This is a genomic window from Variovorax sp. Soil_C_33, assembly GCF_057656935.1.
Map to the genome: position 1 here is coordinate 219,770 of NZ_JBDGJK010000001.1, position 52,816 is coordinate 272,585.

The 52,816-nt window shown below is 68.8% G+C and carries 60 protein-coding genes (2 of these 60 cut by a window edge); 21 read left to right on the plus strand and 39 right to left on the minus strand.

The window, feature by feature from the left end; genetic code table 11:
* The 3 genes in view from AC3A6B_RS01130 to AC3A6B_RS01140 are tightly spaced (at most 25 nt apart) and all read right to left on the minus strand, a layout consistent with a single transcriptional unit that may run on beyond the window.
* Positions 1–668 carry the 5' portion of a glycosyltransferase family 4 protein gene (locus tag AC3A6B_RS01130; RefSeq protein ID WP_487834902.1) on the minus strand. 403 nt of this gene lie to the left of the window's left edge, so 668 of the gene's 1,071 nt are visible here — the first part of the coding sequence; its start codon is at positions 666–668; the stop codon falls past the left edge of the window.
* Positions 665–1,063: a 6-pyruvoyl trahydropterin synthase family protein gene (locus AC3A6B_RS01135; protein ID WP_487834903.1), complete on the minus strand. Its 399-nt coding sequence runs from the start codon at positions 1,061–1,063 to the stop codon at positions 665–667. The genes AC3A6B_RS01130 and AC3A6B_RS01135 overlap by 4 nt, the downstream gene beginning before the upstream one ends.
* 25 nt (positions 1,064–1,088) lie before the next feature.
* Positions 1,089–2,087, minus strand: a complete 999-nt coding sequence (locus AC3A6B_RS01140; RefSeq protein ID WP_487834904.1) for a zinc-dependent alcohol dehydrogenase — start codon at positions 2,085–2,087, stop codon at positions 1,089–1,091.
* Positions 2,088–2,105: 18 nt separating this feature from the next.
* On the opposite strand from AC3A6B_RS01140, the gene AC3A6B_RS01145 reads away from it, so the two are divergent.
* The 4 genes from AC3A6B_RS01145 to AC3A6B_RS01160 all read left to right on the plus strand — a co-directional run bounded on the left by AC3A6B_RS01145 (position 2,106) and on the right by AC3A6B_RS01160 (position 5,404).
* Positions 2,106–2,888, plus strand: coding sequence for a CDP-alcohol phosphatidyltransferase family protein (locus AC3A6B_RS01145; protein WP_487834905.1), 783 nt, complete (start codon positions 2,106–2,108; stop codon positions 2,886–2,888).
* A complete protein-coding gene (locus tag AC3A6B_RS01150; protein WP_487834906.1) occupies positions 2,885–3,481 on the plus strand; it encodes a YceI family protein in 597 nt (198 codons plus the stop codon). Before AC3A6B_RS01145 ends, AC3A6B_RS01150 begins: the two co-directional genes overlap by 4 nt.
* Entirely contained in the window at positions 3,478–5,112 is a 1,635-nt protein-coding gene (locus AC3A6B_RS01155; RefSeq protein ID WP_487834907.1) for an alkaline phosphatase family protein, read from the plus strand. Before AC3A6B_RS01150 ends, AC3A6B_RS01155 begins: the two co-directional genes overlap by 4 nt.
* A gap of 73 nt (positions 5,113–5,185) precedes the next feature.
* Positions 5,186–5,404, plus strand: a complete 219-nt coding sequence (locus AC3A6B_RS01160) for a hypothetical protein (RefSeq protein ID WP_487834908.1) — start codon at positions 5,186–5,188, stop codon at positions 5,402–5,404.
* 19 nt (positions 5,405–5,423) lie between these two features.
* On the opposite strand, the gene AC3A6B_RS01165 is transcribed toward AC3A6B_RS01160, so the two are convergent.
* From AC3A6B_RS01165 to AC3A6B_RS01195, 7 genes are read right to left on the minus strand one after another with little or no spacing between them, the layout of a single operon-like run.
* A complete protein-coding gene (locus AC3A6B_RS01165) occupies positions 5,424–6,440 on the minus strand; it encodes an XdhC family protein (RefSeq protein ID WP_487834909.1) in 1,017 nt (338 codons plus the stop codon).
* 5 nt (positions 6,441–6,445) lie between these two features.
* Positions 6,446–7,054, minus strand: a complete 609-nt coding sequence (locus tag AC3A6B_RS01170; RefSeq protein WP_487834910.1) for an SRPBCC family protein — start codon at positions 7,052–7,054, stop codon at positions 6,446–6,448.
* A 12-nt stretch (positions 7,055–7,066) separates the two neighbouring features.
* Positions 7,067–8,215, minus strand: a complete 1,149-nt coding sequence (locus AC3A6B_RS01175; RefSeq protein ID WP_487835233.1) for a vWA domain-containing protein — start codon at positions 8,213–8,215, stop codon at positions 7,067–7,069.
* Positions 8,216–8,262: 47 nt separating this feature from the next.
* On the minus strand, positions 8,263–9,186 hold the full coding sequence (locus AC3A6B_RS01180) for an AAA family ATPase (RefSeq protein ID WP_487834911.1): 924 nt from the start codon (positions 9,184–9,186) through the stop codon (positions 8,263–8,265).
* A 9-nt stretch (positions 9,187–9,195) separates the two neighbouring features.
* Positions 9,196–9,987 (minus strand): FAD binding domain-containing protein, encoded by a 792-nt coding sequence (locus tag AC3A6B_RS01185; protein ID WP_487834912.1) that lies wholly within the window; start codon positions 9,985–9,987, stop codon positions 9,196–9,198.
* A 19-nt stretch (positions 9,988–10,006) separates the two neighbouring features.
* The gene (locus AC3A6B_RS01190) at positions 10,007–12,451 is read right to left on the minus strand and encodes a xanthine dehydrogenase family protein molybdopterin-binding subunit (RefSeq protein ID WP_487834913.1); all 2,445 of its coding nucleotides are present in this window, start codon (positions 12,449–12,451) and stop codon (positions 10,007–10,009) included.
* A gap of 11 nt (positions 12,452–12,462) precedes the next feature.
* The gene (locus AC3A6B_RS01195) at positions 12,463–12,957 is read right to left on the minus strand and encodes a (2Fe-2S)-binding protein (protein ID WP_487834914.1); all 495 of its coding nucleotides are present in this window, start codon (positions 12,955–12,957) and stop codon (positions 12,463–12,465) included.
* A 126-nt stretch (positions 12,958–13,083) separates the two neighbouring features.
* Between AC3A6B_RS01195 and AC3A6B_RS01200 the strand changes: the two genes are divergently transcribed.
* From AC3A6B_RS01200 to AC3A6B_RS01210, 3 genes are all read left to right on the plus strand, one after another.
* The gene (locus AC3A6B_RS01200) at positions 13,084–14,190 is read left to right on the plus strand and encodes a helix-turn-helix domain-containing protein (RefSeq protein WP_487834915.1); all 1,107 of its coding nucleotides are present in this window, start codon (positions 13,084–13,086) and stop codon (positions 14,188–14,190) included.
* A 26-nt stretch (positions 14,191–14,216) separates the two neighbouring features.
* A complete protein-coding gene (locus tag AC3A6B_RS01205) occupies positions 14,217–14,546 on the plus strand; it encodes a thioredoxin family protein (protein ID WP_487834916.1) in 330 nt (109 codons plus the stop codon).
* A 152-nt stretch (positions 14,547–14,698) separates the two neighbouring features.
* Positions 14,699–14,989, plus strand: coding sequence for a GYD domain-containing protein (locus AC3A6B_RS01210; RefSeq protein WP_487834917.1), 291 nt, complete (start codon positions 14,699–14,701; stop codon positions 14,987–14,989).
* A 22-nt stretch (positions 14,990–15,011) separates the two neighbouring features.
* Here AC3A6B_RS01210 and aspA read toward each other — a convergent pair whose 3' ends face one another.
* Entirely contained in the window at positions 15,012–16,436 is a 1,425-nt protein-coding gene (gene aspA / locus AC3A6B_RS01215; protein WP_487834918.1) for an aspartate ammonia-lyase, read from the minus strand.
* A 133-nt stretch (positions 16,437–16,569) separates the two neighbouring features.
* Between aspA and AC3A6B_RS01220 the strand changes: the two genes are divergently transcribed.
* Positions 16,570–17,022 carry a carboxymuconolactone decarboxylase family protein gene (locus tag AC3A6B_RS01220; protein WP_487834919.1) on the plus strand — a complete coding sequence of 151 codons (453 nt, stop codon included), beginning with the start codon at positions 16,570–16,572 and terminating at the stop codon, positions 17,020–17,022.
* Positions 17,023–17,049: 27 nt separating this feature from the next.
* Entirely contained in the window at positions 17,050–18,279 is a 1,230-nt protein-coding gene (locus tag AC3A6B_RS01225; RefSeq protein WP_487834920.1) for a DUF418 domain-containing protein, read from the plus strand.
* Positions 18,280–18,288: 9 nt separating this feature from the next.
* On the opposite strand, the gene AC3A6B_RS01230 is transcribed toward AC3A6B_RS01225, so the two are convergent.
* Positions 18,289–20,127 (minus strand): tannase/feruloyl esterase family alpha/beta hydrolase, encoded by a 1,839-nt coding sequence (locus AC3A6B_RS01230; RefSeq protein ID WP_487834921.1) that lies wholly within the window; start codon positions 20,125–20,127, stop codon positions 18,289–18,291.
* 144 nt (positions 20,128–20,271) lie between these two features.
* On the opposite strand from AC3A6B_RS01230, the gene AC3A6B_RS01235 reads away from it, so the two are divergent.
* Positions 20,272–21,135 (plus strand): alpha/beta hydrolase, encoded by an 864-nt coding sequence (locus AC3A6B_RS01235; protein ID WP_487834922.1) that lies wholly within the window; start codon positions 20,272–20,274, stop codon positions 21,133–21,135.
* On the plus strand, positions 21,132–21,491 hold the full coding sequence (locus tag AC3A6B_RS01240; RefSeq protein WP_487834923.1) for a hypothetical protein: 360 nt from the start codon (positions 21,132–21,134) through the stop codon (positions 21,489–21,491). Before AC3A6B_RS01235 ends, AC3A6B_RS01240 begins: the two co-directional genes overlap by 4 nt.
* Positions 21,492–21,605: 114 nt before the next feature.
* On the opposite strand, the gene AC3A6B_RS01245 is transcribed toward AC3A6B_RS01240, so the two are convergent.
* Positions 21,606–21,902 carry a hypothetical protein gene (locus tag AC3A6B_RS01245; protein WP_487834924.1) on the minus strand — a complete coding sequence of 99 codons (297 nt, stop codon included), beginning with the start codon at positions 21,900–21,902 and terminating at the stop codon, positions 21,606–21,608.
* A 316-nt stretch (positions 21,903–22,218) separates the two neighbouring features.
* Between AC3A6B_RS01245 and AC3A6B_RS01250 the strand changes: the two genes are divergently transcribed.
* Entirely contained in the window at positions 22,219–22,569 is a 351-nt protein-coding gene (locus AC3A6B_RS01250) for a hypothetical protein (protein ID WP_487834925.1), read from the plus strand.
* Between the two features lie 131 nt (positions 22,570–22,700).
* Complete coding sequence (locus tag AC3A6B_RS01255; RefSeq protein WP_487834926.1) at positions 22,701–23,051, plus strand: alpha/beta hydrolase; 351 nt, start codon at positions 22,701–22,703, stop codon at positions 23,049–23,051.
* 1 nt (position 23,052) lies between these two features.
* On the opposite strand, the gene AC3A6B_RS01260 is transcribed toward AC3A6B_RS01255, so the two are convergent.
* A complete protein-coding gene (locus tag AC3A6B_RS01260; RefSeq protein ID WP_487834927.1) occupies positions 23,053–23,640 on the minus strand; it encodes a TetR/AcrR family transcriptional regulator in 588 nt (195 codons plus the stop codon).
* A gap of 88 nt (positions 23,641–23,728) precedes the next feature.
* Here AC3A6B_RS01260 and AC3A6B_RS01265 point away from each other — a divergent pair, with 88 nt between their 5' ends.
* On the plus strand, positions 23,729–24,196 hold the full coding sequence (locus tag AC3A6B_RS01265) for a nuclear transport factor 2 family protein (RefSeq protein ID WP_487834928.1): 468 nt from the start codon (positions 23,729–23,731) through the stop codon (positions 24,194–24,196).
* On the opposite strand, the gene AC3A6B_RS01270 is transcribed toward AC3A6B_RS01265, so the two are convergent.
* On the minus strand, positions 24,193–24,948 hold the full coding sequence (locus AC3A6B_RS01270; protein WP_487834929.1) for a TOBE-like domain-containing protein: 756 nt from the start codon (positions 24,946–24,948) through the stop codon (positions 24,193–24,195). The genes AC3A6B_RS01265 and AC3A6B_RS01270 overlap by 4 nt on opposite strands.
* Before the next feature lie 57 nt (positions 24,949–25,005).
* Here AC3A6B_RS01270 and modA point away from each other — a divergent pair, with 57 nt between their 5' ends.
* The 3 genes from modA to modC are packed head-to-tail and all read left to right on the plus strand — an operon-like array spanning position 25,006 to position 27,524.
* A complete protein-coding gene (gene modA / locus AC3A6B_RS01275) occupies positions 25,006–25,767 on the plus strand; it encodes a molybdate ABC transporter substrate-binding protein (RefSeq protein WP_487834930.1) in 762 nt (253 codons plus the stop codon).
* A gap of 12 nt (positions 25,768–25,779) precedes the next feature.
* Positions 25,780–26,454, plus strand: a complete 675-nt coding sequence (gene modB, locus AC3A6B_RS01280; protein ID WP_487834931.1) for a molybdate ABC transporter permease subunit — start codon at positions 25,780–25,782, stop codon at positions 26,452–26,454.
* Positions 26,451–27,524: a molybdenum ABC transporter ATP-binding protein gene (gene modC, locus AC3A6B_RS01285; protein WP_487834932.1), complete on the plus strand. Its 1,074-nt coding sequence runs from the start codon at positions 26,451–26,453 to the stop codon at positions 27,522–27,524. Before modB ends, modC begins: the two co-directional genes overlap by 4 nt.
* 3 nt (positions 27,525–27,527) lie before the next feature.
* Here modC and AC3A6B_RS01290 read toward each other — a convergent pair whose 3' ends face one another.
* Positions 27,528–27,905, minus strand: coding sequence for a nuclear transport factor 2 family protein (locus AC3A6B_RS01290; protein ID WP_487834933.1), 378 nt, complete (start codon positions 27,903–27,905; stop codon positions 27,528–27,530).
* A gap of 138 nt (positions 27,906–28,043) precedes the next feature.
* On the opposite strand from AC3A6B_RS01290, the gene AC3A6B_RS01295 reads away from it, so the two are divergent.
* Positions 28,044–28,943, plus strand: a complete 900-nt coding sequence (locus tag AC3A6B_RS01295; RefSeq protein ID WP_487834934.1) for a ketopantoate reductase family protein — start codon at positions 28,044–28,046, stop codon at positions 28,941–28,943.
* Positions 28,944–28,949: 6 nt separating this feature from the next.
* Here the strand turns inward: AC3A6B_RS01295 and rbsK are convergent, their stop codons facing one another.
* The 7 genes from rbsK to AC3A6B_RS01330 are packed head-to-tail and all read right to left on the minus strand — an operon-like array spanning position 28,950 to position 34,103.
* Positions 28,950–29,906, minus strand: a complete 957-nt coding sequence (gene rbsK, locus AC3A6B_RS01300; RefSeq protein ID WP_487834935.1) for a ribokinase — start codon at positions 29,904–29,906, stop codon at positions 28,950–28,952.
* Positions 29,903–30,352, minus strand: a complete 450-nt coding sequence (gene rpiB / locus AC3A6B_RS01305) for a ribose 5-phosphate isomerase B (RefSeq protein WP_487834936.1) — start codon at positions 30,350–30,352, stop codon at positions 29,903–29,905. Before rpiB ends, rbsK begins: the two co-directional genes overlap by 4 nt.
* A 26-nt stretch (positions 30,353–30,378) precedes the next feature.
* Positions 30,379–31,170, minus strand: a complete 792-nt coding sequence (locus AC3A6B_RS01310) for a transporter substrate-binding domain-containing protein (protein WP_487834937.1) — start codon at positions 31,168–31,170, stop codon at positions 30,379–30,381.
* Between the two features lie 39 nt (positions 31,171–31,209).
* The gene (locus AC3A6B_RS01315) at positions 31,210–31,971 is read right to left on the minus strand and encodes an amino acid ABC transporter ATP-binding protein (RefSeq protein ID WP_487834938.1); all 762 of its coding nucleotides are present in this window, start codon (positions 31,969–31,971) and stop codon (positions 31,210–31,212) included.
* Entirely contained in the window at positions 31,946–32,647 is a 702-nt protein-coding gene (locus AC3A6B_RS01320) for an amino acid ABC transporter permease (RefSeq protein WP_487834939.1), read from the minus strand. The genes AC3A6B_RS01315 and AC3A6B_RS01320 overlap by 26 nt, the downstream gene beginning before the upstream one ends.
* A complete protein-coding gene (locus tag AC3A6B_RS01325) occupies positions 32,647–33,327 on the minus strand; it encodes an amino acid ABC transporter permease (protein ID WP_487834940.1) in 681 nt (226 codons plus the stop codon). Before AC3A6B_RS01325 ends, AC3A6B_RS01320 begins: the two co-directional genes overlap by 1 nt.
* The gene (locus AC3A6B_RS01330) at positions 33,324–34,103 is read right to left on the minus strand and encodes a FadR/GntR family transcriptional regulator (protein ID WP_487834941.1); all 780 of its coding nucleotides are present in this window, start codon (positions 34,101–34,103) and stop codon (positions 33,324–33,326) included. Before AC3A6B_RS01330 ends, AC3A6B_RS01325 begins: the two co-directional genes overlap by 4 nt.
* Positions 34,104–34,248: 145 nt before the next feature.
* Here AC3A6B_RS01330 and AC3A6B_RS01335 point away from each other — a divergent pair, with 145 nt between their 5' ends.
* Entirely contained in the window at positions 34,249–34,797 is a 549-nt protein-coding gene (locus AC3A6B_RS01335; protein ID WP_487834942.1) for an inorganic diphosphatase, read from the plus strand.
* Positions 34,798–34,800: 3 nt separating this feature from the next.
* Here the strand turns inward: AC3A6B_RS01335 and AC3A6B_RS01340 are convergent, their stop codons facing one another.
* Positions 34,801–36,111, minus strand: a complete 1,311-nt coding sequence (locus AC3A6B_RS01340; protein WP_487834943.1) for a D-amino acid dehydrogenase — start codon at positions 36,109–36,111, stop codon at positions 34,801–34,803.
* A 100-nt stretch (positions 36,112–36,211) separates the two neighbouring features.
* Between AC3A6B_RS01340 and AC3A6B_RS01345 the strand changes: the two genes are divergently transcribed.
* Positions 36,212–36,679, plus strand: coding sequence for an Lrp/AsnC ligand binding domain-containing protein (locus AC3A6B_RS01345; RefSeq protein ID WP_093103004.1), 468 nt, complete (start codon positions 36,212–36,214; stop codon positions 36,677–36,679).
* 13 nt (positions 36,680–36,692) lie between these two features.
* On the opposite strand, the gene AC3A6B_RS01350 is transcribed toward AC3A6B_RS01345, so the two are convergent.
* The 5 genes from AC3A6B_RS01350 to AC3A6B_RS01370 form a co-directional block, all read right to left on the minus strand.
* Positions 36,693–39,011 carry a hypothetical protein gene (locus AC3A6B_RS01350; RefSeq protein ID WP_487834944.1) on the minus strand — a complete coding sequence of 773 codons (2,319 nt, stop codon included), beginning with the start codon at positions 39,009–39,011 and terminating at the stop codon, positions 36,693–36,695.
* A 633-nt stretch (positions 39,012–39,644) separates the two neighbouring features.
* Positions 39,645–39,893: a hypothetical protein gene (locus AC3A6B_RS01355; protein WP_487834945.1), complete on the minus strand. Its 249-nt coding sequence runs from the start codon at positions 39,891–39,893 to the stop codon at positions 39,645–39,647.
* Positions 39,894–40,003: 110 nt separating this feature from the next.
* The gene (locus tag AC3A6B_RS01360; RefSeq protein WP_487834946.1) at positions 40,004–40,927 is read right to left on the minus strand and encodes an ABC transporter substrate-binding protein; all 924 of its coding nucleotides are present in this window, start codon (positions 40,925–40,927) and stop codon (positions 40,004–40,006) included.
* On the minus strand, positions 40,924–41,553 hold the full coding sequence (locus AC3A6B_RS01365; protein ID WP_487835234.1) for an ABC transporter ATP-binding protein: 630 nt from the start codon (positions 41,551–41,553) through the stop codon (positions 40,924–40,926). Before AC3A6B_RS01365 ends, AC3A6B_RS01360 begins: the two co-directional genes overlap by 4 nt.
* A gap of 59 nt (positions 41,554–41,612) precedes the next feature.
* Positions 41,613–42,362 (minus strand): ABC transporter permease, encoded by a 750-nt coding sequence (locus tag AC3A6B_RS01370; protein ID WP_487834947.1) that lies wholly within the window; start codon positions 42,360–42,362, stop codon positions 41,613–41,615.
* A 126-nt stretch (positions 42,363–42,488) separates the two neighbouring features.
* Here AC3A6B_RS01370 and AC3A6B_RS01375 point away from each other — a divergent pair, with 126 nt between their 5' ends.
* Entirely contained in the window at positions 42,489–43,595 is a 1,107-nt protein-coding gene (locus tag AC3A6B_RS01375) for a substrate-binding domain-containing protein (protein WP_487834948.1), read from the plus strand.
* Here AC3A6B_RS01375 and AC3A6B_RS01380 read toward each other — a convergent pair.
* The 10 genes from AC3A6B_RS01380 to paaA all read right to left on the minus strand — a co-directional run.
* Positions 43,576–44,172, minus strand: a complete 597-nt coding sequence (locus tag AC3A6B_RS01380; RefSeq protein ID WP_487834949.1) for a hypothetical protein — start codon at positions 44,170–44,172, stop codon at positions 43,576–43,578. The genes AC3A6B_RS01375 and AC3A6B_RS01380 overlap by 20 nt on opposite strands.
* Before the next feature lie 192 nt (positions 44,173–44,364).
* Positions 44,365–45,102 carry an ABC transporter ATP-binding protein gene (locus AC3A6B_RS01385; protein ID WP_487834950.1) on the minus strand — a complete coding sequence of 246 codons (738 nt, stop codon included), beginning with the start codon at positions 45,100–45,102 and terminating at the stop codon, positions 44,365–44,367.
* Complete coding sequence (locus tag AC3A6B_RS01390; protein WP_487834951.1) at positions 45,099–46,943, minus strand: branched-chain amino acid ABC transporter ATP-binding protein/permease; 1,845 nt, start codon at positions 46,941–46,943, stop codon at positions 45,099–45,101. Before AC3A6B_RS01390 ends, AC3A6B_RS01385 begins: the two co-directional genes overlap by 4 nt.
* On the minus strand, positions 46,940–47,968 hold the full coding sequence (locus tag AC3A6B_RS01395; RefSeq protein WP_487834952.1) for a branched-chain amino acid ABC transporter permease: 1,029 nt from the start codon (positions 47,966–47,968) through the stop codon (positions 46,940–46,942). Before AC3A6B_RS01395 ends, AC3A6B_RS01390 begins: the two co-directional genes overlap by 4 nt.
* Before the next feature lie 72 nt (positions 47,969–48,040).
* Complete coding sequence (locus AC3A6B_RS01400) at positions 48,041–49,192, minus strand: ABC transporter substrate-binding protein (RefSeq protein WP_487834953.1); 1,152 nt, start codon at positions 49,190–49,192, stop codon at positions 48,041–48,043.
* Positions 49,193–49,228: 36 nt separating this feature from the next.
* Positions 49,229–50,311: a 1,2-phenylacetyl-CoA epoxidase subunit PaaE gene (gene paaE, locus AC3A6B_RS01405; RefSeq protein ID WP_487834954.1), complete on the minus strand. Its 1,083-nt coding sequence runs from the start codon at positions 50,309–50,311 to the stop codon at positions 49,229–49,231.
* A complete protein-coding gene (gene paaD, locus AC3A6B_RS01410; RefSeq protein WP_487834955.1) occupies positions 50,308–50,832 on the minus strand; it encodes a 1,2-phenylacetyl-CoA epoxidase subunit PaaD in 525 nt (174 codons plus the stop codon). The genes paaE and paaD overlap by 4 nt, the downstream gene beginning before the upstream one ends.
* The gene (gene paaC / locus AC3A6B_RS01415) at positions 50,826–51,599 is read right to left on the minus strand and encodes a 1,2-phenylacetyl-CoA epoxidase subunit PaaC (RefSeq protein ID WP_487834956.1); all 774 of its coding nucleotides are present in this window, start codon (positions 51,597–51,599) and stop codon (positions 50,826–50,828) included. Before paaC ends, paaD begins: the two co-directional genes overlap by 7 nt.
* An 8-nt stretch (positions 51,600–51,607) precedes the next feature.
* On the minus strand, positions 51,608–51,898 hold the full coding sequence (gene paaB, locus AC3A6B_RS01420) for a 1,2-phenylacetyl-CoA epoxidase subunit PaaB (protein ID WP_487834957.1): 291 nt from the start codon (positions 51,896–51,898) through the stop codon (positions 51,608–51,610).
* A protein-coding gene (gene paaA, locus AC3A6B_RS01425; protein ID WP_487834958.1) for a 1,2-phenylacetyl-CoA epoxidase subunit PaaA crosses the window boundary here: on the minus strand, positions 51,895–52,816 show its 3' portion. 89 nt of this gene lie beyond the right edge of the window; the window shows 922 of its 1,011 coding nt (coding positions 90–1,011); the start codon falls outside the window, past its right edge; the stop codon is at positions 51,895–51,897. Before paaA ends, paaB begins: the two co-directional genes overlap by 4 nt.

The window sequence follows — 52,816 nt, forward strand, 5'->3', positions numbered from 1 at the left end:
ATGGCCTGCCTCAATGCCGATGCGCATGCGGCGTCCATGACCAGGCTGCCGGCGCAATGCAGCGTCCAGCGCGGGTCCTTCAACCCGGCCAGCGCCTCGATCAGCAGGGCATGCCCCTTGCGCGGCGTCACGGTCGCCACGCACAGCAGTGACAAGGCATCGGTGCCCGAGCCTGCGGCCAAGGGGGCCGGCTCGGTGCCGGGCTCGATCACGACGATGCGCGACTGCGGGACGTCGAAGGCGGCCAGCGCTCGAGCCGTGGAAGGGCTGGTGACGATCACGCCGCGCGCGCTGGCCAGCGCGCACCGCTCGCTTTCGAACAAGGCGCGCTGCTGCGCCGCGTCGAGGCCGGTCTCCAGCGACAGCGGGTGATGCACCAGCGCGATCCAGCAAAGCCGCCCTGCATGCGTTTGCGCCAAGTCGGGCAGCACGCCGAAGCCGAGGCCGTCGACCACCGCCAGCGCGCCGTCGGGCAAGGCATCGGCCACGCGGCCGGCCTGCGCCCGCGCTGCCGCATCGGGTGCCGGATAGCCGCAGCCCAAGGCCAGGATCTCGACCTCCCACTGCTGCGCGCGCAGGCCGTCGATGATTCGGCGGTCGTAGGTGTAGCCGCCGGTGCGCGTGTTCAGGTCACCCGGCACCAGGAAGCTGCAGCGCCTCGCCGTCAAAGTGCGCCCTCGTAGGCCGCCCAGGCCACGTGCGATTCGTTCAACTTCACGCGCATGCCCGCCAAGCCGCCGGCATGCGGGCCGAGCTCGCCGGCCGCGATGCGCGCAGCGACGCGATCGAAGATCACGCGCGCCATGAACTCGGTGGTGGTGTTGCGCCCCTCGAAGGCCGGGTCGTCGTCGAGGTTGCGCAGGTTGAGTTCGCCCAGCACGCTGCGCAGCACCTCGGTGGCGAGCGCGATGTCGACCACCACGCCGTCGGCATCGAGCTCGGCGCGGCGCAGTTCGAGATCCACCACATAGGTCGCGCCATGCAGGCGCTGCGCCGGGCCGAAGACCTGGCCGCGGAAGCTGTGGGCAATCATGAAATGGTCGCGGACGTTGACGCTGTACATGCGAAGTCTTTCCAGGGTGAAGAGGTCAGGGGTAGTCGATGCGGTGGCACAGGATGTCCGGCGCGCCCGCGGCGAGCCGGCCGAGCACCGCCGGCAGTTCGGCGAAGGGCGCGCTGTCGGTGACGAGCACATCGAGCGCCGGATCGCGCAGCAGCGACAACGCCAGCGCCATCCGCCGCCGATGGCTCCAGCGCGCGCGCTGCGCCGTGGCCACCTGGCCGACCTGCGAGCTCTTGAGCGTGAGGCGGCGCGAATGGAAGGCTTCGCCCAGCGGCAGCGTCACCGCGCGCTGCCCGTACCAGCTCAGCTCCAGCACCGTGGCCTCGAACGCGGCCAGGCGCAGCGCCATGGCCAGGCCTGCTGCACTGCCGCTGGCATGCAGCACCAGGTCGGCATCGGGACTCGCAGACTGCGGACTGGCGAAAGCCAGGCCCAGCCGTTCTGCCACCGTACGGCGTGCGGGATGGGTGTCGATCACCTCGACCGCGCAACCCGGCATGCGCCCGGCCAGCCAGGCCACCAGCAGGCCGACCACGCCCGCGCCCACCACGGTGATGCGGTCGCCGACCCGCGGCGCCGCATCCCACAGTGCATTGACGGCGGTCTCCATGTTGGCCGCCAGCACCGCGCGCGCGGCCGGCAGCCCCTCCGGCAGCAAGTGCACGGCGTCGGCCGGCACCACATAGCGGGTCTGGTGCGGATAGAGGCAGAACACCTCGCGGCCGACGAGCGCTTCGGGCCCCTGCTCGACCGTGCCAACGCTCGCGTAGCCGTACTTCACCGGCGCCGGGAACTCGCCTTCCTGGAAGGGCGCGCGCATGCGGTCGAATTCGCTGGCGGGCACCTCCCCGCCGAACACCAGCAGCTCGGTGCCGCGACTGATGCCGCTGTGCAGCGCGCGAACCTGCACTTCTTCGGGACCGGGCGCATCGAACGCCGCGCGCCGGATGCCGGCGCGGCCCGGCGCTTCGATCCAGCAGGCCCAGGACTCGGCAGGAGCGGCACGGGAGGGATATGCTGGCATGCAACGGATCTTATGACGATGCTCACCCATCCTCCTGCCGATGGCCCCGCACTCAGCGCGGACGGGCTCGCGGCGCTGCGGCGCGATGCCTGGCGCGAGGCCGTGCCCTGCTTCCTGCTGCTGGCCGTCGCGGCCGGCGGGCTCACGGTGCTGGGCGAACTCAGCCCCTGGTTCAAGCTCAAGGCGGTTGCCGTCTTTGCGACAGCCTTCGCGTGGGTGCTGCACGGCCTGCCGGCCCACGCGCCGAACGCGCGCTTCGGCGCCGCCAACCGCGTGACCCTGGCGCGCCTGGCGCTCGTCGCGCTGATCTCGGCCTGCATCGGCGAGCCGCTGGCCGATGCCGAAGCGACGGCCTGGTGCGTCATCGTGGCGGGAACCACCGCCGCGCTGCTCGATGCCGTCGATGGTCCGATCGCGCGCCGCAGCGGGCTGGCCAGCGAGTTCGGCGCGCGCTTCGACATGGAGACCGATGCGTTGCTGGTCCTGGTGCTGAGCCTGCTGGTGTTCCATTTCGACAAGGCCGGCGCATGGATCCTGGCCGCCGGCCTGATGCGCTATGCCTTCGTGCTGGCGATGAAGCCCTGGCCCTGGCTGGCACGGCCGCTCGCGCCGAGCCAGCGGCGCAAGGCGGTGTGCGTGGCGCAGATCACCAGCCTGCTGGTCTGCCTCGGTCCGATCATCTCGCTGCCCTGGAGCCGGGCGATCGCGGCCGCGAGCCTGGCCGCGCTCACTGCGTCTTTTGCAATCGACATCGCGTGGCTGTTCCGCCATCGCGCATCCTCACCGGAGCCCGCCTCATGAAAGCACTCGCGACCCGTTTGCCGTATGCCCTGATCGTCTCGTGCCTCGTGGCGCATGCCACGCCCGCGCGCGCCGAGGCCGCACGCTACGAGCTCGATCCCGAACATCTCACCATCGCCTTCCTGGCCGATCACATCGGCTACGCCAAGGTGCTGGGCATGTTCCGCGCCGCGCGCGGCAGCTACAGCTTCGACGAGGCCACGGCCACGCTCAGCAATGTGCGCATCGAGGTCGACACCCAGAGCGTCTTCAGCAATTTCGCCAAGCGCGACCAGCACCTGAAGAGCGCCGACTTCCTCAACACCGCCGAGTTCCCGCGCATGGTGTTCACCGCGGCCAATGCCAAGCGCACCGGCGAGCGCACCTTCGAGATCGCCGGCCAGCTCGAGCTGCTGGGCCGCTCCCAGCCGCTGACGCTCGCCGCGACCTGGAACAAGAGCGGGCCCTCGCCGATCGAGAAGAGCTACGTGATGGGTGTCTCGGCGCGCGGCAGCTTCAAGCGCAGCAGCTATGGCATGAATTACGCGGTCGCCAACGGCTGGGTCGGCGACGAGGTACCGCTCATCATCGAGTTCGAGGCCAAGCGCAAATGACGCCCATCGCATGGGGCGGGTGGCTGCTGCGCTTCGCCCTGCCCCTGCTGCTGCTGAACGCGCTGCTGACGATGGAGAACCACGGGCCGGGACTGTGGCCGCGTCCGGCGCTGCGCCTGTCCTTCGAGCTCGCCATGGCGCTGCTCGCGCTCGCGGCCTGGGTGTCCTGGCGCGGACAGCCGGGCGCGCGCCTGCTGCGCCTGCTGGCAGGCGTCACCGCCTTCTGGATCGTCGCGCGCTATTTCGACGTGACGGTGTCGGCCGTGTTCGGCCGGCAGATCAATCTCTACTGGGACAGCAGGCACGCGCTCGACGTGCTGCGCATGGGCGAGCTTGCAGCGTGGCAGATCGGCCTGGCCGCGCTCGCCGCGCTGGCCATCCCCGTGCTGCTGTACGGCCTGGCATGGCGATGCTGGCGTGCGATCGCGCGCGAGCTGGCCTGGCCGCAGCCGCGGCCCGCGATCGGCCTCATCGGCCTGCTGCTCTTCACGAGCTTTGCCGCGCATGGCCTCGGCGGGCGCGACACGCGCTGGTTCTTCTCGATGCCGGTCGCGCCCATTCTTGCGCAGCAGGCGGAGATCCTGGCCGGCCAGCTGCTGCCCGGCCAGGCGGCTTCGCAGCTCTCGCCCAGCCCGGCCTTCGAGCACAGCTCGCTCGCAGGCCTGCGCGGCGCCGACGTGCTGCTGATCTTTGCCGAGTCCTACGGCGTCACGGCGCTCGACGCTCCGCTGCAGGCCGCCGCACTCGCGCCGGCGCGCGCGCAGTTGATGCAGGCGCTCGCGGCCGGCGGCCGGCAGGCGGTCTCGGCGCGCGTGCGCTCCCCCACTTTCGGCGGCGCCTCCTGGCTGGCCCATGCGGCGCTGCTCTCCGGCGTGGACACGCAGGATCCCGGTGCCTACGAACTGCTGCTGACCACCGACCGGCCGACGCTGGTGCGCCATTTCAAGGCCCACGGCTGGCGCACGGTGAACTGGATGCCGGGCCTGCAGAAGCCCTGGCCCGAAGGCAGCTTCTACGGCTTCGACCGCTATGCCGACGCCGACCGCATCGGCTATCGCGGCCCGCCCTTCGGCTACTGGCGCGTTCCCGACCAGGCCTCGATGGCGCTGCTGCACGCGCAGGAACTGGCGGAGCCGCCCGGGCAACGCACGCCGCGCTTCATCGTCTTCCCGACGCTGACGAGCCATGCGCCTTTCCGCCCGATCGCGCCCTACGTGCCGGACTGGCAGCGGCTGCTGCGCGCCGATGCCTACACGCCGGCGGAAGTTGCGCAGGCCGTCGCGCAACCGGGGTCGTGGCTGCAGCCCGCGCCCGCCTACGTCGAATCGCTGGCCTACACCTTCCGCTGGCTGGGCGACTACCTGTCGGCCCGCGCGCCGCGGCAGCTGCTCACCATCGTGATCGGCGACCACCAGCCGATGGCGAGCGTGAGCGGCGCGGGCGCTTCGTGGGACGTGCCGATCCACATCATCAGCGCGGACACGCAACTGCTGAAACGCTTCGAGGCCCTCGGCTTCACGCCGGGCCTGCTGCCGGTGCGGCCTTCGACCGCGGGCATGCATGAGCTGACGCCGGCGCTGCTCGCCGCATTCGACGGGACTGCGAGCGCGCCGCTGGGCACCGCGGAATGAAAGCTGCCGCGGCCGCAGCTTCCGAGCAATAGTTCATATCTGGTTCGGCCAGACTCTGCTAGCCTTCTCTCCCATGCGCGCCACCCTTCTTTTCGCCAGCATCGCAACCCTCGGCATCGCCTGGTGGCTGGGATCCTTCGTCGGATTCCTGGTCGCGATCGGCGCCTGCTTCGCACTGGCGGCCGCGAGCTTCGTCTTCTCCAGGGCCCGCAAGGAAGCGCGCGAATCCAAGGACATGCAGCGCGCCTTCGGCCGCAGCACCACCTTCCTCGCCGGCCTGCGCAGGCACTGACCGCCGCCTCCCTCCTCTTCTACTTGCCGGCGCCCGCCGCCTCCTTGGCATGCGCGACCTCGGTCTCGCGCGGCAGCCTGACGCCGTTCTTCACCGCCAGGATCTCGGCCATCACGCTCACCGCGATCTCGGGCGGCGTCTTGCTGCCGATGTAGATGCCGATCGGGCCGCGCAGGCGCGAAAGCGATGCCTCGGTCTGCTCGAAGTGCTCGATCATGCGTTCGCGCCGCGCCTGCGCGTTGCGGCGCGAGCCGATCGCGCCGACATAGAAGGCCTCGCTCTGCAGGGCCTCGAGCAGGGCCAGGTCGTCGAGCTTCGGGTCGTGCGTGAGCGCGACCACGCAGCTGCGGCGGTCGGGCTTGAAGGCGCTCACCGCGTCGTCGGGCATCTCGGTGCTGAGCGTCACGCCCGGCACCGACCAGGCCGTGCGGTACTCGGTGCGCGGATCGCACAGCGTCACCGCGAAGCCGCTGAACTTCGCCATTGTCGACAGGTATTCGGCCAGCTGGCCGGCGCCGATCAGCAGCATGCGGTATTCGGGGCCGAAGGTGTTCACCAGCTCGGTGTCGCTGATCGTGAGCTCGGCCGGCGCGCTCGCCTCGGCCACGCTGACCGCGCCATCGGCCAGCGACACGGTGCGCTGCATCAGCCGCCCCTTCTCGAGCGCGGCCACCAGCGTTTCCAGCGAGGCGGCATCGGGGTCGTATTCGAGCAGCAGTTCCAGCGTGCCGCCGCAGGGCAGGCCGAAGCGGTGCGCCTCATCCGCCGTGATGCCGTACTTGACCAATGCCGGCGCGCCCGAAGGCATCTCGCCCGGCGCGCCGTGCGCGCGGCTGTAGCGCGCGATCAGGTCGTCTTCGATGCAGCCGCCCGAGACCGATCCGATCACGGCGCCGTCTTCCGCCAGCGCCATGATCGAACCGATCGGCCGCGGCGAGGATCCCCAGGTGCGCACCACGGTCGTGAGCAGCGCGCGCCGTCCCGCGAGCCGCCAGTCGCGCAGCGTGCGCAGGACCATCACGTCGAGGTTTTCCATGGTCCTTAGGCGTCCGTCTTGTCGTCCGCGCCGTCTGCCGGCTTGTCGGACTTTCTGCCGATACCGATCTTGCGCATCAGGCCCGCCATCGCGCCGGTCTTCTCCTCCGGCTCGGCGGCGGGCGCTGCCTCGGTGCTCTCGGCCGCCGCCGGCGGCGGGCCGTAGCGGCCCTGCATCTCGGCCTCGAAGCGCTTGAAGAAATCATCGGCCGTCGACTTGGCGGCGCCGTCGATCAGGCGCTGCCCGAGCTGCGCGATCTTGCCGCCCACCTGCGCCTGCACCGTGTAGTCGAGCTCGCAGCCGGGAGACCCATCGGCGACCGGCTTGAGCGTCACGCTCGACGAGCCCTTGGCGAAGCCCGCCACGCCGCCCTGCCCTTCGAAGGAGAGGCGGTAGCTGTCGGGCGGCATGATCTCGGCCAGCGCGACCTTGCCGTTGAACTTGGCCGAGACCGGTCCGATCTTGACGGCGAGCGCCACCGCGTACTCGTTGTCGCCGCTGGGCTCGAACTTGTCGCAGCCGGGAATGCATTTCTTCAGCGTCTCGGGATCGTTGAGCGCCTCCCAGGCCTGCTGCTGCGTGATGCCGAGCCGGCGGTTGCCGAGCATTTCCATCGTGTGTTCCTTCTAGCGGCCGGACCGCATCAGGGCCGCGAGGCTCGCGGCCAGTTGTTCGAGTGCATTGAGATTGTGGACCGCGAGCATCGCGTCTGCATGGCGGTGCAGAACGGCCGCGCCGCGCGCGAGCGGCGCATAGCCCTCGTAGCGCAGCAGCGGGTTGAGCCACAGCACGCGCCGCGAATGGCGCTTGAGCCACAGCAGCTCGCGCTCCAGGGTTTCGGGTTCGCCGGTGTCCAGGCCGTCGCTGATCACCAGCACCAGCGTGCGGCGGCCGGTCAGGCGGCGCGCATGGCGCTCGCGCAGTTCGCCCAGCGAGCCGCCCAGCCGCGTGCCGCCGGCGAAATCGGCGATGGCCTCGCCGGCTGCCGCCAGCATCGCGTCGGTGTCGGCGATGCGAAAGGCCGGCGTCAGGTCGGTCAACTGGGTGCCGAAGGCGAACACGTCGCGGCGGCCGGCGCGACGCGTCGCCGCATGCAGAAAGGCCAGCAGCAGGCGCGCATAGCGCTCCATCGATCCGGAGACGTCGATCAGCACCAGCAAGGGCAGCGGCTGCTTGCGCCGCGAGAGCCGCGGCAGGCGCAGCATCTCGCCGCCGGTTCGCCCGGCCTCGTGCCAGACGCCGGGCCAGTGCATGCGCGAATGCGCGCCGGCATCGCCGGTCACGCGCAAGCGGCGCGCGGGCAGCGCCGGCACCGGCAGCGCGATGTCGCGGGCCAGCCGCTCCACCAGGCGGTACTCGGCGGCGCCCAGCGCGTTGAAGTCGGCGTGGTGCACCCGCCGGCGATCGCTCGCCGTCATCGCGGCATCGAAGTCGACCTCGCGCTCGGTTTGCGCGGGCTTCACCGGATCGCGCGGCGCCGCGAGCGCCTCGCGCACGCGCGGCCGGCGCTTCGAAGGCTCGGCCTTGCCTTCGGCGCTCGGCAGCATCTGGGCGAGCAGCTTGTTGGCGAGCTCGGGGTCGCGGAACCACGCATCGAAGAGTTCGCGGAACACCAGGCGGTCCTGCTCGCGGCTGATCATCACGGCCTCCATCGCGGCCGCCAGGTCGAGCCGGCTGTCGACGCCGACCAGCGTCGCGGCTTCGGCGGCGAGCGCGATGCGCGCCGAATCGGTCCGCACGCCGGCACGGCGCAGCGCGCGGCCGAAGCCCATCATGTTGCCGGCCAGCTTGCCGCGCCGCGCATCCCCTAACTGCGGAACGCTCACGGCGCCGACTCCTCCTCGGGCTTCAGCAGCTCGGACGCCAGCTCATGCGTCAGCGCCGCCACATCGTCGCGCTGCTTGAAGAGAATGCCCGCGGTATCGACCACGATCTCGGGGTCGAGCTCCACGGTGTCGAGCGCGATCAGCGCGCGCGCCCATTCGACGCTTTCCGCAATGCCCGGCGCACGCTGAAAGGCGCTGGCAAAGGGCGCGCTGCGCAGGCGTTCGACGAAGGCCGCGACTTGGCCCGAGAGCACCTCGCCCGCCCTCGGCACCTGCGCGCGCACGATGGCCAGCTCGCGCTCGCGCTCCGGGTAGTCCAGCCAGTGGTAGAGGCAGCGCCGCTTGACGGCATCGTTGAGCTCGCGCGTGCGGTTGCTGGTCAGGATGGTGACCGGCGGCACCAGCGCCCGCACCGTGCCCAGCTCGGGAATGCTGACCTGGTACTCGCCCAGGTACTCGAGCAGGAAGGCCTCGAAAGGCTCGTCGGCGCGATCGACTTCGTCGATCAGCAGCACGGCGCCCGGTGCCGGCGCCTGCAAGGCCTGCAGCAGCGGCCGGCGGATCAGGTAGCGCGGCTGGTAGACCTCCGACTCGACATCGCTGGAAGCCCCGTGCGCCTCGGCCGCGCGCATGTGCAGCAGCTGCGCCGCATAGTTCCATTCATAGAGCGCCTCGCGCTGCTCCAGGCCGTCGTAGCACTGCAGGCGCAGCAGCTCGCGCTGCAGTGCGCTGGCCAGCGCCTTGGCCAGTTCGGTCTTGCCGACGCCGGGCTCGCCCTCCAGCAGCAGCGGACGCTGCAGCTTGAGTGCGAGAAAGACCGCCGTCGCGAGCCGCCGGTCGGCGTAGTAGGCGGCGCCTTCCAGCGCCTGCACGACCGCGTCGATGGTGTTGAAGGGGGCGGTCGCTGCAGGTGTGGTCATCGCTACAGCTTAGCCGAGCGCTTTTTTCACCGCACGCTGTGTGAGTACGTTGATCAGGTTGGCGCGGTAGGCCGCGGACGCATGCAAGTCGCTGTTGAGGTCGCTGGAATCGATCTTCACGCCGGCCGCTGCTTCGGGGGAGAAGTTCTGCGCCAGCGCATCTTCCAACCCCTTGTGCCGGAACACGCCGTTGCCCGCGCCGGTGACCGCGACGCGCACGCCGCTGTCGCCCTGCGTGACGAACACGCCGACCAGCGGGAAGTTCGAGGCCTTCTGCCGCAGCTTCTCGTAGGCGGCGCGCTTCGGGATCGGGAAGCGGATCGCGGTGATGAGCTCGCCCTCTTCCAGCGCGGTAGTGAAGAGGCCGAGGAAGAAATCGTCGGCCGCGATCTCGCGCTTGCTGGTGACGATGGTCGCGCCCGAGGCCAGCACCGCGCTCGGGTAGCAGGCGGCCGGGTCGTTGTTGGCGATCGAGCCGCCGATGGTGCCCATGGCACGCACTTGGCGGTCGCCGATGTGGTCGGCCAGCCAGGCCAGCGCGGGAAAGGCCGCCTTGATCTCGGCATTGCCGCCGACGTCGAGGTGGCGCGTCATCGCGCCGATCACGAAGGCATTGCCCTCCTTCTTGATGCCGGCGAGTTCCTTGATGCCGCCGAGGTCGACCAGCTGCTCGGGCGCCGACAGGCGCAGCTTCATCGAAGCCAGCAAGGTCTGGCCGCCGGCGAGCACCTTGCCGCCGGCTGCGGCCAGCTTGGCTGCGTCGGCGATATTGGCGGGACGTTCGAGGGTGAAGGCGTACATGGTGTGATTCCTTCGATGGTCAAGCGGCCGGTCGGCCTTGGGTGCTGGCGGTCAGCGGAGGCTGTTGCGGTTCCTGCGTCGGGCTCGTGCTGCCCTTCTGCATCGCCTCCCACACCCGGTGCGGCGAGGCCGGCATGTCGAAGTCCTTGACACCCAGCGGCGCCAGCGCGTCGAGCACGGCGTTGATCAGCGCCGGCGGCGAGCCGATGGCGCCCGCCTCGCCGCAGCCCTTGGTGCCCAGCGGGTTGTGCGTGCAGGGCGTGCAGGTGGTGGCCACCTTGAAGGTCGGGAAATCGTCGGCGCGCGGCATCGCGTAGTCCATGAAGCTGCCGGTCAGCAGCTGGCCGCTCTCGTTGTCGTAGACGCAGTTCTCCATCAGCGCCTGGCCGAGGCCCTGCACCAGGCCGCCGTGCACCTGGCCTTCGACGATCATCGGATTGATGATGGTGCCGAAGTCGTCGACCGCGGTGAATCGGTCGATCTTCACTTCGCCGGTGCCCTTGTCGATCTCGACCTCGCAGATGTAGGTGCCGCCCGGGAAGGTGAAGTTGGTCGGATCGTAGAAGGCGGTTTCGTTGAGCCCGGGCTCCAGCTTGTCGAGCGGATAGTTGTGCGGCACGTAGGCCGTGAGCGCGACCTGGCCGAAGGGAATCTTCTTGTCGGTGCCCTTGACGGTGAACTCGCCGTTCGCGAACTCCACGTCGGCGTCGCTCGCCTCCATCAGGTGGGCCGCGATCTTCTTGGCCTTGGTCTCGATCTTGTCGAGCGCCTTCATGATCGCAGCGCCGCCGACCGAGATCGAGCGCGAGCCGTAGGTGCCCATGCCGAAGGGCACGCGGCCGGTGTCGCCGTGCACCACGTCGACCGCCTCGACCGCGATGCCCAGGCGCGCGGCCACGACCTGCGCGAAGGTGGTCTCGTGGCCTTGCCCGTGGCTGTGCGAGCCGGTGAACACGGTCACGCTGCCGGTCGGATGCACGCGGATCTCGCCGCACTCGAACAGGCCGGCGCGCGCGCCGAGCGCGCCTGCGATGTTCGACGGCGCAATGCCGCAGGCCTCGATGTAGCTCGAGTAGCCGATGCCGCGCAGCTTGCCCTTGGCCTCGGTCGCGGCCTTGCGTTCGGCGAAGCCGGCCACCTCGGCCAGCTCCTTGGCCTTGTCCATCGAGGCGTGGAAGTCGCCCGTGTCGTACTGCAGCGCCACCGGCGTCTGGTACGGGAAGGTGGTGATGAAGTTGCGCTTGCGGATCTCGTCCTGGCCCAGGTTCATTTCCCAGGCGCAGCGCGAGACCAGGCGCTCCAGCAGGTAGGTCGCCTCGGGCCGCCCCGCTCCGCGGTAGGCATCGACCGGCGCGGTGTTGGTGAACCAGGCATCGACCTCGACGTAGATCTGCGGCGTCGTGTACTGGCCCGCGAGCAGCGTCGCGTAGAGGATGGTCGGCACCGCGGTCGAGAAGGTCGAGAGGTACGCGCCCAGGTTGGCGTCGGTGTGCACGCGCAGGGCCAGGAACTTGCCGTCCTTGTCGAGCGCCATCTCGGCATGGCTCACATGGTCGCGCCCGTGCGCGTCGGACAGGAAGCACTCCGAGCGGTCGCCGGTCCACTTGATGCTGCGGTTGAGCTGCTTGGCGGCCCAGGTCAGCGCCACGTCCTCGGCGTAGAGAAAGATCTTGGAGCCGAAGCCGCCGCCCACGTCGGGCGCGATCACGCGCACCTTGTGCTCGGGCAGGCCCAGCACGAAGGCCGTCATCAGGAGGCGCTCGACGTGCGGATTCTGGTTGGCGACGTAGAGCGTGTATTCCTCGGTGGCGCGGCTGTAGCTGCCGATCGCGACGCGCGGCTCCATCGGGTTCGGCACCAGCCGGTTGTTGACCAGGTCGAGCTTCGTGACGTGCGCGGCCTTGGCGAAGGCGGCGTCGACCGCCGCCTTGTCGCCCAGCGCCCACTTGTAGCACTGGTTGTCGGGCGCGGCCTCGTGGATCGTGACGCCGCTCGCCTTCTTCGCCGCGTCGGCCACGCTCACCAGCGCGGGCAGCACCTCGTAGTCGACCACGATCGCCTCGGCCGCGTTCTTGGCCTGCTCCACCGTCTCGGCCACGACCATCGCGACGTGGTCGCCCACGTAGCGCACTTTCCCGATCGCGAGGATCGGATGCGGCGGCTCCTTCATCGGCGTGCCGTCGGGGTTGTTGATGAGCCAGCCGCAGGGCAGACCGCCCATCTTGCCGTCGATGTCCTTGCCGCTGAAGATGCCGACCACGCCCGGCATCTTCTCGGCGGCGGCGGTGTCGATCGACTTGATGTTGGCGTGCGCATGCGGCGAACGCAGGAAGATGGCATGGCTCTGGTTGGCCATTGTCACGTCATCGGTGTACTGGCCGGCGCCGGTCAGGAAGCGGTAGTCTTCCTTGCGCTTGAGTGCCTCGCCGATGTGCGGCAGGCTGGCGAAATCGGATGCGCCCATGATGGTGCTCCTTATGCCGTGGCAGCGGCTTTGGCCGGTGCCGCAGCCATGGCCTCGCCGCCCATCTGCACGGCCTTGACGATGTTCTGGTAACCGGTGCAACGGCACATGTTGCCATCCAGCAGTTCGCGGACCTCGGTTTCGCTGGCCTTGGGATGGTGCGTGCACAGGTCGATCGCGCTCATCACCATGCCCGGCGTGCAGAAGCCGCATTGCAGGCCGTGGCATTCCTTGAAGGCCGCCTGCATCGGGTGCATGGTGCCGTCGGGCTGCGCGATGCCCTCAATGGTCGTGATCTTCGCGCCGCTCACCTGCGCCACCAGCACGTTGCACGACTTGACCGCGCGGCCGTTGACGTGGACGGTGCAGGCGCCGCACTGAGCGGTGTCGCAGCCCACGTGCGTTCCGGTCAGTTGGAGATGCTCGCGCAGCGCCTGTACGAGAAAGGTGTTGGGGGGCGCGTCGACCGTGACCGCGCGGCCGTTGACCGTGAATAGAACCTGCATGTGGCTGTCTCCGTTGTGGGTGAGATGGCTGGGCAACTGGAATCTTGGACGCCGGGCAGGGGCACCATCCTAGGCAAAACCCTAGGCGCTTGCAGCGCGCGCTTGAAATTCTCAAAATGAAACACGATGACCACCTACTCCGCCGCGCCCGAACGCTCTCTCTCCATCGCACAAGCGCGGCGCGAATGGATCGAAGGTGAAGCCGCGGATCCGCGCGGCGCCCGCATCGAACCCTGGCTCATCCGCTCATGGCAACGCTGCCTGGCGGCCGGCCACCGGCCGCAGCAGCGCGTCTGCTTCGACCCGGTCTCGGCGGCGGCCGCCCGGCATGTCGCGGAGCGCAACCGGGCCCTGGTCTCGGCCGCACGGCCGGTGCTCGACAAGCTGTCGCGCGCGATCGCCGATACGCACTACTTCGCCGTCCTGACCGATGCCGAAGGCGTCGTGATCGACGTCGGCGCCCTGCCCGGCGGCAGCGATCCCGCGGCCCGCCACGCGCGCGACATCGCGCGCATCGGCGTCGATCTTTCCGAGCGCGCAGTCGGCACCACCGCCATCGGCGCGGCGCTGGCCGAACGCGAATCGGTATGGCTGCACCGCAACGAGCATTTCTTCGATGACACCGGCATCTACAGCTGCGCCGGCGCGCCGCTGTTCGGGCCTCAGGGCCAATGCATCGGCATGCTGGACCTGACCGGTGTGCAGGTGGTCGAGCGCCCCGAGCTGCGGCACCTGGCCGCGCTCTCGGCGCGCAGCATCGAGAACGCGCTGATGCTGTCCTTGCCCTGCGAACTGCTGCTGCGCATCGATTGGCCGGGCTATGCCGCGGGGCCGGCCACCGAGGGCCTGCTGTGCATCGACGCCGACGGCCGCGTGACCGGTGCCAATACCGCCGCGCGCCAGATGCTTCACCAGCCGCTGGGCACCGACCCGACGCTGCACTGCAACGATCTGTTCGCGCTGCAGCCGCAAATGCTCTTCGATGCGGCGCGGCGCGGCGACACTGCGCTCGAAGTGCCGTTGTGGTCAGGCCTGCGCGTGCAGGCTCATCCGCAGCTCGCGCACCGCGCACCGCGCGGCGCAAGCCAGGAGCGCCCGCGGCTGCGCGACCTCGAAACCGCGCTGATCCGCCGCGCGGTGGACGACGCGCGCGGCAACGTGGCCGAGGCCGCGCGCACGCTCGGCATCAGCCGCGCCACCGTCTACCGCAAGCTGGCCCGGCGCCGGCAGTAAATCGCAGCCCAACGCAGAATGGAGCGATGAACGATTCCTACGCCCCGGTCGAACCCTCCCGCAGCGAAGTCGACAGTCTCTCCGGCCCCACGCTCATCGAATTCGGCGCCCCCTGGTGCGGCATCTGCAAGGCGGCGCAGCCGTTGCTCGCCAAGGCGCTGGCCGAGGTGCCGCCGCTGCGCCATCTCAAGATCGAGGACGCCAGCGGTCGGCCGCTGGGCCGCTCCTTCGGCATCAAGCTGTGGCCGACGCTGATCTTCATGCGCGACGGAAAAGAGCTCGGCCGCCTGGTGCGGCCCGGCAGCGCGGACGAGATCCGGCGCGAGCTCGGGGCGCTCCTCGACTCCGTCCGGTAGCGGCCTGTCCGCCGAATGGAATTCGGCGGGCTGGCCGCCTATATTGAGTTTCAGCGATCCGTCTCCGGGGATCGCGGCTCGATGTCATCCCCTCCAGGGCTTTGTGCCGCGGCCGCGGCGGCCAGGCCTCCACCTGCAACGAGGGAAGCGCCATGGCCACCTACATCTCGCTCATCAACTTCACGGACCAGGGCATCCGCAACGTCAAGGAGTCGCCGAGCCGCGCCGAGGCGTTCACGGCCCTGGCGGGCAAGCTGGGCCTCACCGTCAAGAGCATCCACTGGACCACCGGCAGCTACGACCTGGTGGTCACGACCGAAGGCAGCGACGAAGCGGCGATGGCCACGCTGCTCAGCGTCGGCTCGCTCGGCAATGTGCGTTCGCAGACGCTGCGCGCCTACTCGGCCGCGGAGATCAAGAAGATCATCGGCCTGATGCCGTGAGGTCTGCGCGAAGCAAGCCGCTTCAACCGGCCTTCTGCGCCTTCTCGTAGGCACGCGGCTGCGTCAGCACCTCGTGGCGCAGCGCGTCCTCGAGCTCGGCCTCGGTCATCAGCTTGCGGCGCAGCACCACTTCGCGCACGTTGGTGCCGTTGGCGAAGGCCTCGGCCGCGACCTCGGTCGCTTCCTTGTAGCCGATGATCGGATTCAGCGCCGTCACCAGCGAGATCGAGCGCTCGATGCTCTCGCGCAGCCGGTCCGGGTTGGCGGTGATGCCTTTGACGCACAGGTCGGCCAGCGTCATGCAGCCGTTGGTCAGGTGCTTGAAGCTGCGGAACAGCGCGCTCGCGATGATCGGCTCGAAGGCGTTCAACTGCAGCTGCCCGGCTTCGGCCGCGAAGGTCACGGTCAGGTCGTTGCCGAACACCTCGAAGGCGACCTGGTTGACGACCTCCGGAATCACCGGGTTGACCTTGCCCGGCATGATCGACGAGCCGGCCTGCATCGGCGGCAGGTTGATCTCGCCGAAGCCGGAGCGCGGGCCGCTGGAGAGCAGCCGCAGGTCGTTGCAGGTCTTCGACAGCTTGACCGCGATGCGCTTCAACACGCCCGACAACTGCACGAAGGCGCCGCAGTCCTGGGTGGCCTCGATCAGGTTGGGCGCGGTGGAAAGATCGAGGCCGGTGATGCCGCGCAGCGCGGCCAGCGCCTTGCGCGCGTACTCGGGATGCGCGGTGATGCCGGTGCCGATGGCCGTGGCGCCGAGGTTGATCTCGCGGATCAGGGCCGAGGCCTCGGTCAGGCGCGCGATGTCTTCCTCGACCATGACCGCATAGGTCGAGAACTCCTGGCCCAGCGTCATCGGCACCGCGTCCTGCAGCTGGGTGCGGCCGATCTTCAGCAGGTGCGCGAACTCCTTGGCCTTGGCATCGAAGGCTTCGCGCAGATGCTCCATGGCCGCGAGCAGCTCGTCGATCGCGAAGCAGGTGGCGATGCGGATCGCGGTCGGATAGACGTCGTTGGTGCTCTGCGCCATGTTGACGTGCTCGTTGGGATGCAGGTACTGGTACTCGCCCCGCCGGTGGCCCATGATTTCGAGCGCGCGGTTGCAGACCACCTCATTGGCGTTCATGTTGGTCGAGGTGCCGGCGCCGCCCTGGATCACGTCGACCACGAACTGCTCGTGCAGCGCGCCGCCGCGGATCTCCTTGCAGGCCGCGACGATCGCGTCGCGCAGCTCGGCGGGCAGCAGGCCCAGCTCGGTGTTGGCCTCGGCGGCCGCCTGCTTGACCGAGGCGAGCGCGACCACCAGCTCCGGATAGGCCGAGATGGTCGTGCCCGAGATCTGGAAGTTCTCCCTGGCCCGCAGCGTGTGGACGCCGTAGTAGACCTCGTCGGGCACCTCGCGGTCACCCAGCAGGTCGTGTTCGATGCGCATCTTCTGGCTCATGGCTTGGTCCTCGGTGATGGGTTGAGCCGACAGCGTACTCCCGCCGCTGTCACAAACGCAGGCCCTGGCGCGTCTTGAGTGCATGGAGGGCCGCATGGGGCGGCCGTCCTGATGCAACCAAGGATCTTTTTTCATGGCACACACCGCCCGTCTTCCCTACTATCAACTCGCTCCCAAGGCTTTTCAGGGGCTGCTCGACACCTCCGCTGCCGTCCACAAAGGCTCGCTCGGCAGCCGCCTCGTCGACCTCGTGCTGCTTCGGCTCTCGCAGATCAACGGCTGCGGCTACTGCATCGACATGCACTGGCGCGACCTGATCCGGCTGGAGGTCGATCCGCGCCATCTCAATGCGCTGGCCGGCTGGCGCGAGGCGCCTTTCTTCAGCGAGCGCGAGCGCGCGGCGCTGCGCTGGGCGGAGCTCGTCAACGCCACGCCGCACAGCGACGCGAGCGACGAGGAGTTCGCGCGGCTGAAGGCGCACTTCACCGACGTCGAGATCGTCGAGCTCGGCTTCACCATCGCGGTCATCAATGCCTGGAACCTGCTCAACGTGAGCTTCCGCAACCCGATCCCCGAGAAGGCATAGCGTCACCCGAGGGCTCTACGATGCATCATGGTCGATGCATCTCCACACGGGGCCCGCGCGCTCCAGCCGCCGCGGCTGCTGCACGTGGATGCGCTGCGCGGCTTCGCGCTGCTGGGCATCCTGCTGGTCAACATCGCGGCCTTCGCCTCGGCCTACTTCGGCATGGCCGCGCCCGATCCCGCCTTCGCCCGGCCGGTGGACCGCGCCGTGCGCTGGCTCGTGGCCTTCCTGTTCGAGACCAAGTTCTACCTGCTCTTCTCCTTCCTGTTCGGCTACAGCTTCACCTTGCAGATGGAGGCGGCCGAGCGCAGCGGCAAAGCCTTCGGGCCGAGGATGCTGCGCCGCCTGCTCGGGCTCTGGCTCATCGGCGCCGCACATGCGGTGTGGCTGTTTCACGGCGACATCCTTGGCACCTATGCCGTACTGGGCCTGGTCCTGCTCTGGCTGCGCCAGCAGACCGATGCCCAGGCGGCCTGGCGCGCCTGCGTACTCACGCTGATGCCCGCGGCCGTCATGGCCGTGCTCGGCGGGCTCCGGGTGCACGCCGGCGAAACCATCGACGTCGCCGGCGCCGCGGCGCGCGCGAGCGCCGCGCAAATGGCCTGGCTGGGCACGCCGGCGACGGTGGTCGCCCAGCGCCTGCAGGAACTCGGCCAGACCTGGTGGATCGTGGTGCTGATCCAGGGCCCCTGCGCGCTCGCCATGTTCATGCTCGGCTTCATGGCCGGCAGGCGCCGCTTGTTCGCGCGGCTCGACCGCTACCGCGGACTTTGGCGACACCTGGCCGGCTGGGGCCTGGCGGTGGGCCTGCCCGGCGCGCTGGTCTATGCGACGGCCACGGTCTACCGGATCGGCTCGGGCTGGGAGATCGTGGGCCTGGCCGTCAGCCTCCTGAGCGCGCCCTTCCTGAGCGCCGCCTACGTCGGGCTCGCGATGATGCTGTTCGAGGGCGCGCGCGGCATGCGCATCGCGCGGCTGCTGGCGCCCGCGGGGCGCATGGCCCTCACCAACTACCTCGTGCAGTCGCTCGTCTGCGCGCTGATCTTCACAGCCTACGGGCTGGGCTGGATGGGCCGCGTGTCGCCGGCGGCCTGCGTGCTGATCGCGGCAGCCATCTTCGCGGGCCAGCTGGCCGCCAGCCGCCTGTGGCTGCGCCGCTTCAGCTACGGGCCTGTGGAGTGGGCGCTGCGCGCACTGACGGTCGGCGCCTGGCCGGCGATGCGCAGGGCGGCGGAGCTGCCGCCGCCCTCGTCCTGACGCCTGGCTTCAGGAGCAGACGTACGACGCCGCCAATCGCGGATCGCCGCCGGTCAGCGTGGCCTTGGTCGGATGCATGCAGATCGGCCGCGAACTGGCCGGCGAGCTGCCGCTGGCCGGCGCCGAGATGTCGATGCGCTCCGGCGAATTGCCGCCTTCCACCCAGGCCGTGAGCGCGGTGTAGAGCTGGTTGATCGTCGGCAGCGGCGGATTCGCAGCCGGATTGGTGGTGCCGTTGCTGAAGCTGTGGCCCATGCCGGGCACCAGGAAGAGCCGGTAGAAGTTGCGCACCACCGCATCGCCGCCCATGCGGCCCGATAGCAGCGTGTAGTAGTGGGTCGTGCCCTGCGGCGGGATCAGCGTGTCCGCCAGGCCGTGGTAGACCAGCATCTTTCCACCGCGCGCGGCGAAGCGCTCGAGGTTCGGATCGTCGGTGTTGATGTTGGCGAACGCGGATTGCAGGGCGACGCCCTGGTCGTAGGCGTTCGAGAGAGCCGCATAGGACAGCGTCTTCCAGCGATCGATGCCATTGCCCGTCGCGTTGATAAAATTGGGCTGGGCCCAGGTCGGGTCCTGCAGTTCGAGCGCCACCATGTCGGTCGCGATGCTGAAAGGCGTGGGACCCGCGAGTCCGCTCTGATTGGTGCCGCGCGTGAGCCCGTACCAGCGCTGGTTGGCCGAGACCGAGGGCGAGGTCGCGAAGCCGTTGTCCGCCGAGGGCGAAGGCACGGAGCCGTCGGCGGTCTGGCCGTACCAGATCTTGTTCATCGCCAGCGCCTGGGCGGCGGTGACGCAGCTGCCGGCGGGCCCCGTTCCGCCGCTGCTCGCGCACAGCACGCTGGTGTCCAGCAATGGGTCGTAGCGGCATTGCGAGGGGTCGGGGATGTAGCCGAGATGCTGGCCGTTCACCACGTCGCAGGCGTTGATGGCGGCGTTGCCCATCAGCGTGAGCTGGGCCGGCGTGAGCGGCACGCCGCCCAGGTCGCGCTGGTAGACGATCTGCGGATAGAGCTCGGCGGTGATGAACTTGGTCCAGTTGATGGCCGGCGCGCCGGCCAGGATGCCGTCGAAGTCGGCCGGATTCGCCTGCGCTTCCATGTGGCCCTGGCGGCCGCCGGTGGAGAAGCCGTTCCAGTACGCGAACTTGGCAGGCGTGCCATAGAAGGCGGCGGCCAGCGCCTTGGTCTTGACCGCCATCTCGTGGATGCCGCGCTGCGCGAAGTCGTTCCACAGCAGGATGTTGACGGTGCCGTCGGGCCTCATCGCGAAGGAGCCGCCGTTGGCCGTGTTGGCATGGCCGGTGTCGGTGCTGGCCGAAACCGCGCCTTCGACCATCGCGGTTTGCGCCGGCGCGCCGGCGCTGCCGCCGGTGATGCCTGCGAGCGCCGTCAGCGAAGTGTGGACGCCGCCGGCCCAGCCGCCGCCGCCCTTCACATGCACCCGCTGGTTCCACTTCGCCTCATTGGGCAGCCAGACCTCGATGCCGATGCCGGGCGAGGTCGACGGGGCATCCGCCGGGCCGGGATTGCCCGGCCCGACCAGAAGCTTCACGATGCAGACATCGGTGGTCGCCGTGGGCGTGGTGGGCGTCGGCGTTCCGGTCAGGAGCAGCGGGTCGCCGGTCTTGAAGGACTTGACCAGCAGCACGGTGGTGTTGGCGTCCGGTTTGAAGCCGCTCTTGATCGAGTCGTCGCAGCTCAGTTTCGTCTGGCTGGGGGGCGGCACCGCGATACCGCCATGGCCGCCGCCGCCACCGCCACCGCCTCCGCATGCCGCAAGCCCGGCCGCGGCCGCGATGCACACCATGCGGATCAGCACCCGGAGATCGAACCGGCAATTTCTCTGCATGGCGTGCCTCCTTCTTTCCGGCCGCCGCGAGATCGCGGCTGAAGGGTAATGCGCTGCAAAGAAGTCTTTGGGCGTAGGACGATACCGCCGGCCAGCGAGCAGCGGCAGCCTACAGGGCGCGCCGCCGCCGCATACTCCACCACCATGCCCGGATGGTCCTACCTCGTTCTTGCCGCCATCGCGCTCGGGGCCTTGTGCACCGCCGCCGTCGGCGAACTGCTGAGCCGCCCTGTGCGCTCGGCCATCGGCATCCTGCCGCCGGACCTGCCGGCGGCGGCCGTGCAAATACCCTATGCCGAGCGGGAACGTCTGTCGGGCTGGCAAAGCCGCGGCACTGCCGGTGCCGGTGCCATCCTGCTCCTGCACGGCGTGCGATCCGATCGCCGCCAGATGATCGGACGCGCGCGATTCCTGCATCGGCTCGGCTATTCGGTCCTGCTGATCGACCTGCCCGCACATGGCGAAAGCACGGGCGACCGGATCACCTTCGGCGCGCGGGAGGCCGAGGGCGTCAAGGCCGCGCTGGCCCACCTCCGGCGCGAGATGCCGTCGGAGCCGATCGGCGTGATCGGCATATCGCTGGGCGCGGCGGCGTTCGCGCTGGGCGAGCCCGATGCGCAGGTCCGGGCGGTGATCCTCGAATCGATGTATCCCACGGTCGACGAGGCGGTGCGAAACCGCTTGACGACCTACCTGGGCCCGGCGGGCGGCCTGCTGTCGCCGCTGCTGCTGTGGCAGCTGCCGCTGCGCGCCGGCGTGTCTGCGGCGCGGCTGCGGCCGATCGAGCGTGTCGGCCGCATCGGCGCCGCTGTCTTCATCATCTCCGGCGCAGAGGATCGCAGCACCACGGCGGACGAGTCGCGCCTGCTCTTCGGCATGGCGGTCGAGCCGAAGCAGCTGTGGATCGTGGATGGCGCTGCGCACGTCGACCTGCATGCGCTTGCGCAGCGCGAATACGAGCAGAAGGTCGGGACCTTTCTCGCGCGCCACCTCGGGGGCGCGAGGTGAAGCACAGCTGCCCAAGCTGCCGGAAGCCCGGCATCTCCGGCCTGGCGAAGCGGTGGTCGGATCGCGCCAACCCGGCGACATGCGAATTCTGCGGCGGGCTTTCCCACGTGCTGGCGAGCACCTCCGGCGGGATCGGGTTCGTCGGGTTCCTGATACTCGTCGTCTCCGCGATCGTCGCAGCGGGGCTGCAGACTTTTCTCGTCGTCGTGCCCGGTGCCTGCCTCGCGGTCGCGTACAACATCTGGGCCTGGAGGCGCGCCGAGCTGACGCCGATTCCGAAGGAGAACGCGGACGCGGCAAAGGCAGTGAACTGGTTTCTCGCGGGGCTCTACGCGCTGATTGCGCTGTTCAGTTGACAACCCCCGCAGCGCAAACAGTGCGGCCAGGACGCGCGCGTTGCGCAGCACGACGTGGGAAACGGCTGACAGACAGAAGCCGCTGCTCGTGGACAGTACGCAGATACTTGTTTTTTACGCAGGAAGTTTGTTCATGTCCGTCGCTTGTCCGATTTGCGGGGCCCCCAACCGCGAGAAAGCCATGTTCTGCAGCGGCTGCGCCGGCCGACTTCCCGGCTTTGCCCCGACCGGCCCGTCGGCACTCGAAGCGATAAGGCCGACGCCAAGGGCAACAGGATTCGAGGACTCCATCCCGTCCCTGGACGGCCCGTCGCGGCGCAGGAACCCTTCGCTCGCTCTGCTGCCGGCCGAGACGCCGGCCTTTTGGCTTCGTCTGGGGTTGTCGGCAGTCGCCATGAGCATCGCTTTCATCGGCTGGTATATGTACGTCACGCGCGATGTCGGCGAGTGGCCGAAATTGAACACGATGGAACCGGCAGCTGAAGCCAGGATGCCATCGTCGGAAAAAGCCGCGGTGGCAGTGCCCGAGCCCGCGTCGACGCCCCCGCCAGCCGCAGCGCCCGCGCCTGCCGTGCCCGTCGCGGCCGCGCCCGCAGTGGCTGCACCTGCGCCTGCGCCTGCGCCTGCGACACCCGTCGCTGCGAAGCCTTCTCAGCCCAGCGCGGAGAAATCCGCGGCGGTACCCGTCGCGAGTCGCCGCTCCACCGCGTCCACGGAACGCATTCGTGTGGACCCACCGCCAGCGCCGCAGCAGGCGTACACGCCCGCATGGGCCCGCGGCGACTCGGGGCCGCCGATCGCGCCCGGTCCGGGGCCGCTGATTGGCTCTGCGCGCGCGCAGACGTCGTTGCGCGACGATCCGGGGCCGCCGATCGTGCCGGGTCCCGGGCCGCTGGTCAGTTCCGCGCGCACGCCCGCATCGAGCCTGGACGACCGAGGCCCGCCGATCGTTCCGGGTCCGGGTCCGCTGGTCAGCTCGTCGCGCTCGCCCGCATGGGCCGCCGACGACGCAGGGCCGCCGATCGCCATCGGCCCCGGACCGCTGGTCAATCCGGTTCGCGCGCCTCGCACGAGGTAGCGCCGCTCGAGGGACCGGCGCGTCCCATTGTTTCCAAGTCGCAAACGCCGCGGTTCCTTTCGCGGCGTTTTCTCGAAGGCCTTCGGTCGCAAACTTCATACGCATCAACCAATCGATTTGAAGGAACCGAAATGAATGCCTCGAAGATCATCGCCGCTGCAGCTCTTTCACTCCTGGCCGCCGCCGGCGCGCAAGCGGAAACCTATGACGGCGTGCACACCCTGACCTCGGCAGCCAACCGTTCGGAAGTGGCCGCCGAAGGCGTCGCCGCCGCACGCGCCGGCAATTCCTACGCCGACGGCGCCAGCGCCGGCGCGCAGACCTTCACGTCCACCGCCGACCGCACCACGATTCGTGCGGAGGCAGTCGCCAAGGCGCACGACCCGTTCGCGAGCCTGGATCGCCGTGCCTTCTATCGCGACGAAGTGCCGGCTGCCTACAAGAAGCCGAAGGTGTCGTTCACGCGCCAGGCCGGCCTGTAAATCAGGCTTCGCTGCTGCTTCGCAGCAGCTTCACCAGCCGGTCCAGCGTCTTCAACGCTGCGTCCGGCGTCTCGTCGAACTGCGCGTGAACGATGGCGCCGTCGACCGCCAGCGCGATGAGCTGCGCATGCTTCGCGCGCTGGCGCGAGGGCGGCAGCAGCTTCTCGATCTCCGCCGTCATCTCGCCCTTGTGGCCGCGCGCGATCTCCACCACCTCGGGCAAGGCGGCACTGAGCTCGCTCACGCTGTTGAGGAAGGCGCAGCCGCGATAGCCCGCATCCGCGAACCACTCGCGCAGCGCGGGCACCAGCGCATCGAGGCCCTTGCCGCGCTGCGCGCCGTGACGCTTCAGCGCATCGACGAACCATTTCATCCAGCGCTCGTGGCGGTAGGCCAGGAAGGCGCGGATCAGCTCGTTCTTGCTCGGGAAGTGGCGGTAGAAGGTGACCTTGGTCACGCCCGATTCGGCGATCACGCGGTCGATGCCGGTGGCGCGAATGCCTTCGCGGTAGAACAGCTCGTGCGCGGTCAGCAGGATGCGCTCGCTGGCGGGGCGGTCCTTGAGTTCGGGAATCGCGGGACTTGGCATGAAGTCATTGTAGACAGGTCTGTCTACGTGCGTTAGACTGGCCACGTAGACAGAGTTGTCTACCTCATCCCTTCAGGAACTCGCCGCCATGGAAACACGCCCGCCCCTGCCTCCGTTCAACCTCGAAACCGCGACCCAGAAAGTGCGCCTGGCCGAGGACGGCTGGAACTCGCGCGACCCGGCCCGCGTCGCGCTGGCTTACAGCGAAGACACGCGCTGGCGCAACCGCGCCGAGTTCCCGGTCGGCCGGGCGGCCGCGCAGGCGCTGCTCGAACGCAAGTGGGCACGTGAGCTCGACTACCGCCTGATCAAGGAGTTGTGGGCCTTCGGCGGCCCGCGCATCGCCGTGCGCTTCGCCTACGAATGGCGCGACGATGCCGGCAACTGGTTCCGCAGCTACGGCAACGAGAACTGGGAGTTCAACGAGCACGGCCTGATGACGCACCGCCATGCGAGCATCAACGACCTGCCGATCAAGGAAAGCGAACGCAAGTTCTTCTGGCCGCTGGGGCGGCGTCCGGACGACCATCCGGGCTTGAGCGATCTCGGGCTCTAGCCCGGCAGCGCCACCACCACCGCCGCCTCGTCGATGGCGGCCACCACGCGCTGCCGCGTGCGCAGCCCCGAGCCGGCCGGCGCGAAACCGACGAGCTGCAGGCCACTGTCGAGCGTGATCGCGATCTCGTCGCCGTCCTCGCCGCGCGCCGCGCCCTGCACCACGCCGCCGAGCTGGTTGCCCCGGGTCCGTCGCGGCGCCGCCGCGCGCTCCACGCGCACCGCGGTCGCCTTGCACAGCGCGATCGCCGCCATACCTTCCGCCAGCCCGAGCAGCTCCGCGCTCTCCTGCGTGATGCGCGCAGCGATCGGTTGCTGCGCATCGCCGCCGAGCTTCATGTGCACGCGCACGATGCGTCCGGTGGATTCGATTGCGCCGACGGTGGCCGGCAGCTGGTTGCGCATGCTGGTGCGGATCGAGAGCCGCGCCGCCGCGGTGCCGGCGCTCGCGCCAGCGCGCGACTGCACGGCACGGCGCGCCGCATCGAGCGCATCCGCCAGTTCGAGCAGCTGCGCGCCGTGCGCGGTGAGCACGGCGCCGCCGCCGCCCGCGCCGCCGACCGCGCGCTCCACCAGCGAGACGCCGGCCAGGTTGGTGAGCGTGGCGACCGCCTGCCACGCAGCCTTGTAGCTCACGGCCGCCTCGCGCGCGGCCTGGGAGATGCTGCCCGTGCGGCCGATGCCGCGCAGGATGTCGATGCGCTTGTCGCTCATGCCATGGCCGAGCGCGTCGCCGAAACGGGGAGATGCCATGCGCAGATTGTGCCGTTGGGCCTACACTCGCGCTATTCCCTTGATGAATAGCGCTCCATGAACCTCCCCCTCTCCTTTCGCCTCGCGGCCGCCACGCTGCTCATGCTCGGCGCCTCGCTCGCCAGCCGGGCGGCGGAAGTCCAGGTCGCGGTCGCGGCCAACTTCTTCGCACCCATGAAAGCGATCGCCGCCGAGTTCGAGAAAGCGACCGGCCACAAGGCCGTGCTTTCCTCCGGCGCGACGGGCAAGTTCTATGCGCAGATCCAGAGCGGCGCACCCTTCGACATCTTCCTCGCCGCCGACGACGAAACGCCGGCCCGGCTGGACAAGGAGAATTCCACGGTGGCGGGCAGCCGCTTCACCTACGCCACCGGCAAGCTGGCGCTGTGGTCGGCCAAGCCCGGCCTGGTGGATGCCAAAGGCGAGGTGCTCAGGAGCGCGAAGTTCGCGCATCTCGCGCTGGCCGCGCCGAAGCTCGCACCCTATGGCGCGGCGGCCGTGGAAACGCTCACGCGCCTCGGCCTGCTGGCGCAGCTCGAACCCAGGTTCGTGCAGGGCGAGAGCATCGGGCAGGCCTTCAGCTTCGTCTCCAGCGGCAATGCGGAACTCGGCTTCGTCGCGCTCTCGCAGGTCTGGAAGAACGGCAAGCTCAAGAGCGGCTCGGCCTGGATCGTGCCCGCGGAGCTGCACAGCCCGATCCGGCAGGACGCCGTGCTGCTGGCTCGCGGCAAGGACAATGCGGCAGCCGCCGCGCTCATGGCATATCTCAAGTCCGACGCCGCGAAGGCCGTGATCCGCTCCTTCGGCTACGACACCTGAGCGCCGACCTGCATGCCCACCGCCTCCGACCTCGGCGCCATCGTCCTCACGCTGAAGCTGGCGGCGCTGACCACGCTGATCCTGCTGCTGGTGGGCTCGCCGCTGGCCTGGTGGCTGGCGCGCACACGCTCGGCATGGAAGGGGCCGGTCGGCGCGCTGGTGGCGCTGCCGCTGGTGCTGCCGCCCACCGTGCTGGGCTTCTACTTCCTGGTGACGATGGGGCCCAACGGGCCGATCGGCGCGTTGACGCAATGGCTCGGCATCGGCGTGCTGCCCTTCACCTTCGCGGGGCTGGTGGTCGGCTCGGTGGTCTATTCGATGCCCTTCGTGGTGCAGCCGATCCAGAACGCCTTCGAGGCCATCGGCCAGGAGCCGCTCGAGGCGGCGGCGACGCTCAGGGCCTCGCCGCTCGACACCTTCTTCAGCGTGGCGCTGCCGCTCGCGCGGCCGGGCTACCTCACGGCGACCGTGATGGGCTTCGCCCACACGGTAGGCGAGTTCGGGGTGGTGCTGATGATCGGCGGCAACATCCCCCACAAGACGCGCGTGATGTCGGTGCAGATCTACGACCATGTCGAGGCGCTCGAGTACACGCAGGCGCACTGGCTGGCAGCCGGCATGGTGGCGTTCTCGTTCCTCGTGCTGCTGGCGCTCTATGCGCTCAATCCAACGGGGCGGCGGCGATGAGCGATGGCGTCCGTGCGCAGCTGAAGGTCGACCACCCCGGCTTCTCGCTCCAGGTCGCGCTGGACTTGCCTGGCCGCGGCGTGAGCGCGCTCTTCGGCCCTTCGGGCTGCGGCAAGACCACTTGCCTGCGCGCCATCGCGGGGCTGCAGCACGCGCCCGGCACGCAGGTGACGGTCAACGGCGAGGTCTGGCAAGCCGGCGACACCTTCCTGCCCACGCACCGGCGGCCCCTGGGCTATGTGTTCCAGGAGACGCGGCTCTTCGCGCACCTGGACGTTCGGCGCAACCTCGAATACGGCATGAAGCGCGTCGCTGCGGCCGAGCGGCGCGTGCCGCTCGCGCACGCGGTGGAACTGCTGGGCATCGGCCACCTGCTCGCGCGCCGGCCCGGCACGCTCTCGGGCGGCGAACGCCAGCGCGTGGGCATCGCGCGCGCGCTCGCCACCAGCCCGCGGCTGCTGCTGATGGACGAGCCGCTGGCCTCGCTGGACCTGCAGCGCAAGCGCGAGATCCTGCCCTATCTCGAGCGGCTGCATGCCGAGCTCAACATGCCGGTGATCTACGTGAGCCACGCGCCCGACGAGGTGGCGCGCCTGGCCGACCATCTGGTGCTGCTCGATGCCGGACGCGTGACTGCGAGCGGCCCGGCCAACGAACTGATGACACGGCTCGACCTGCCGCTGGCCCACGGCGATACGGCGGGTGCCGTGATCGCCGCGGTGGTGACGGGCTACGAAGCCGCCTACGGCCTCACTCGGCTCGCGTTCGCGGGCGGCACGCTCTGCTTGCCGCACAGCGGCGCGCGCGTGGGCCGGCAGGTGCGGGTGCGCATCCAGGCGCGCGACGTGAGTCTCACGCTGCAGCACCAGGCCGCGACCAGCGTGCTCAACATCCTGCCCGCGACCGTGTCCGACCTGGCCGAAGACGGGCCGGCCCAGGTGATGGTGGGGCTGGATGTCGGCGGCGCGCGCATGCTCGCGCGCATCACGCGCAAGTCGGCCGAGCTGCTGCGGCTTGGCGTGGGCTCGGCCGTCCATGCGCAGGTCAAGGGCGTCGCGATTCTCGAATAGGCCTCAGCCGCCGACCGGCACCTTGTCCAGGAAGCCGGTGACCGACTGCAGCTTGCCCGCTTCGAGCTGGACGAAATCGGTGCCCTCGATCAGGTCTTCGGCGCCGCTCGGGCCCAGGGTCCACGAGAAGCGCAGGTGGTCGCCGTGCGCATCGGCCTGGCCCTTGAGCCTGAAGCGGAAGCCCGGGTAGCGCTGGTGCACGCCGCCGACCAGCGCGCTGATCTGCGCGCAGCCGCTGCCCTGCATGACCGGATCGACGTAGCGCGCGTCGGCGGTCCAGTGGGTTTCGAGCAGTGCCAGGCGGCGCTCGGCGTCGGTCTCGTTCCAGACGGCGATGTAGTGGTCGGCGATGCGGGCGGCATCGGGGGCGGCGGTGTTCATGGCGTTTCCTTTCGGTTCAGGGCCCGCAACGATGCGGGGTGAACGAATGGTCGCCGCGAGCGCGCCGCGGGTCGATGACGTGGGAGGTCATGCGCGCGACCGCACTACCATGCCGGGAACAGGTTGACGGAGCAGGTCATGAAGATCGCGGTGATGGGCGCAGGTGCGGTAGGTTGCTACTACGGCGGGATGCTGGCGCGCGCCGGCCATTCGGTGGTGCTGATCGGCAGGCCGCAGCATGTCGAGGCGATACGCCGCAACGGCCTGCTGCTCGATACGCAGTCCTTCCAGGCGCAGGTGCCGATCGAGGCCAGCACCGAGGTCAGCGCCGTGCAGGGCGCGCAGCTGGTGCTGTTCTGCGTCAAGTCCACCGACACGGAAAGCGCTGCCGCGCAGATGGGCCCGCACCTGGCACCGGATGCGCTGGTGCTCACGCTGCAGAACGGCGTCGACAACGCCGAGCGGCTGCAGGCGGCGCTGCGCCAGCAGGTCGCTGCGACGGTGGTGTATGTCGCGACCGAAATGGCGGGACCGGGCCACGTCAAGCACCACGGCCGCGGCGAATTGGTCATCGCGCCGTCCGAGGGCAGCGACGAGGCCGCACGGCTGTTCATCGAGGCCGGCGTGCCGACGCAAATCTCCGACAACGTGGCAGGCGCGCTGTGGGCCAAGCTGATCCTCAACTGCGCCTACAACGCGCTGTCGGCGATCTCGCAGCTGCCCTACGGCCGGCTCGTGCAGGGCGTCGGCGTGGACGCCGTGATGCGGGATGTGGTGCAGGAGTGCCTGGCCGTGGCCGAGGCCAGCGGCGTGGCCGTGCCCGGCGACAGCTGGGCCGCCGTCGAGCGCATCGCGCAGAGCATGCCCACGCAGTTCTCCTCCACCGCGCAGGACCTGGCGCGCGGCAAGCGCAGCGAGATCGACCACCTCAACGGCTACGTGCTGCGCAAGGGCGAAGCGCTGGGCATCGCGACGCCTGCCAACCGCGTGCTGCACACGCTGGTCAAGCTGATCGAGGGACGGTCGGCGGAGGCCTGAGCCGTCTCAACCCGGCACCACCGGGCTCGGTTGCTGCACCGCCGGCAGTGCCGCGAGGTCTTGCCTATAGGGCATCGACACCTGCGCGCCCGCCTTCGTCACGCTGAGCGCCGCGGCCTGGACGCCGAGCGCGATGCCGGCATCGAGGGATTCCTGGTTCGCGAGCGCGGCACACAGCGCGCCGATGAAGGTGTCGCCGGCCGCCGTGGTGTCGACCGCCTGGACCGGCAAGGCCGCGAAGTGGCGGCAGCCCCCGGCGTTGGCGACCACGACGCCGTCGCCGCCCATCGTGAGGATCACCTGCGCCGGACCGCGTTGTCGCAGGGCATCGGCCGCGCGGGCGGCACTCGCCGTGTCGCAGACGGTCATGCCGCTCAGCATCGCGGCCTCGGTCTCGTTCAGCACCAGGATGCTCACCAGCGGCCACAGCGTGTCGGGCAGCGGCTGGGCGGGAGCAGGATTCAGCACCACCGTGCAACCGGCGGCATGCGCGATCGCCGCCGCCTCGCACACCGCCGGCATGGGCACCTCGAGCTGCAGCGACACGATGCGCGCCGCCGCGAGAGCGCTGCGCAGCCGGCCGATGTCTTCGCTGCCGACGGACGCGTTGGCGCCGGGACTCAGCGCAATGCGGTTCTGTGCGCCGTCGTCGACCATGATCAAGGCCACGCCGGTCGACGCTGCATCGGTGGCCACATGGCGCGCATCCACCCCGTCGGCTTCGAGCGAGGCCTTCAGCGCAAGCCCGAAGGCGTCGTCGCCCACGCGCCCGACCATGGCGACACAGGCGCCCTGCCGCGCGCACGCCACGGCCTGGTTGGCCCCCTTGCCGCCCGGATTGCTCATGAACGAACGGGCCTGGAGGGTTTCGCCGGCATCCGGCACGCGCGGCACACGGAACACCAGGTCCATGTTGAGGCTGCCGAACACCACGACCTCGGGCGTGGCGTGCTCGGGGTTCAAGACTCGGCGTCCATCTGGTGAAGCTTCTCGACGCGGCGCCGGAAGTCCTCGTCCTCCACCGCGAAGCGCGCGCCCAGATAGGAGCTGATGAGGTCGGCGGCGAGCCAGGGGCCGACGATCTGCGCGCCGATGCACATCACGTTCACGTCGTCGTGCTCGACCGACTGGTGCGCCGAATGCACGTCATGGCAGACCGCCGCGCGGATGCCCTTCATCTTGTTGGCAGCGATCGACGCGCCGACGCCGGTGCCGCACACCATGATGCCGCGCTCGACCTCGCCGGCGACGATCTTCGCGGCCACCGCGCGCGCCACGTCCGGAAAGTCGACCGGCCGGTCGTCATGGCAGCCGACGTCGACCACCTCGTGGCCGAGCTTTCTGATGTGTTCGACGACGGCGCCTTTCAGCACCCAGCCGGCGTGGTCCGAACCGATGACGAGACGCATGTATTCCTCTTCAGGTTGTGAATGATTCAGGGACGCATGTTCGCGGGCAGGTCGCTGCCGTGGAACTTCTTGTAGATCGCATTGAGCTTGCCGTTTTGGAGATTGGCCGTGACCCACTCGTTGAGCTTGGCAACCATGCGCTCCTCGCCTTTCTTGACGCCGATGGCGAGGTCGAGATTGCGCAGCACGATCTTCTGCTCGAACGGACGCTGCGGGTTCTTCGCGGTGATCTGGTTCATGATCGTCACCGAGGTGGAGACGATGTCGGCCTGGCCGCTGACGCCGGCGGTGACCATGGTGGCGTCGTCGTCGTAGCGCACCACCTTGAAGTCCCTGTCCTTCGCCAGCTGGGTGAGCTCGGTGTCCTGCGTGGTGCCGCGCGTGACGGTGACCGACTTGCCCTTCAGGTCGGGCCAGTCCTTGATCGGCAGGTCCTTGCGTGCGCCGATCACCGAGACCAGCGCCGCATACGGCTTCGAGAAGTCGATGACCTTCTGGCGCTCCGGGGTCACCGACAGCGTCGAGACCACGATGTCGGCCTTGCCGGTCTGCAGGTTCGGAATGCGCGTCGCGCCGGTGGTCTGCACGAACTCCAGCTCGAGCCCCCAGTCCTTGGCGAGCAGCTGCGCGGTTTCGACGTCGGAGCCGGTCGGCTTGAGATCCTTGTCGAGCATGCCGGACGGCGGGATCGAGAAGTCGGTCGCGATGCGGATCTTCTTCGCCTTCATGACGTCGTCGAGCACGTCGGCATGCGCGGCGGAGGCCAGCGTGAGGCATGCGGCGGCCAACAGGGTGGGAAGTAAACGGAATGCTTTCATGATCGGGTTGTCTCCATGTTTTCGAAAGAAGGCCAGCCTTCAGAGCTCGCTGGCCACGAACTGCCGAAGCTCGGCGGTTTGGGGGGAAGACAGAATCTCGGGACCGCCGCGCTCCCAGACCTTGCCGCGGTGCATGAACAGCACCTGGTCCGCGATCTTGCGTGCAAAGGCCATCTCGTGCGTGACCATGACCATGGTCATGCCGCCGGCCGCGAGGTCCTCGATGACGCGCAGCACCTCGCCGGTGAGCTCCGGGTCCAGCGCCGAGGTCACCTCGTCGAACAGCATCACCTTCGGCTGCATCGCCAGCGAGCGCGCGATGGCCACCCGCTGCTGCTGGCCGCCCGACAACTGCTCGGGATAAGAGGACGCCTTCTCCGCCAGTCCCACCTTGGCCAGCACCTCGTGCGCGAGCGCGCGCGCAGCCGGCTTGGTCAGGCCCTTGGCCGAGCGCGGCGCGAGCATGATGTTCTGCTCGATGGTGAGGTGCGGAAAGAGGTTGTAGCTCTGGAACACGATGCCGACATCGAGCCGCAGCGCCTTGAGGTCGATGCCCGCGTCGTCGACGCGGTGGCCGCAGACCACGATCTCGCCGCTGTCGATGCGCTCCAGGCGATCGATGCAGCGCAAGGCGGTGCTCTTGCCGGAGCCGCTGCGGCCGATGATCGCCGTGACCTCGCCGCGGCCGACTTCGAAGCCGACGCCTTCAAGCACCTTCAGCGCGCCGAAGCTCTTGTGCACGTCGTGCAGGCGCACGACCGGCGCGGTGGTGCGCTCAGGGTTGGGCGAGAACTGGTTCATCGGTGAAGACGGCTTTCGCCGCAGTAGGAGATGCGACGGCCCTGCGCTCGAGCCGCCGGCTCCAGACCGAGAGCGGATAGCACAGCGCGAAGTAGATCGCCGCGATGAAGAGGTAGACGATGAAGGGCTCGAAGATCGAGTTGTTGATGATCTGCCCCGAGCGCGCGAGCTCGACGAAGCCGACCACCGAAGCGAGCGAGGTGTTTTTGACGATCTGCACCATGAACCCGACCGTGGGCGGCGTGGCCAGCCGCACGGCCTGCGGCAGCACGACCTTGAACATGCGCTGCGTTCTGCTCAGCGCCAGGCATTCGGCAGCCTCCCATTGCGCGCGCGGCACAGCCTGGATGGCGCCGCGCCAGATCTCGCCCAGATAGGCCGACACGTAGATCGTCAGCGACACGCCGGCCGCGGCGAGCGCGGAAACCTTGATGCCCAGCGTCGGCAGGCCGAAGAAGGCCAGGAACATGATCACCAGAAGCGGCGAGCCCTGCACCAGCTGGACCCACAGGCCCGTCGCCGCGCGCACCGAGCGATGGGGCGAGACCCGCGCCAGCGCGACGATGAACGCGCACAGCCCGCCGCCGACGAAGGCGATGAGCGAGAGGATCGCGGTCCATCCGGCGCCCTGCAGCAGGAACAGCAGGTGGTTGGCATTGAACGCGGTGCCGGTCATCACAGCGCGGTGCCCAGTCTGCGGCGGCGCGGGAACAGCAGCGCGCCCAGGCCCCAGAAGCCGAGGCGCATCAGCAGCGACAGCAGGATGTAGGCCGCGCCGACCAGGATGAAAGTCTCGAAGGGCCGGTAGGTGTCCGACTGCACGTGGTTGGCGATCGCGGTGAGCTCCTCGGCCGAGATCTGCGAGCAGATCGAGGAGGCCAGCATCAACAGCACGAACTGGCTGGTCAGCGCGGGGTACACGCGTTCCATGGCGGGCAGCAGCACGACGTGCCAGTACACCTGCAGCCGCGAGAGCCCGAGGCATTCGGCGGCTTCGATCTGGCTGCGGTTCACAGAGTCGAAGCCGGCGCGCATGATCTCCGTCGCATAGGCGCCGGCATTGACTGCGAGCGCGATCACCGCGACGGTGAATGCCGACAGCGAAAGCCCGAGGCTCGACAGGCCGAAGTAGACGAGAAAGATCTGGACCAGCAGCGGCGTGTTGCGGATCAGTTCCACATAAGCGCCGCAGGCACGCGCCAGCAGCCGGTGGCTGCTTCGCCGGCCGGCCGCGCAGAGCGTGCCGATCGCAAAGCCCGACAACGTGGCGACCAGCGCCAGGCGCACGGTCAGCCAGGCGCCATCGACGAACAGCGGCCAGCGTTCGAGCACGACCGCGAAGTCGAAATCGATCACGCCACCTCCTCGCGCTTCGGCGGCCGGCCGCGCGCCGCCGGCCCGGTGGCCGCCTTGCGCCGGTATTCGTCGCCGATGCTGAAGTGCTTGCGCAGCACCTGGTCGGCCCGGTCCTCGTCGCGCGAGACCAGCGCCTGGAAGATGCGTGCGTGGTCTTCGACCAGGTACTGCTTGACCGCCGGATCGCCGCCGACCACGTCGCGGCGCTCGTGGTGCGAACGCATCAGGAGCGTCGACATCGCGGCGTACAGCTGCATGAGGGTCTCGGAGCGGCTTGCCCGCACCAGGGCGGTATGGAACTCGTAGTCGGCGCGGCTGCCCTCTTCGGAATCGTCGACCGTCGCCTCGATGAGGTCGACCGCCGCGGCAATGCGCTCCAGGTCGGACGTCGAGGCGTGCCGGCAGGCCAGGCGCACGGCCTGCACCTCGATCGCAATGCGTGCCTGCATCACGTCGTCCACGATGTCGGCCTGCTGCGCCATCGAGAACGCAAAGAAGTCGCCCAGCACCGACACATCGGGCTTGCGCACAATGGTGCCCACGCGCTCGCGGATCTCGACCACGCCCATCATCGACAGCGCGCGCAACGCCTCGCGCACGATGGGCCGGCTGACGCCCAGCTGCAGCGCGAGTTCACGCTCGGGCACCAGCCGATCCCCCGAGCGGATGCTGCCCTCGAGCAGCTTGTCGCGCAAAAAGGCGAACACCTTAGAAAAGCCCGTGCCTTCGGCTTCCTGCGTGCGCGTGATCGCGGGCGCTTGGATCTTTCTTGTCATGCCGTGGTTTTACCAGTGGCGAAACCAAGATGCATACCGGGGCTATCCCTCTGGGGAGAAACCCGAACGCGCAGGCCTATTCCTGCATCCAGGTGCGGTGTCGTCCTCCGGCCGGGGTGGGATCGCGCGTCCAACTTCGTTGTCCATGAGCACGCCTGCGACTCCGGCCGCGCTGGATCGCCTTCCGCTGCGCGACGCGGACGGCAACTACCGGGTGGTCATCGAAGCCATCCAGGGCTCGCGCAACAAGCTCAAGTACGAGCCCCACAGCCGCACCCTGGAACTCCATGCCGTGCTGCCGCTGGGCGTGTCCTTTCCCTACGACTTCGGCTTCCTGCCGAGCACCTTGGGCGCCGACGGTGACCCGCTCGACGCGCTCGTGCTGATGGACGAACCTGTCGCGCCCGGGGTGGTCGTCCGCTGCAGGCTGGCCGGCGTGATCGAGGCCGAGCAGCAGAAGAAAGGCGGCAAGCCCTTTAGGAACGACCGCTTCCTGCTCGTCGCGACAACGTCCCATCGCTACCGCGAATGCGAAACCCTGGCGGACATCGCGCCCGACGTGCTCGATGAGATCGAGCGCTTCTTCGAGTTCTATCAGCGGCAGAAAGGCGTGGCCTTCCGGGCGCTCGGACGTCACGGCCGCCGCCGGGCCGCCGCGCTGCTCGAGGCCGGGGAGCGCCTGCTCGCTGCGTAGGACCTAGGCCGAGGCGCCGCTCGGCAGCGCACCGACGGGACGGCGCGGCGCGGGCGACAGGTAGCGGTCCATCGCCAGGCCGTCGGTGCGGATGTCGGGACGCCGCCCCATCACCTGGTCGGCCACCAGCTTGCCCGAGCCGCAGGCCATGGTCCATCCCAGCGTGCCGTGGCCGGTGTTGAGGAACAGGTTGGCATAGGGCGTGGCGCCGACGATCGGCGTGCTGTCGGGCGTCATCGGCCTGAGGCCGGTCCAGAACGTGGCGCGCGGCAGGTCGCCGCAGGGGAACAGGTCGGTGATGACGCGCTCCAGCGTCTCGCGCCGGCGCGGATTCAGGCGCAGGTCGAAGCCGCCGAGCTCGGCCATGCCGCCGACGCGGATGCGGTCGTCGAAGCGCGTGACCGCGACCTTGTAGGTCTCGTCGAGCACGGTGGATTGCGGCGCGGCAGCGGGGTCGACGAGCGGCACGGTCAGCGAATAGCCCTTGACCGGGTACACCGGGATGTCCAGGCCCAGCTTGGCTGCGAAGTCGCGCGAATAGCTGCCGAAGGCGAGCACGTAGCGATCGGCCTTGAGCACTTCGCGCACTGGGCTGCCCAGGCGCACCCCGGTGATGCGGCCGCCCTCGGTGGCGAGCGCTTCGACGCTCTGGTCGAAACGGAAATCCACGCCCAGCCCGCGCGCAATCTCGGCCAGCCGGCGTGTGAACAGGTGGCAGTCGCCGGTTTCGTCGTTCGGCAAGCGCAGGCCGCCGGCCAGCAGGTCGCCCGTGCGCGCCAGCGCCGGCTCGACCGTCGCCAGCTGGCTGCGATCGAGCAACTGGTAGGGCACGCCGCACTCCTGCAGCACGGCCACGTCGCGCTGCACGCCATCGAGTTGCGCCTGCGTGCGGAACAGCTGCAGCGTGCCCTGGGTGCGATGTTCGTAGCGCACGCCGGTTTCGGCGCGCAGCTCGCGCAGGCAGTCGCGGCTGTATTCGGCCACGCGCATCATGCGTTCCTTGTTGATCGCATAGCGCTCGGGCGAGCAGTTCTTCAGCATCGCCGCCATCCAGCGCAGCTGGAACAGGCTGCCGTCGGGCCGGATCGAGAGCGGCGCGTGCTTCTGGAACATCCACTTGAGCGCCTTGAAGGGAATGCCCGGCGCGGCCCACGGCGTGGAATAGCCGGGCGACACCTGGCCGGCGTTGGCGAAGCTGGTCTCCTCCGCGGGGCCGCTCTGCCGATCGACGAGCGTCACTTTCGCGCCGGCACGCGCCAGGTAGTAGGCGGTCGTGACACCGATGACACCGCCGCCCAGAACGATCACTTTCATGGCAAGACACCTTCGCTGCAACAGAAGCATCAAGCGTATTCATTCATCTGCCATAAACTCCACTGAAATACCGACACATCCCAGTATTTTTTGCTGCCAAATGACCGAACTCGACCGCACCGACCGCAAGATCCTCGACATCCTGCAGCGCCAGGGCCGCATCTCGATGACCGAACTGGCCGAGCAGATCGGCCTCTCGACCTCGCCCTGCTCCGAGCGTGTGCGGCGCATGGAACGCGAAGGCGTGATCACCGGCTACCACGCCCGCATCGATCCGCAGGCGATCGGCAAGACGCTCCTGGTGTTCGTGGAGATCACGCTGTCCTCCAAGTCGGCCGACGTCTTCGACAAGGTGAGGAAGGAGTTGCTGCACGTGCCCGAGGTGATGGAATGCCACCTGGTGTCGGGTGGCTTCGACTACCTGGTGAAGGCACGGCTGCGCGCGATGAGCGACTACCGGCGGCTGCTGGGCGACCTGCTCAAGAAGCTGCCGGTGCCGGCCGAGTCGAACAGCTATGTGGTGATGGAAGAAGTCAAGGAGAGCCTCTACCTGCCGCTGGATCGCTGAGGCCTCGGGCGGATCAGGGCACGTTGGCCGTTCTGATGTGGAAGGGCCGGCCCTCCATCGTGAAGCTGCCGCCGAACTCCATGTTCATGCCGCCGGTGCCCTGCACCGGGCAGCCGCCCGGCGGCTGGCAGGCCCAGGAGCCGCCGCGGTTCGCGAAGACTACCGCACCGTAACGGTAGTTCGACACCGCCTTGCCGGTGTAGTCCGCGATGCTCAGCACCATGTTGTCGTTCGCGAAGTTGTCGGCGTCCTCGACCGCGATCGGATCGACGATGCGCGAGTCCTGCAAGGTGCGAACCACGCTGCCGCTGTTGCCGTCGGCGGCGAAGCGCACCCACTGGATCTTGCGATCGCCGCGCGAGGCCACCAGCACCTGCTCGTTCAAGGGCTCGAAGGTCCTGTTCTCCGGGTCGATCTTCGAGATCGCCAGCGAGGTCGGGTTCTTGCCGATCGCGACACGGCCCTTCTCGACCACGTCCGTCGCGGTCGTGCCGGCGGGCACGTTGCCCAGGCCGTAGATGCGCAGCGAGCCGCTCTCGGTGGCAATCCAGGCGCGGTGCACGCTGCCGAACAACGTGGTACGCACTGCCGTCGGCCGGTCATCCAGCGCCACGGTGGTGATCACCGTCGGCGTCTGCTGCGGCTTGTACGCGAAGGTGTACGGCCACTGGCTGTCGGCCTGACCCAGGTTGGTGAACTCCGTCGGACCAGTGCCGAAGTAGACGCTGTTGACGTAGCTGAACAGCGGCTTCAGGTCGATGAAGGCGGCCTTCTTCTCCGACTTGGAGATCACCACCGCCACGCCTGATTTGGCATACCGGTTGGCATTGCTGCCGGAGCCGCTGAAGCTGGCGCGCTTGGCCGCATCGGTCAGGGGCGAGTAGGTCTGGCCCATGAACTCGCCGTACTGCTCGGGCAGCGCCGTCTGGAACTGGTCGAAGCCGGTGGTGACCGCGATCTCGGTCGGCGCATTCATGCCCGGCAGGTCGACATAGCCCAACACCTTCATGAAGGCGATGTTGCCCATGTTCGGCAGGCCCGGGTACACGCCCATCCACTCGTGCCACCAGTCGTACCATGCGTCGTAGCTGCCGTTCTTCGCCGAGTTGTACGGGTTGCAGTTGTTGCACAGCCCCGCCAGCGAGATCACCGCCACCTGGCCCTTGAGTGCCGTCGTGTCCCACACCGTCACCAGCGCGTATTCGCTGGTGTTGGTGATGGCCATGCCGGTCGGCACCTTGTTGGCGGGCAACTGCACCGTGGTTCGGTTGTTCGCCGTGTTGCTGCCGGCAGTGCCGATCAGGCCGTTGTTGAAGGCCACCAGCGAGACCGCGCAGAAGCCCACGCGACCGCCGCAACGCGACACCGCCACCGGCTCGCCGGTGGTGAGGCCGGCGGTCTTGTAGGTGGTGACGTTGTAGTTGGTGCGTCCGGCGCTGCCGTCCCAGGCGGCCGCTTCCTGCCAGGGCAGTTGCGGCGCTTGCGCGAAGGTGTTGTGGTCGATCGCCGAGATCTGCAGGTCGCCCACGCCCATGCGCAGCGTCGTGTTGTCGGCGACGAAGCCCACATGGGCTTGGTTCGTCATGTAGAGGCCGGGATCTTGGAGAAGAGGTCCTCCCACCTGCCAGGTGCCTCCGTGGTAGCTCATCGTCTGGTCCGCGCGCTTGAACAGCGTCGGGATGCCGGTGTTGTTCACGGTCGGGGCATTGCCGTAGCGGTAGGCGATGCCCTCCGCCTTGGCCAACTTGAGCGCCAGGGCGCGGTAGGTGTCGGCCACCAGTCGGCCAGTGCTGTCGACGACATCGCCGGAGACGGGAGCGGGAGCGGGAGCGGGAGCGGGAGCGGGAGCGGGAGCCGGAGCGGGAGCCGGCGCTGGAGCCGGAGCGGTGCCTGGTGCTGCGCCGAGGGAATAGCAAGCCTTCACGACAAAGGGCAACGGGTCTTTGCCGAAGAACTCGTTCGTGCACTGGCCAATGCCGCTGACCGTCTTTTGAACCCACGACGAACCGGACCCGTACTGCACAAGCGTGGCAGCGGCGACGGTGAAGGCCGAGCCCTCGCCCGCAAGCAGCGTGCCTGCTGCAGGCGCGGTGGGCGCAGGCGCAGGCGCGGGGCCTTGGATGTAGCACGCCTTCACCACATGGGGCAGCGGATCGCCAAAGGTCGCATTGCTGCACTCGACCGAACCCGAGAGCAATCTCTTCCTCCAGGTCGAGTTGGCCCCGTATTGCACGGTCGTCGTCGAAGCCAGTGTGAATCGCTGATTCTCGACAGCCACCTTGGTCCAGCTCGAATCAAGCGGCTTCTCGACCGGTGCCCCTTCTTTTTCCACGACGGGGCTGCTTGGCGCAGCAGAGGCGAGCGGTGTTGCCGTCGTATCCGATGCCATGCCCTGCATCGCCGGGATTCCACCGCCGCCACCACCACCTCCCCCTCCTCCCCCACATGCTGCGAGCGCACTGGCTGCAGTTACGAACAGAAGCGCGCCTTTGCCGGTGAATTTCATCCAATACCTCGCGGACGGAGTTGCAGGGGCGGGTCGATACGTGTCTCAACAACGCTTGCATTTTGTTTCCGTTAGGTGCTTTTCTCACCGTTTGCGTTACGTTTGTTTCACTTGGTAACCTGTTAAACGCAAATACTTACACGGGATCCTGGCTCGATGATTTCTGGGCTGGAACGTATCCGTCGCGGGCTCACGCGAGGCTTCCAGAGGCGTGCTCGTGTTCCCCGCAGTGGTTGGCGGCGCCAGTTCGAGATCGGCGCCAAGTACGGCCGCGGCGCGCGGCGTACGGGCGGCCGCACGCGGGCTCACTACCCGCACGACCGTAGCTCGATCGGCTTGCCGGCCGGGGCCCACTCGAAGGCAGGGATCTACCTGTTCACCACCCAGGACACCCTGGACAAGTTCCGCAACAGCAAGGGTCGGACGGTGGGGGCGGACGCTACGTGGCCGCGCAGATCTTCAGCCGCGATTGAGCGCGTCGAAATCCAGGCGATCGATCTGGGCGAACACGGCCTGCAGGACCTGGGGCGTGCGCGCGTTCTGGTCGGGTCCGGTCACGGTTCCCCCTTCGAGTTCGTGCCAGGTCGCGCCCGACAACAGCACGCGGGCCGCGTAGTAGGTGGACTCCGGACCGGGGTCCAGGTCCACCTTGTAGGTGATCAGTTTGCCGGTGACCGCCTGCACGTGTTCTCCGTCGATGGTGACCATCCATACCTCCCCAGCATTGAAACGTTCAGGCTAGAACCGGACCGCCCCCCTTGCTGTAAGACGGAGACGCACAGTCCTGAGGCGAAAAATCGGCCTCGATGCAGCAGCGCCTACTGGCTGCCCGCATTGGGAAAGAACAGTTGCTCGCCGCCGATCCTGTAGCTCGCGATGGTTGACTGCCCGGCTGGCGAGCGCACCCAGTCGACGAACTTCTGCGCGCCGGCGCTGCTGAGCTGCGGAAACTTGACCGGGCTCACGACCATCACGCCGTACTGGTTGAAGAGGCGCTTGTCGCCTTCCACCAGCACCGCCAGGTCGGCGCGGTTCTTGAAGCTCAGCCAGGTGCCGCGGTCCGCCAGCACGTAGGCATTGCTCGAGGCCGCGATGTTGAGCGCCGGGCCCATGCCGCAGCCGCACTCCCTGTAGCCGGAGCCCTTCCTGTCGTTGGGCACGGGCTGGCCCGCGTCAGCCACGCCCGCCTGCGCCCAGAGCCGGCGCTCGGCGGCATCGGTGCCGCTCTTGTCGCCGCGCGAGACGAAGGCCGCGTTGCCGGTGGCGATCTTCTTGAGGGCGGCGGCGATGTCCTTGCCTTGCACCGCGGCCGGGTCGTTCTTCGGCCCGACCAGCACGAAGTCGTTGTACATGACCGGAAAGCGCTTCGCCGCAAAGCCCTCGGCGACGAACTTCTCCTCGGCCGCGGTGTCGTGCACGAAGAGCACGTCGGCATCGCCGCGCTTGGCCATGTCGATCGCCTGGCCCGTGCCGACCGCGACCACCTTGACGTCGATGTTGCTGGCCTGCTTGAAGGCCGGCAGCAAGTGCGAGAACAGGCCCGACTGCTCGGTCGAGGTGGTGGATGCCATGGTGATGGTCTCGGCATTCGCCGCCCAGGCGCCGAGCGAAAGCACAGTCGCGGCCAGCGAAGCGAGGCCCGCTCGGGAAACACCGCGGAGCCGGCTTTGCCGGGCCGCTGGTGTTGCCCCCGGCGAGGGGGTGTGCGGCCACACGAAGTGGGCAAGCCTGGGGGCGGTCATAGCACTTCTCCTTTGACGAACAGGCGGGCTTCCTCGGGTAGCGGCCCGCTGAAGAACTCGTGAACCGGCAGGTCGGCCAGTACCCGGCCGTGTTCCAGATAGATCACGCGGCTGGCGAGCCGCTTGACCTGGCCCAGGTTGTGGCTCGCGAACACCAGCGTGCGGCCGTGCGCCGCATCGGCGATCAGGGCTTCGACCTCGCGCTTGGCGGTGGGATCCAGGCTCGCCGTCGGTTCGTCGAGCAGCAGCACGGCCGGCTTCAGCGCCCAGGCGCGCGCCAGCGCCAGACGCTGCTGCTGGCCGCCCGACAACGTGCGGGCGTTGCGCCCGGCCAGCGCGGCGAGGCCGACGCGCCCGAGCGCCGCCGTCGCCTCGCGCTGCGCGCTGCGCCACGGCGTGCCATGCAGCCAGAGCGCAAGCGCGACGTTGTTGCGCACGCTCATGCGCAGCATGTGCGGCCGCTGGAACAGCATGGCCTGCGCACGCAGCGGCACCTTGCCCACGAAGGCGCCGGACGCATGCGGCACCAGGCCGTGCAGCACGCGCAGCAGCGTGCTCTTGCCGCTGCCGTTGGCGCCGATCAGCGCGACGCGCTCGCCGGCATGGATGGACAGCGTGGCGCGCATCAGCGCCGGCACGCGGCCGTAATGCACATCGATCTCGTGCAGGCTGAAGAGCGCTTGGCTCACGACAGCACCTCCACCCGCCGAGCCGCCGCCGCATCGACCGCGCCGCCGTCGACGCGCTCGCGCCAGCCGCGCACAGCCGAGATCGCAAGGTTGAGCAGCAGCACCACGCCCAGCAGCACCAACCCGAGCGCGAGCGCGAGCGGGAGGTCGCCCTTGCTGGTCTCGAGCGCGATCGCGGTGGTCATCACGCGCGTGAAGCCGTCGATATTGCCGCCGACGATCATCACCGCGCCGACCTCCGACACCGCGCGGCCGAAGGCGGCGATCAACACCGTGATCAGCGCATAGCGCTCGTCCCATACCAGCAGCAGCGCGCGCACCAGCCCGCCGGCGCCGAGCGAGCGCAGCTGCTCGCCATGCGCGCGATCGGCGTCCTCGACGGTTTGGCGCGTGAGGGCCGTGACCACCGGCAGCACCAGCAGCGTCTGCGCCAGCACCATGGCCTTGAAAGAGAACAGCCAGCCCAGGAATCCCAGCGGTCCCGAGCGCGAGAGCAGCAGGTAGATCACCAGCCCCACCACCACCGAGGGCAGCGCCAGCAGCGTGTTGAGCAGCGTGAGCAGCAGGCCGCGGCCGGAGAAGCGGGCCACCGCGAGCCAAGCCCCCAGAAGCAGGCCGAAGCCGCAGGCCAGCGCGCAGGCGGTGCCGCTGACGGCCAGCGAGCGCCCGACGATGGCGAGCAGCACCGGATCGGCCGAGACGACGAGCTGCCAGGCCGCGGCGGTGCTGTCGGTAAAGGTGTTCATGCAGATGATGGATTCGGGAGCCGAGCAGTATCGGCAACGCAGGGAGCCGACTTATGCAATTTCGTGCATAGGCCGGGGTCGCCTCTGCATAATCCTTCGCGGCATCCGCCCTCCCTCTTTTCCCTCGTGCAACAGATCGAACTCTCCTACGCCATCGCGCCGCGCCGCAACGGCCGGAGGCTGATTCGCAATCCGCTCATGGAGTTGCTGCACGCGGTGCGCGAGCACGGCTCCATCTCGGCCGCGTCACGGGTGCTGGGCCTGTCGTACCGGCATGTGTGGGGCGAGCTCAAGCGCTGGGAGCAGACCTTGGGCCATCCGCTCGTGAGCGGCGAGCAGGGCCGCTCGGCGCAGCTCTCGGAGTTCGGCGACAAGCTCCTGTGGGCCGAGCGCCAGGCGCAGGCCCGGCTCGCGCCGCAGATCGAGGCCCTGCATGCCGATCTCGAACGCGCCTTTGCGCTCGCCTTCGACGACAGCATCCACGTGCTGAGCCTGCATGCGAGCCATGACGATGCGCTGATGCTGCTGCGCGCGCACGCGGCCGAGAGCGCGCACCTGCAGCTCGACATCCGTTTCACCGGCAGCGTGGACGCGATCAGTGCGCTCAACCAGGGGCGCTGCGTGATGGCGGGCTTCCACACGCGGGAGCGGCCGCCGCGCGGCTCGCTGGCACAGCGCACCTACAAGCCGCTGCTCAAGCCCGGACTGCACAAGATCATCGGCTTCGCCCGCCGCACGCAGGGCCTGATCGTCGCACCCGGCAATCCGCTGGGCCTGCGCGGCCTGGCCGATGCCGCGAGCCGGCGCGTGCGCTACGTGAACCGCGCACTCGGCACCGGCACGCGGGTGCTGCTCGACGAGATGCTCGAAGAACAGCAGCTCGACGCGGACGCGCTCGAGGGCTACGCGCATTGCGAGCCTTCGCATGCGGCCGTCGCGCACGCGGTGGCGGCCGGCCAGGCCGATGCAGGGCTCGGGATCGAATCGGCTGCGCGCAATGCGGGCCTGGGCTTCGTGCCGCTGGTCCACGAGCGCTACCACCTGGCCTGCCTCAAGTCGGCGCTCGACCAGCCCGCGATCCTGGCCCTGCTCGCGCTGCTGCGCGGCGCCGCGTGGCAGCACCGCCTCGGCACGCTCGCCGGCTACGAAAGCGCGGGCAGCGGCGAGGTGCAGTCGCTGAACGCTCTGCTGCCCTGGTGGAGCTTCAAGCGGCCTAGGTCTTCTCGCCGATGACGGGGGTGGGCACGACAGCGGCCTGCGCCGCGGCGAGGCCCTTGTTCAGGCGCTGGCGGATCACCAGGCCGACGATGCCCAGCAGCAAGGCGACCAGGCCGAAGAGCAGCGTCACCTTGTCGGTCGCCAGCGTGGCGGCCACCTTGTCCTTCGATTCCATGATCTTCTGCACGTCGGCCAGGGCGACCACGGTGCGGCCCTTGTGCTTGATCTCGTAGACCGTGTTGTCGTCCGACGGATCGAGCCTGACCTCGACGGCCTCGTCGATCAGCGGTTCCAGCTTGCTGCGGCCGACCGAATTGTCGACGCGCCATTTCTCGGTGCTGCCGTTGGCCAGCTTGGCATCGAGCACGAAATAGCGGCGGGTGGTCGAGCCGCCGCGGCGGCGCTTGGAGGTTTCGGTGACCTCGCTGCCGCCGGTGACCGTGCCGCTGCGCACGACCAGCTCTTCGACCGCGGCGCCGTGGGTATCGGCGGAGGCCTTCCAGTGCGCATAGCCGGCCCACCCGAGGATGCCGATGCCGAACAGAAGCGCGAGCCAAGCCTTGCCGGTGACCTGATAGAGCCATTCACTCATGTTGTTCGCCTTTCTTGCGAGTTGAAAAACCGGCCGATGGTAGGGCGAGTCGATGACAAATCGGCTATCGAATCGATAGCAACGAACGCATTTCTGATGCGGGCTACAAAGGTATTAGCCTGAAAGGATTCGTCATCAATCCGGCCCGACGACCGCGGGCTGAGGATTGATCGAAGCGAAGGCGCTGCTGGCCTAGGCTTCGGTACGCGCGCCCAGCCCCAGGTAGGTGTCGATGATGCGGCGGTCGTGCAGCAGCTCCTTGGCCGGCCCCTGCAATGCGACCGCGCCCATCTCGAGCACGTAGGCCCGGTCCGCCACCTGCAGCGCGGCCCGCGCGTTCTGCTCCACCAGCAGCACCGAGACGCCATGCTGGCGCAGCGAGGACACCACCTGCAGCACCTCGCGCACGATGCGCGGCGCCAGGCCGAGCGAGGGCTCGTCGAGCATCAGGAGGCGCGGCCGCGCCATCAGCGCACGGCCGATCGCGAGCATCTGCCGCTCGCCGCCGGACAGCGTGGACGCGAGCTGCGCGCGGCGCTCCTGCAGGCGCGGGAAGATCGCGAAGACTTCCGTCATGCGCTGGCGCTGGTCGCGCTCGCCGCGCCACCAGCGCGAGAAGCCGCCCAGGAGCAGGTTGTCCTCGACCGACATCTCGCCGAAGAGCTCGCGCTTTTCCGGCACCAGGCCAACGCCGCGCGCCACCATCGCTTCCACGCTGGTGCGCGCCATGCGCTCGCCGTCGAGCAGCACGCCGCCGCGCGAAGGCAGCAAGCCCATTGCGGCGCACAGCAGCGTGGTCTTGCCCGCGCCGTTGGGCCCGATCACCGTGACGATCTCGCCCGCGTCGACGCGCAGGTCGATGTGGTGCACCGCTTCCACCGCGCCGTAGGAGACGCAGAAGTCTTCAAGTTGCAGCAGCGCCTTGCTCATGCGGCTTGCTCCACCAGGTGGCCTGCTTCCGCCGGCTCGTCGACGCCGCCGAGGTAGGCGTCCAGCACCTTCGGATCGGCCTGCACTTCGAGCGGCGTTCCGCGCGCGATGACGGCGCCGAACTCCAGCACGGTCACGCGATCGGCCAGGTTCATGACGAACTCCATGTCGTGCTCCACCACCAGGATCGCCAGCCCCTCGGCACGCAGCTGGTCGAGCAAGGTGGCGAGCGCGCGTTTTTCCAGGTGGCGCAGGCCCGCGGCCGGCTCGTCGAGCAGCAGCACCGCCGGATGACCCGCCAACGCGCGTGCGATCTCGATCACGCGCTGCTGGCCCAGCGCCAGCGAGCCCGCCGGTACTTCCGCGAAGTCGCCGAGCCCGCAGCGCTCGAGCTGGCGCCGCGCCTGTGCGAGCAAGGCGGCCTCCTCCGCGCGATCCAGCCGCAGCATGGATGCGATCCAGCCGCGCCGTCCGCGGCGATGCGCGCCGAGCGCGACGTTCTCGATCACGCGGCGCTGGCCCAGCAGGCGCACATGCTGGAAGGTCCGACCCAGGCCCAGCGCGGCGAAGGCCCGCGAGGGCTGGCCGGTCATCGGCCGGTCCATCAGCCGCACCTCGCCCGAGCTGGGATCGTCCACGCCCGAGATCATGTTGAAGAAGGTGCTCTTGCCGGCGCCGTTGGGGCCGATCAGTGCATGGATCTCGCCGGCCTTCACATCCATGCTGACCGCATCGTTGGCGACCAGGCCGCCGAAGCGCTTGGTCACGGCATCCGCCAGCAGCACGATCTGACCGCGCGGCGGCAGGGCGGCCTCCGGCAGCGTGACAGTCTGGCGCGGAGCGCGCGCCTTCACCGGTTTCAGGAAGCGCCCGCCGAGGCGCGCCGCGGTTGGCCACAGGCCGTCGGCAAAGCGTTGCAGCACGAACAGCATCAGGAGCCCGAACACGATCACCTCGAAGTTGCCGCTGGAGCCCAAGAGGCGCGGCAGGATGTCTTGCAGCTGCTCCTTCAACAAGGTGATCAGCGCTGCGCCCAGCACCGCGCCCCAGAGATGGCCGGCGCCGCCGACCACCGCCATGAAGAGGTACTCGATGCCGATGTTGAGGTTGAAGGGCGTCGGGTTGAGGAAGCGCTGCATGTGCGCATAGAGCCAGCCCGACACGGCCGCCAGCAGCGCTGCCAGCACGAAGACCTTGATGCGGTAGCGCCCGGTGTCCACGCCCATCGACTCGGCCATCACGCGCCCGCCCTTCAGCGCGCGGATGGCGCGGCCCTCGCGCGAATCCAGGAGGTTGTGCAGCGCCCACAGCGCGAGCAGCAGCACGCCCCAGATCACCAGGCCCAGCGAACGCGGCGACGCGAAGGACACGCCGGCCACCACGATCGGCGGCACGCCGGCCACGCCGGTGTGGCCGCCCAGGAACTCGAGGTTGCCGAACAGGAAATAGAAGCTCAGGCCCCAGGCGATGGTGCACAGCGGCAGGTAGTGACCGGAGAGCCGCAGCGTGATCGCGCCCAGGCCCCAGGCCACGAAGAAGGTCACGGCGATGCCGAACAGCAGGCCGATCCATGGCAGCAGCGCGGGATTCACCACCGGGCCGATCACGGCTGCGACCATCGGCGAGGTGCAGACCCAGGCGGTCGCGTAGGCGCCGGTGCCGACGAAGGCGGCCTGGCCGAAGGAGGTCATGCCGCCCACGCCGGTCAGCATCACGAGACCGGCGGCGACCAGCGCGTAGAGGCCGATGTAGCTGAGCACGGTGACCGAGAAGTCCGGCAGGAAGCCCCACACCGCGGCGAGCAGGACGACGAAGGCGATGGTCAGATGCCGGCGCGTCATTCCTCGTCCTCCACGTGGCGGCTGCTGAGCGAGCGCCACCAGAGCACCGGGATGATCAGCGTGAAGACGAAGACCTCCTTGAAGGCGCTGGCCCAGAAGGATGAGAAGGCTTCGAGCTGGCCCACGATCAGCGCCCCCGCCAGCGCCAGCGGATAGCTGGCCAGCCCGCCGACGATGGCGGCCACGAAGCCCTTGAGGCCGATCAGGAAGCCGGTGTCGTAGTAGATGGTGGTGAGCGGCGCGATCAGGAGGCCCGAGACCGCGCCGATCGCCGCCGCCAGCGCGAAGCTCAGGTCACCCGAGAGACCGGTTGGAATGCCCATCAGCCGCGCGCCGACCCGGTTGATCGCGGTGGCGCGCAACGCCTTGCCGACGATCGAACGTTCGAAGAACAGGAACATCAGCACCACCAGCACGGCGGTGACCGCCACCACGACCAGCGATTGGCCCGTCAACGCCACGCCGCCCAGGTCCAGCCTCAGGTCCGAGAAGGCCGGCGTGCGCGAACCCTCGGCGCCGAAGAAAAGCAGACCCAGGCCGACCAGCACGCCGTGCAGCGCCACCGAGACAATCAAGAGCGTGAGCACGGTGGCATCGGCCAGCGGCCGGTAGGCCAGCCTATAGAGCAGCGGGCCCAGGGGCACGATGACCGCAAGCGCCGTCAGCGTCTGCATCACCAGCGATTCAGGGCGCAGCAGCAGTACCAGCGCGCAGGCCGCCAGCGGCAGCACCACGCACCAGGCGAGGGTCGAAGCCCAGTCGACCACGGCACCCCGCTTCCATCGCCACAGCTCCACCGCCAGCGCCATCACGGCCAACGCCACGAGCAGCCATAGCGTGGCCGGCACGCGGCCGGCCTGCAAGGCAACCACCGACAAGGCGCTGAAGGCGACGAACTCGCCCTGGGGAATGAAGATGACGCGGGTGACCGAGAACACCAGCACCAGCGCCAGCGCCATGAGCCCGTAGATCGCCCCGTTCACGATACCGTCCTGCCCCAGTATCAGGGCGATTTGCATGTCCATGCATCCACTCCGGCGTGGCGCACGCGGGCGCAGGGCCCGCATGCGCGCACGCACGCTCGCTCCGGTTGAGGGTCAGTCTTGGGCTTGGTATTTCCAGGTGCCCTTCTCGATCTTGACCATCACGCGCGCGCGCTGGTCCAGGCCCAGATGGTCCGTGGGCGACATGGTGAAGATGCCGTGCGCCCCGGGAACGTCCTTCACCGTCTCGAGCGCATCGCGCAAGGCGGCGCGGAAGGCCGGCGTGCCTGGCTGGGCCTTCTTGAGCGCCACCGGAACGGCTGCGGTCATGAGCAGACCCGCATCCCAGGCATGACCGCCGAAGGTCGAGACGCTGCCCTTGCCGTGGGCCGCCTCGTAGGCGTTGACGTAGGCCAGCGCCGACTTCTTCAGCGGATGCGAGTCGGGCAGCTGCGCTGCCACCAGCATCGGGCCGGAGGGCAGCAGCGTGCCTTCGACATCCTTGCCGCCGACGCGCAGGAAGTCGGCGTTCGCGACACCGTGGGTCTGGTAGATCTTGCCGGCATAGCCGCGCTCCTTGAGCGTCTTCTGCGGCAGCGCGGCCGGCGTGCCGGAGCCGGCGATCAGCACCGCATCGGGCTTGGCGGAGATCAGCTTCAGCGTCTGGCCCGTGACGGAGGTGTCGCTGCGCGCGTAGCGCTCGTTGGCCGTCACCTGCAGTTTCTTGAGCGCGGCGGCCTTGCCGAACTCCTGGAACCAGCCTTCGCCGTAGGCGTCGGAGAAGCCGATGAAGCCGACCGTCTTGACGCCGTTGGCCGCCATGTGCTCGGCGATGGCGAGCGACATCATGATGTCGTTCTGCGGCGTCTTGAAGACCCACTTGCGCTTGTCATCCACGGGCTCGACGATGCGCGCCGAGGCCGCCATCGAGATCATCGGCACCTTCTCCTCGGCGACCACGTCGATCATGGCCAGCGAGTTGGGCGTGACGGTCGAGCCGATCACGATGTCGACCTTGTTCTCGCTGATCAGCTTGCGCGTGTTCGACACCGCCGCGGTGGTGTCGGAGGCGTCGTCGAGCACGATGTAGTTGATCTTCTGGCCACCGATGGTCTTGGGCATCAGGGCGATGGTGTTCTTCTCGGGAATGCCGAGCGAGGCGGCCGGGCCCGTCGCCGACAGCGTGACGCCGACGTTGACGTCGGCCTGCGCGGCAAAGGCCATGGCGCAAAGCAGCGCCACGCCGAGGCGGGTGAATGATTTCATGGAGGTCTCCGTTTGGTTAGAAAAATACTGGCTGCTTCAGCGTTCGTCGAAGGACAGCACCACGCGCTCGGTCAAGGGATGCGCCTGGCAAGTCAGGATGAAGCCGCCCGCCACCTCATTCTTGTCGAGCGCGAAGTTGCGCTCCATCCGCACTTCCCCTTCCAGCAGCTTGGCGCGGCAGGTGCCGCACACGCCCGAGGTGCACGAATACGGCACCTCCAGCCCCGCCGAAGAAGCGGCGTCGAGAATGCTCGGCTGGCCCTTGGTGAATGGAATCTCCCGGCTCAGTCCGTCGCGCACGATGGTGATGCGCGCCTGCTCGGCATCGCCGGCCTGGGCCTCGTGCACCACGGCGCCGACCGGGCCGGTCGGCTGCGCGATGCCGAAGCGCTCGATATGGATGCGCTCCTCGGGCACGCCGGCCGCCAGCAATGCCGCCTCGGCTTCGTCGTTCATCTGGAAGGGCCCGCAGATGTAGACATGGTCGATCTGCCCGGCGGGCACCAGGCCTTCGAGGAACTCGGCGATCTTCTCGCGGTTCATCACGCCCATATTGATCGGCACGTCGGTGTGCTCGTCGGAGAACACGTGCTGCAGCACGAGCCGCGTCATGTAGCGGTTCTTGAGGTCCTCGATCTCTTCCTTGAACATCGTGGACTTGAGCGAACGGTTGCCGTAGATCAGCGTGAAGCGGGCGAAGGGCTCGCGCGCCAGCACGGTCTTCATGATCGATAGGATGGGCGTGATGCCGCTGCCGCCCGCGATGCCCACGTGGTGGCGGCGCGCCTGGGGCTCGATCGGCACGAAGAAGCGCCCCTCCGGCGCCATCACCTGCAGCGTGTCGCCCGGTTGCAGCGCGCTGTTGATCCAATTGGAGAAGGTGCCGCCCTGTACCTTGCGCACGCCGACGCGCAGCTCGCCGTCGTCGACGCCGGCGCAGATCGAATAGGAGCGCCGCAGGTCCTGGCCGTCGATCTCCTTGCGCAGCGTGAGGTACTGGCCTTGCGTGAAGCCGAAGACCTCACGCAGTTCCTCCGGCACCTCGAAGGAGACGATCACGGCTTCGGAGGTGTCGGGCTCGATCCTGCGCACGCGCAAGGGGTGGAAGATGACGCTCATAGGGCCTTGAAGTGTTCGAACGGTTCGCGGCAGGCCACGCAGCGATAGAGCGATTTGCAGGCGGTGGCGCCGAAGGCAGACAGCCGCTCGGTGTTCTTGCTGCCGCAGCGGGGACAGGCAAGCGCTGCATCCGCCTTGCGCCCGACGATTCGGATCGGGACGGCATCGCCCGGCGCCACCGGGCCGGGCGGCGCAATGCCGTATTCGGCAAGCTTGCGCCGGCCTTCGGCGCTGATCCAGTCGGTGGTCCAGGCAGGCGCGCGCTGCAGCGCGACGCGGGCCGGGCCGAGGCCTGCTTTCTCGATGGCTTCGAGCACGTCGCGCTCGATCACTTCGGTGGCGGGGCAGCCGGAGTACGTGGGCGTCAGCACGACCTCGAGCGCATCGCCGCGCTCGATCACGTCGCGCACGATGCCGAGATCGCGCACCGACAGGGCCGGCACCTCGGGGTCGAGCACGGTGCCGAGCACTTCCCACGCCTGCTCGCATCGCGTCGGGGCGAAGGCGGCAACATTCACCATACACCTCCCGGATAGCTGCGCTGCAGATGCTGCATCTCGGCCAGGATGTAGCCCATGTGCTCGCTGTGCACGCCGTGCTTGCCGGTGCTCAGGAAGGCCGACTCGGCCGGCGGCACGAGCGTGGCCTCTTCGAGCACCGCGCTCATCTCGGCGAGCCAGCCTTCGCGCAGTTCGGACCACGCGGGGCCCAGGCCGCAGTCGCGGGCCTCCGCATCCACAGCATCCGAGGCGAACAGCTCGGGCACGAAGCGCCACAACTCCTTCAGTGCGGCGTCCATGCGCGCGTGGGATTCGTCCGTGCCATCGCCCAGGCGCACGACCCAATCGGCCGAATGCTGCTGGTGGTAGCGCGCTTCCTTGATCGCCTTGCTCGCGATGGCCGCGACCTCCTCGTCGTTCGACGAGGCCAGGCGTTCCCACAGCAGCTTGAGCAGCGTCGCGACCATCGCGTTGCGCAGCACGCTGAAGGCGAAATCGCCGCGCGGCAACTCGACCAGCGTGAGATTGAAATAGTCGCGCTCGTCGCGCAGGAAGGCGAGCTGGTCTTCGTCGTGCGCGCGGCCTTCGATCTGGCCGGCGCGGGTGAGCAGCGCGCGTGCCTGGCCCACGAGGTCGAGCGCCATGTTGGTCATGGCGATGTCTTCTTCGAGCGCCGGCGCGTGGCCGCACCACTCGCCCAGGCGCTGGGCCAGGATCAGGCAGGTGTCGGCGATGCGCAGCAGGTACCGCACGGCGGGGCTGCGGTCGAGTTCGATGGATGCTTGCACGGCGTTCCTCACATGTGGTCGACCGACTTCGGCAACGCGTAGAAGGTGGGATGACGATAGACCTTGTCTTCCGCCGGATCGAAGAACATGTCCTTGTCGCCCGGGTCGCTGGCCACGATCTGGTCGGAGCGCACCACCCACACGCTCACGCCCTCCTGGCGCCGCGTATAGACGTCGCGTGCCATCTGCAGCGCCATCTTGGGGTCGGGCGCATGCAGACTGCCGCAATGCTTGTGGTCCAGGCCCGCCTTGCTGCGCACGAACACTTCCCACAGCGGCCATTCGTTTTCAGTGCTCATGCGGCCTCCTTCAGCGGGTTCTGTTTTCGGGCGTATGCCAATGCCGCTTCGCGCACCCAGGCGCCCTCCTCCCAGGCCTTCACGCGGGCGCCGAGGCGCTCCCGGTTGCACGGGCCGTCGCCGCCGATCACGCGCCAGAACTCGCTCCAGTCGATCGGCCCATGGTCGTGCGCCTGGCGTTCCTCGTTCCACTTGAGATCGGGGTCGGGCAGAGTCACGCCGAGCACCTTGGCCTGCTCGACCGCGGCATCGATGAATTTCTGCCGCAGCTCGTCGTTGGAGAAGCGCTTGATGCCCCAGCGCATCGATTGCGCACTGTTGGGCGACTGGTCGTCGGGCGGGCCGAACATCATGATGGAAGGCCACCACCAGCGGTTCACCGCATCCTGCACCATCGCCTTCTGCGCCTCGGTGCCGTGCTGCATCATCGTGAGCAGCGCCTCGTAGCCCTGGCGCTGGTGGAAGCTTTCCTCGCGGCAGATGCGGATCATCGCGCGCGCATAGGGCGCGTAGGAGCAGCGGCAGATCGGCACCTGGTTCATGATCGCCGCGCCGTCGACCAGCCAGCCGATGGTGCCCATGTCGGCCCAGGTGAGCGTGGGATAGTTGAAGATCGAGCTGTACTTGGCGCGGCCCGTGTGCAGCGCATCGAGCATCTGGTCGCGGCTGGTGCCGAGCGTCTCGGCCGCGGCATAGAGGTACAGGCCGTGGCCGCCCTCGTCCTGCACCTTGGCCAGGAGGATGGCCTTGCGCTTGAGCGTGGGCGCGCGGCTGATCCAGTTGCCTTCGGGCAGCATGCCGACGATCTCGGAATGCGCATGCTGGCTGATCTGGCGCACCAGCGTCTTGCGGTAGTGCTCGGGCATCCAGTCCTTCGCTTCGATGAAGCCGCCGGCATCGATGCGTTCGTCGAAGCGC

Bases quoted from the DNA above. Each gene is read 5' to 3' on its own strand.
- AC3A6B_RS01135 (WP_487834903.1), bottom strand. From the start codon at position 1,063: ATGTACAGCGTCAACGTCCGCGACCATTTCATGATTGCCCACAGCTTC.
- AC3A6B_RS01140 (WP_487834904.1), bottom strand. From the start codon at position 2,087: ATGCCAGCATATCCCTCCCGTGCCGCTCCTGCCGAGTCCTGGGCCTGC.
- AC3A6B_RS01145 (WP_487834905.1), top strand. From the start codon at position 2,106: ATGCTCACCCATCCTCCTGCCGATGGCCCCGCACTCAGCGCGGACGGG.
- AC3A6B_RS01150 (WP_487834906.1), top strand. From the start codon at position 2,885: ATGAAAGCACTCGCGACCCGTTTGCCGTATGCCCTGATCGTCTCGTGC.
- AC3A6B_RS01155 (WP_487834907.1), top strand. From the start codon at position 3,478: ATGACGCCCATCGCATGGGGCGGGTGGCTGCTGCGCTTCGCCCTGCCC.
- AC3A6B_RS01160 (WP_487834908.1), top strand. From the start codon at position 5,186: ATGCGCGCCACCCTTCTTTTCGCCAGCATCGCAACCCTCGGCATCGCC.
- AC3A6B_RS01165 (WP_487834909.1), bottom strand. From the start codon at position 6,440: ATGGAAAACCTCGACGTGATGGTCCTGCGCACGCTGCGCGACTGGCGG.
- AC3A6B_RS01170 (WP_487834910.1), bottom strand. From the start codon at position 7,054: ATGGAAATGCTCGGCAACCGCCGGCTCGGCATCACGCAGCAGCAGGCC.
- AC3A6B_RS01175 (WP_487835233.1), bottom strand. From the start codon at position 8,215: ATGATGGGCTTCGGCCGCGCGCTGCGCCGTGCCGGCGTGCGGACCGAT.
- AC3A6B_RS01180 (WP_487834911.1), bottom strand. From the start codon at position 9,186: ATGACCACACCTGCAGCGACCGCCCCCTTCAACACCATCGACGCGGTC.
- AC3A6B_RS01185 (WP_487834912.1), bottom strand. From the start codon at position 9,987: ATGTACGCCTTCACCCTCGAACGTCCCGCCAATATCGCCGACGCAGCC.
- AC3A6B_RS01190 (WP_487834913.1), bottom strand. From the start codon at position 12,451: ATGGGCGCATCCGATTTCGCCAGCCTGCCGCACATCGGCGAGGCACTC.
- AC3A6B_RS01195 (WP_487834914.1), bottom strand. From the start codon at position 12,957: ATGCAGGTTCTATTCACGGTCAACGGCCGCGCGGTCACGGTCGACGCG.
- AC3A6B_RS01200 (WP_487834915.1), top strand. From the start codon at position 13,084: ATGACCACCTACTCCGCCGCGCCCGAACGCTCTCTCTCCATCGCACAA.
- AC3A6B_RS01205 (WP_487834916.1), top strand. From the start codon at position 14,217: ATGAACGATTCCTACGCCCCGGTCGAACCCTCCCGCAGCGAAGTCGAC.
- AC3A6B_RS01210 (WP_487834917.1), top strand. From the start codon at position 14,699: ATGGCCACCTACATCTCGCTCATCAACTTCACGGACCAGGGCATCCGC.
- aspA (WP_487834918.1), bottom strand. From the start codon at position 16,436: ATGAGCCAGAAGATGCGCATCGAACACGACCTGCTGGGTGACCGCGAG.
- AC3A6B_RS01220 (WP_487834919.1), top strand. From the start codon at position 16,570: ATGGCACACACCGCCCGTCTTCCCTACTATCAACTCGCTCCCAAGGCT.
- AC3A6B_RS01225 (WP_487834920.1), top strand. From the start codon at position 17,050: ATGGTCGATGCATCTCCACACGGGGCCCGCGCGCTCCAGCCGCCGCGG.
- AC3A6B_RS01230 (WP_487834921.1), bottom strand. From the start codon at position 20,127: ATGCAGAGAAATTGCCGGTTCGATCTCCGGGTGCTGATCCGCATGGTG.
- AC3A6B_RS01235 (WP_487834922.1), top strand. From the start codon at position 20,272: ATGCCCGGATGGTCCTACCTCGTTCTTGCCGCCATCGCGCTCGGGGCC.
- AC3A6B_RS01245 (WP_487834924.1), bottom strand. From the start codon at position 21,902: ATGAAAGCGATGCTCATGGCGACTGCCGACAACCCCAGACGAAGCCAA.
- AC3A6B_RS01255 (WP_487834926.1), top strand. From the start codon at position 22,701: ATGAATGCCTCGAAGATCATCGCCGCTGCAGCTCTTTCACTCCTGGCC.
- AC3A6B_RS01260 (WP_487834927.1), bottom strand. From the start codon at position 23,640: ATGCCAAGTCCCGCGATTCCCGAACTCAAGGACCGCCCCGCCAGCGAG.
- AC3A6B_RS01265 (WP_487834928.1), top strand. From the start codon at position 23,729: ATGGAAACACGCCCGCCCCTGCCTCCGTTCAACCTCGAAACCGCGACC.
- AC3A6B_RS01270 (WP_487834929.1), bottom strand. From the start codon at position 24,948: ATGGCATCTCCCCGTTTCGGCGACGCGCTCGGCCATGGCATGAGCGAC.
- modA (WP_487834930.1), top strand. From the start codon at position 25,006: ATGAACCTCCCCCTCTCCTTTCGCCTCGCGGCCGCCACGCTGCTCATG.
- modB (WP_487834931.1), top strand. From the start codon at position 25,780: ATGCCCACCGCCTCCGACCTCGGCGCCATCGTCCTCACGCTGAAGCTG.
- modC (WP_487834932.1), top strand. From the start codon at position 26,451: ATGAGCGATGGCGTCCGTGCGCAGCTGAAGGTCGACCACCCCGGCTTC.
- AC3A6B_RS01290 (WP_487834933.1), bottom strand. From the start codon at position 27,905: ATGAACACCGCCGCCCCCGATGCCGCCCGCATCGCCGACCACTACATC.
- AC3A6B_RS01295 (WP_487834934.1), top strand. From the start codon at position 28,044: ATGAAGATCGCGGTGATGGGCGCAGGTGCGGTAGGTTGCTACTACGGC.
- rpiB (WP_487834936.1), bottom strand. From the start codon at position 30,352: ATGCGTCTCGTCATCGGTTCGGACCACGCCGGCTGGGTGCTGAAAGGC.
- AC3A6B_RS01310 (WP_487834937.1), bottom strand. From the start codon at position 31,170: ATGAAAGCATTCCGTTTACTTCCCACCCTGTTGGCCGCCGCATGCCTC.
- AC3A6B_RS01315 (WP_487834938.1), bottom strand. From the start codon at position 31,971: ATGAACCAGTTCTCGCCCAACCCTGAGCGCACCACCGCGCCGGTCGTG.
- AC3A6B_RS01320 (WP_487834939.1), bottom strand. From the start codon at position 32,647: ATGACCGGCACCGCGTTCAATGCCAACCACCTGCTGTTCCTGCTGCAG.
- AC3A6B_RS01330 (WP_487834941.1), bottom strand. From the start codon at position 34,103: ATGACAAGAAAGATCCAAGCGCCCGCGATCACGCGCACGCAGGAAGCC.
- AC3A6B_RS01335 (WP_487834942.1), top strand. From the start codon at position 34,249: ATGAGCACGCCTGCGACTCCGGCCGCGCTGGATCGCCTTCCGCTGCGC.
- AC3A6B_RS01340 (WP_487834943.1), bottom strand. From the start codon at position 36,111: ATGAAAGTGATCGTTCTGGGCGGCGGTGTCATCGGTGTCACGACCGCC.
- AC3A6B_RS01345 (WP_093103004.1), top strand. From the start codon at position 36,212: ATGACCGAACTCGACCGCACCGACCGCAAGATCCTCGACATCCTGCAG.
- AC3A6B_RS01355 (WP_487834945.1), bottom strand. From the start codon at position 39,893: ATGGTCACCATCGACGGAGAACACGTGCAGGCGGTCACCGGCAAACTG.
- AC3A6B_RS01360 (WP_487834946.1), bottom strand. From the start codon at position 40,927: ATGACCGCCCCCAGGCTTGCCCACTTCGTGTGGCCGCACACCCCCTCG.
- AC3A6B_RS01365 (WP_487835234.1), bottom strand. From the start codon at position 41,553: ATGCGCGCCACGCTGTCCATCCATGCCGGCGAGCGCGTCGCGCTGATC.
- AC3A6B_RS01370 (WP_487834947.1), bottom strand. From the start codon at position 42,362: ATGAACACCTTTACCGACAGCACCGCCGCGGCCTGGCAGCTCGTCGTC.
- AC3A6B_RS01380 (WP_487834949.1), bottom strand. From the start codon at position 44,172: ATGAGTGAATGGCTCTATCAGGTCACCGGCAAGGCTTGGCTCGCGCTT.
- AC3A6B_RS01385 (WP_487834950.1), bottom strand. From the start codon at position 45,102: ATGAGCAAGGCGCTGCTGCAACTTGAAGACTTCTGCGTCTCCTACGGC.
- AC3A6B_RS01390 (WP_487834951.1), bottom strand. From the start codon at position 46,943: ATGACGCGCCGGCATCTGACCATCGCCTTCGTCGTCCTGCTCGCCGCG.
- AC3A6B_RS01395 (WP_487834952.1), bottom strand. From the start codon at position 47,968: ATGGACATGCAAATCGCCCTGATACTGGGGCAGGACGGTATCGTGAAC.
- AC3A6B_RS01400 (WP_487834953.1), bottom strand. From the start codon at position 49,192: ATGAAATCATTCACCCGCCTCGGCGTGGCGCTGCTTTGCGCCATGGCC.
- paaE (WP_487834954.1), bottom strand. From the start codon at position 50,311: ATGAGCGTCATCTTCCACCCCTTGCGCGTGCGCAGGATCGAGCCCGAC.
- paaD (WP_487834955.1), bottom strand. From the start codon at position 50,832: ATGGTGAATGTTGCCGCCTTCGCCCCGACGCGATGCGAGCAGGCGTGG.
- paaB (WP_487834957.1), bottom strand. From the start codon at position 51,898: ATGAGCACTGAAAACGAATGGCCGCTGTGGGAAGTGTTCGTGCGCAGC.